We start from the raw sequence: 55,248 nt of genomic DNA, 5'->3' as shown, positions 1-55,248 counted from the left end.
GTTGCTGAACCAACAGAAAGAGAAAATGCCATTCTTGCCACCACAGCGGATCGATCATTTGTATTTGATTTCAGCATAGATAGTGAATATAAGGAAGCCTCTGTGTGGATTGAAAAATATGAAGCAGGTACATTGGCTGATGATCAAATAAACAAATTGACTGCACCGGTAGCGAAAAGTGGCTCCATAATCTTTGCAACTTCAAAAACAAATGATAATCAGAAGCAGCTTTTATTTAATATCGGAGTCACCAGCAACGGCAGCACAGGTTCAGCAATTGGTTTCGATGAGAACTCAACTGTATTGGATAGTATGTCAAGTGTTTGGGGGAGCTTTCAGGGAGAGATCACCCCGACTGAAGGAGAAGCAGTGTTGGCAAGCATATGTTACTCGGATAATGATGATGATGCTAATATGAGTTCACTCACTTCTGAATTTTATAATAATGCTGATGGTCATTTAAGTGAGCTAGAAGAATATGATGTTGTTTACCTGATAAAAACTGAATTTGTAAAGTGAAGTGCTATTTAACTAACAAAGGCTATGCTCAAGATCAGCTGGCATAATAGGGAGGATTTCTTTATTTTTAGTTTGCTTGGAGAGTATAGTAATTAAAGCAGGGGGATTATGAATTTAATGTTATCTGGTTTCTTAGCATGTGTCGCTGCTACTATATTATTGGTGATTCTATGTGCCAAAATCATAAATGTTTTTGTCAAAAAGAAACGTTTCCCTAATAAATTACTGATAGCAGTATTGGCTGGGGTTATTTTGGTTTCTTCAATATATATGTATGAAACGTACTTTTTTACCTTTAGTAAAATTGACAGAGACAATGTCCAAACGGGACCTGGATCTGTCACATCACCCAATAAAGAACTTACTGCTGCTGCTTTTTATGAACCATATGGCGGCGCGGCAGGCGGTGTTAACGTCTGGGTTGAAATCACAAACAAAAACAAGAAAAATAATGTTCAAACTGTTTATTATGCTGATGCAAAAAGTGACTTTTCAATGAAATGGATCGATGAAGACACCCTGCATATTCTCAATAACGATCCAGAATATCCAAATTCAAATAGAAGCATCAAGTTAAAAATCGGCAGAGAAATTTATCACGAAAATGGATTGGCTTGTAAAAGTCTGCTAATGAAAGACGAATTTGAGACTTGCTACCAAAACTAATATCTTCTATGTTCCGGTTCAGCTGCTGCCAAACCAGGCAGCTCTTCTTATGTAACTTATGAGGCAGAAATGACGTTCTGGATAGTTCTCACTTTACGCTTGTAATACGTAGTAGAGATAAGATGCTTATTCTGTTGAAAAGGCGATGCAATCATCGCCAATTTAAGCATCTTTTCTTGAACGTTCCTTATGATAAATATAATCAACCCGTTCTTTGGTTTTCATAAGCATTGAAGATAAAATTGCTGTGTATATAGTTGTTAAAAGAATTGCCATAATTCCTATGCCCAACAAATTATTATCACGATGCATCAATACCACCACCTTCTTTTAGTTGCAATAATATATTGCTCTTGATGCTTATTTTTATTCAAAAAATCGAGGAGTCGGAGCAGTTGACTGTTGATACTCAATTCAATTTTTCCGGATAACAGCTGCTTATGTTTTGGATGGCTGGTAAGCCAGATACCTTTCTTATCTCACAAAAGAGGGCAGCCTTCTGTAATGAAGTTAAGTATATGAGATAACATATGCCGGCCAAAGGCGGGTATTAGTGCATAGCATCTAATTGCGATGGGAAATCTATTGAAAAATATGGGAGTGACTTTCATGAGGAAAGTGATCGTTCTTTTCACTATTTTATTTATACTTACAAGTGGTGATTTTGTTAATGCTAAACCTTCCGAACCCAAGGTAATTAAACCTTATGCAGAAGATTGGTATGTCACTCCAGAAGACATTATTAAGGATATTGTATTTCCCTCAATTGATAAAAAAGTGACGCAGGAGTATTCAGGCAATGATGAAGCGATCTTTGGGTGGCAGTTCCAAAGAATCGTCGGTATTGTTTACAATAATAATCATTCTTATGATATTTCCATAAATATTCAAGTTCCAGAAGGAAGTAGCACACTCGGCAACTATGCACATGACCTTGTTAAAGTTAGGGTATTACCATCTTGTGATAGTCCTAAAATTGGTTGCAGTCATGGATTTAAAGTAGAAATATTAGAGTACAGCCATTTGTCAGGATAAGTTCTAAATAATACTTTGTTTGAACAGCGGCGTTTCAGATCAATTTTGGATTACAGTTGTAAAAGAAATACAATTAAACTGCAGATGCTTATGCTAAATCGGCTGCCAATCAGGCGGCTTTTCTTTTTTAAAAAAGAGCGGGAGTGTTAAAGAAGGAAATTACTAAGAAAGTGAGAATTATTATGTAATTGCTTTACATATTTCACCAATAAACTTTAGGAGAGAAAGAATGTCCAATAGTAAAATTCAAACCCCTTATTTCTCGCTGGAGAAACTGTCTGAAGGTGTATATGCAGCGATTGCCCAACAAGGTGAAGGTGCAATGGGAAATTCAGGATTTATTGATATCGGCAATGAAGTGGTTGTTTTTGATACCTTTACTACCCCCAATGCTGCTAGAGAACTACGAAAAGTAGCAGAAGACATTACACAAAAGGAAATTAAGTATGTTTTTAATAGCCATTATCACGGAGATCACACTTTTGGAAATCAGATATTCAAAGATGCAACAATTATCTCGACGTTAAAAACAAGGGATTTACATGAAAGCAAAAATATTATTCTTGATCCTTATAAAGAGATGGAAGAAATGATGCAATATCTAAATCATTTGGAGGAGAGACTGGAGCTTGAGGGTAATCCAGTTTTACAAATAAGCATTAAAATTCAATTGAAAGAAATGTCAAAAGTCTACGAGTCAATTCCGGAACTTTATATTGTGCTTCCTAATTTGACTTTTGAAAATAAGTTGGTTATTCACGGCAGCACTCGAAAAATTGAGTGTTACTGTTTTGGGGGAGGACATACTCCTAGTGACGCTTTTCTATATTTAACCGAAGAGAAAATTGCATTTATGGGTGATATCGTACTAGAGAATCTTCACCCTCCGATTCACAATTCCCAAGCATTTATTGATAACTTAACAAAAATCTCAAAGCTGGATATCCAAAGAATCGTTCCTGGTCACGGGAAGTTAGTAACAAAAAGCCATATAGATGTAATGTTAAAATATTTGCATCACCTTAATGATAGGGTAAGTCTAGCTTTGGAAAAAGGGCAACAATTGGAACAAATCTTAGCTTTAGAAACACCTGAAGAATATTCAGCTTGGACAGGTATAGATGGGTATAAGCGAAATTTAAAAACTATTTTCAACGAACTCAAATTAAATATTAAATAAGAAATTCAGGGTGCTTATGCTCCAGATCAGCTGCCAAACCATACAGCTTTTCTTATTACATAATAGAAGCAGGTTCATTTAACCAAGGAAAATTTTGACAATTGCTATGAAGAAAGATATAATTTCTAGAAAATTCAATATGGAATAGCGTTGACGAGAAGAGTAGTAGTTAACAAGTGGATAACTATTGAGAGTTCCTGTTTGTTGAAATTAATGAGATAGCATAGAGCTGCTATCACTCTAATGAAAATTAGGGATAGTAAGACGGACCCTTCAGATTGAATGATAGGTTATGAAAGTACCTGAATAGGTTGATATGGTGATATATTAACAAACTGAGGTGGTACCACGAAGTTATGACTCTCGTCCTCAAGAATCATTTCTTAGAGGTGTGAGAGTTTTTTTGTTGTACTATTTTGCACTTTGAATTTTAAGATCCAAAGGGGGAAAAATTCAATGAATCCTTTATTGTTAGAGGTTCCTTTACAATTAGAAACAGACAGGCTTATTCTTCGAGCACCACTTCATATAGGTGACGGTAAAATTGTAAACCAGGCAATTCGAGAATCCTTTAATGAATTAAAACCTTGGCTGCCGTTTGCTCAGGAACTTCCGGATGTTGAAGAAACAGAGATTAACTTAAGAAATGCTCATATAAATTTTTTGAAGAGGGATAGTTTTCGTTTTCTTATCTTCGATAAAGAGAGTAATGATTTCATAGGAATAACGAGCCTTGAAGCTATTGACTGGAATATTCCCAAATCTGAAATTGGGTATTGGATAAATACAAAATTCAGCGGCAATGGATATATGTTAGAAGCAGTAAAGAAATTAGCAGATTTTGGTCTGAATTATATCAAATTGAGAAGAATCGAAATAAGGTGTGAACCAACGAACTTTAAAAGTCGTGCTATTGCAGAAAAACTTGGGTTTGTATTAGAAGGTACTTTAAGAAATGATGATTTATCCGCAGATGGCAGCGAGCTGAGAGACACTTGTTTATATTCCATAATAAAGTAAGCCTGTGACCAAATTTAAAGTAACAGAGGCTTTTATTTGAGAAAAATTCCAAATGAAGCAGTATTTCTATAAAAGATTTAAAGGGGTTGAATTAGTTTTGCTATCCTTTCGCAGCATTGACCTATCAAGAGATGCAGAAACAATAATTAAATTCCGAAGAGATTCTTATGTTATCAGTTTTGGGGACGATTATTTATTCGGCGATAATAAAAGTTACCTGAAGAAGATTGAGACAAGGCTTGTTAAATTTCCAGGTGGGATTGTTCTTGTGGAAAATGGCGATAAACCAGTCGGACAGATTGAAATGCAAATTAAGCATATTGATAATAAACAGATTGGCTATGTAAACCTATTCTACTTAATACCAGCATATCGTGGTTTAGGATATGGATCTCAACTAATTGAGTATGCGGAACATTTTTTTCAAGAAAATAATATCAATGAATACCAATTAAGGGTATCAGCTGCCAACAAGAGAGCTATAAGATTTTATAAAAAGCAGGGCTTTAACTCTCTGGGGGTAGAAGAGGAAGGTACTGTTCCAAGAATTCGCATGCAAAAACTTTTGTAGGTAAGCAATCGCAGGATCTAAAGATACAGTGAGGATAAGAAGCGAATCGTTCTTTATAACAAGAAGTTTAGAGAGGTGTCTTATGAACAAAAATACATGCCCTTGCTGTGGTTATAAAATTGGACAGCGAAGGTGACTATGATATCTGCGAAATCTGTTATTGGGAGGACGACCCATTTCAAAAAGAAAATGAGCTTGAAACAGGTGCTAATAAAGTGACTCTAATTGAAGCACAAAAAAACTTTATTAGATATGGTGCTTGTGAACTGGGATTTGTTAAAAATGTTAGAGAACCAAATTCACAAGATAAGAGAGATCCTAACTGGAAGCACTTATTCACACAAGGAGGCATCATATGAAATTCACAAAAATCTTATTTCCTATAAGTATGTTGTGTATTTTCTTAGTGGGATGCAATAACGGTCTTATTGACAATCCGGCTCCAAAGGACTTTCTTAGCGATGATAGTGCTGATATATTTCTTCTGGATGGAATTGTGTATTCTAATGCCCAAGATGTTGATTGGGTTTCTGATCTGGAATATCAATTAGGTGAACAAATTGGAGAGATAACTAAAATAACAGATAAGGCCCGCAGTTTTAAAAACGGTACGGCAAATATATTACCTGTTGGAACTAAAATATATGAAACAGATACTCCAGCATATATTGCAAATGTTGATGGAGAGGAAATACCATATTTAAAACAGATTGAAGGTTAATCGTTGCTAGGCTATTGGGTGCTCAGGGTTCAGATCGCTCACTAACCGATACTGCTGCTGAAGCTTATTCCGATCAAGGAAAACGATAGCCAGAGGCATGATGCCTTCTTTCATATTACTTTTTGAAAATTCCATAATTTGATATGATATAAGTAAAGTAATAGACAGAGGGAGTGCTTAAAAATATGGAATACATAACACTTAATAATGGGCTTGAAATGCCTATAGTAGGGACAGGTACAAATACGTATGGAAAAGAAAACAACGATTATAACGGGGCTTTAACAAACGAAATACCTGAACTGGCATCCGCAATTGAGCTGGGTTACCGTTCCATAGACGCAGCCATCATGTATCGAAACGAAAAGCTTGTCGGAAGTGTGTTAGCAGAAAGCAAAGTGCCTCGGGAAGAGTTTTTCATTACGACCAAAATTCCAGCCAGTGAAGAATATATTTCTTCAAAGGAAGCTACCCGGGCAGCTATTGATAATAGTCTGAAAAATTTCCAGACAGACTATCTTGACCTGCTTCTTATTCACTTCCCTATCGAGGACAAAGTACAGCTTAAAAACACTTGGGAAGTCTTTGAAGAATATTACGAAGCGGGCAAATTAAAAGCAATCGGTGTTTCAAACTTTGAAAAAAATCATCTGGAAGAATTGAAAAAATTCGCCAAAGTAAAGCCGGCTGTTAATCAGATACAAATCAATTTAAAAGAACCCAACAAAAATCTCCTTGCCGTATTAAAAGACGAGGAAATTACGCCTGTTGCCTGGGGACCTATGAAAGCAGAAGCCCGCCAAAAGGAAGCTTTGGATGAAATCGGTAAGATCTATCATAAATCCGGTGCACAAGTTTTATTAAAATACCAAATCCAACGCGGTGTGATTGTTATCCCCAAATCTCACAAACGAGAAAATCAAGCGTCCAATCTGGAACTTTTCGATTTTGAATTGACTGCGGAGGATATAGAAAAGATAGAAAATCTATAATTGCTTAGTCCTTTATCCTGGTAATATGAATAATATTGCTGGGATTTTGATTTATTTTGAGCAATTCAGCTGCCATTTCAAAAAAAGGCAACTACCTTATTGTTAATATATGGTAAAATAAGTTAATGAGGAGGCGATTAAAATTAAACGAACGCCATTTGAGCCACCAGCCGATTTTTACGATGAACGGTTAAGCAAAGTAGATGAACAAATCTGTTCTTTGCTGAAACAGCGGAGGGATATTTCAAACGATAACCCAGGGACTCCGTCTGATCATTTTATCTCTAACTGGGCTATAAAATATGATCTCTATGAAGAGTATTTGAAGGCGTTATTCGGGGGAATGAGAATATACGATTTCTTCAAACCGCGTATTGAACCGGCTGGATTCAGAAAACACCTCTCGGTTCTAAAATCGGTAGAAAAAGATGATCGGATATATTCCATAACCGTTATTCGGCAGTACGAGAATGCCAGCGTTATCCAGCTGCATATCGATTGGGACGAGCCGGATGATTCGCCAATTGGCCGGCATCATCATAATAGTTTTGAGGTGTTTTTAGGAGAGCAATACGATTGCTGGCAGTCTCGTGGTGGCGGCTCAACAGGGCATTTTACATACAGCTTCATTGTTTCTCCGCCATTGCCTGACGATATTTCCAATACAAAGATAGTCTTTAAAGAGTATAGCGACACCTTTAAGGAAAAGCCAACAGGACTAGAAATTGTTATGAATATAGAATAATAAGCTAAATGCAGAAATGTTTAAGATGTGAATGTGAATTGGTCAGATCTTTTTTTCGTATGAAAAGAGGTTATCTAAAGGAGTGATACCAAAGTGGAGAAAATTGTAAGGCCAGAGATGAGACATTTAGAGCTTTATACAGGGGTTTTGCCATATGTTCTTTTATCAATCATGGTTATACTCACTGCGGCTATCGTGTTTTTCGTTAAGAAACGCTGAAACAAAAAAAGTAACCAAGGGGACAGGCCCCCTGGCTCTTTTCTAGACTAGCCCGTGGGACCTTTCCCAGTGGCCTTCTCAATCGGAAGCCGGCCGGCGTGAAGTATAAGGATAAATAGGATCCAGCAGTTCAAATTCATAACTCTCGCTATTTACTTTTCCAACCGTTTTCTCACTATCATAAAGGTCCAGCATGAATCCGGCCATTTCCCGGGCGGTATGGTATTTTTGCACGTTGTCACGGTAGCTGAATTCATCTATTTCGCGAGCGTTTATAACAAATTCAGTTTCTGTCATAGCCGGCGCAAGCACTTTTACTTTCATGGCAGCTCCCTGATCCTGAAGTTCCTGGGCGAGCCCTTCTGTAAATGCACTCACATAAAACTTAGTAGCAGCATACGTCACCCCGTTTGGTACCATTCTATAGCCTACATCAGAAGCCACGTTGATTAATTGGGTGCCTGCCTTTTGAGAATAATCATGTGTGTATAAAGTGGAAAGGGTTGTGAGTGCTTCAATATTGACTCTGAGCATCTTTTCAATCTTTTGTACATTCTGTTCGGCAACGGGGGCACTGTTTCCGAAACCGGCGTTATTGATCCAGGTTTCAATATCGTATTCTTTTAGACTCTCATATAATGAATGAACATTTTCGCTTTCAGATAGATCTGCCGGTAGAATTACCACATCCAGATCGGCGTTTATGTTGTGGATTTCTGCTTTTAGCTTATGCAGCTGATCTTCCCGCCTTGCAGTCACAATGACATTTTTATTGCGTGAAGCAAATGCAAGCGCCGCTTCGTATCCAATTCCTGAGCTGGCACCTGTAATCACCGTATACTTCATGAGAATTCCCCCTTCAAAATATTTCACAATTCATACTTATCTTACTGTTAACATTAACCAAAAAGCAAATGAACCAAGGGGACAGGTCCCTTGGCTCTTTTTGAGCCATGGGACCTGTCCCTGTGGCTTCAGGGAAAGGGAGGCTCTGTTAAGTTGAAAGTTATCTAAATTCCCGGCCCTTTTAATCTGTTTTTAATCGTTATAAGGTACACTGAAGATACTGGAGGTAGGAAAGAAATGAAGAAGAAGATTTTGATTGTTGAAGACGAAAAACAAATCGCGCATATTTTAACACTGGAACTTTCCTATGAAGGCTATGAAACGGTATCTGCCTATGACGGGCAAACGGGGCTGGAGCTTGCGCTGCAGGGTGGATGGGATGTAATCCTGCTGGACGTCATGCTGCCGAAACTGGATGGCATCGGAGTGCTGCAGCATTTTCGTAAAGTAAATAAGGATACCCCGGTCATTATGCTGACGGCGAGAACTGCGACAAGGGATAAAGTAAACGGACTGGACCAGGGTGCGAATGATTATATCACAAAGCCGTTTGATATTGATGAGCTCTTTGCGCGGATCAGAGCGGCACTTCGCTTAACACAGGTTAATAATGATCATACTCAGGAGGTAATCGAGCTTGCCGGCATCCGCCTTGAAAAAGGAACACGGGAAGCCTATCGGGATGGAAAGCCCGTTGAATTGACCTCCCGTGAATTCGACCTTCTTGCCTACTTAATGGAAAATAAAAACCTGGTTCTGACCCGGGAGCAGATTATCCTGAACGTATGGGGATACGACCATCATGGAGAAACGAATGTGGTTGATGTGTATGTCCGTCACCTGCGGAGGAAGCTGGATCTAAAGCAGACAGATCCCATTCTCCATACTTATCGAGGTGTTGGCTACAGCATGAAGGAGCCGGGGAAATGAGGATCCAGACAAAGATTCAATGGTATTCCAGCCTGTTTCTGATTGCCATGCTTGTATTGCTGAGTCTGCTGGTCGCCATCATGTTTTTCTGGATATCACTGGACCGTGAAAGGGATGTTCTTGAAGAGCAGGCCTCGCTTTTTGTCCAAAATAACCCCATCGGGCAATTGCCGAACGGGCAGTCTGGGTTATTGGAGCCCTATACGCCGGACGATGGAATGCTGCGCATTATTTCTCCACAGGGTCAAGTGATCAGCGTGTATTCTGATGAAGAAGATTATAGACAGCTGGAGATCGAAGGGGCGGGAAGTGAAGACTTCAGCATCAAAAACGTCAAGGGAGGGTTTATTCTTCGATATCAGGAGCCTATAACTGCAGATGGTGAACAGGAAGGAATAGTTGAAATTGTCCACAGCCTGGAAGATCTATGGGAAAACACACTGCGATTGCTCTATGTGCTCGGCGGTGCCTCATTAATCATCATTATGTTTTCCATATTGGCCGGGAAATGGCTCTCCCGCCTGATCCTTAAGCCCATTGCTCTCATGAGCAGAACAATGAGTGAAATTGAAGAGAGCGGAAGGTTCCAAACTATTGTATTTGAAAAAGAATCAAAGGATGAGCTTCAGCAAATGGGCCTTGTCTTTAATAGGATGATTGAACGGCTGAAAGAGAACCAGCACAAGCAGCAGCGATTTGTTTCTGATGCCTCACATGAATTGAAAACACCGATCACAGTGATTGAAAGCTATGCCAATTTATTGAAACGCAGGGATATCAGTGACCCTAAAATGCAAAAACAGGCGGCCGAAAGCATTCACCATGAAGCGCTTAGAATGAAGCGGTTGACGGGTCAGCTATTGGATATCGCGGCACTCGATGAGCAGAAAATTTCGCCGGATGAACAGGTTGAATTAGTAGCATTCTGTGAGAAAATTGCCCGCATCTTTACCGAGACAAAGAAACGTTTTGTCCATGTGGATTCAGCCAAAAGGGAAATTACGGCTTTTATCCACAAGGAAAAGTTTGAACAAGTCCTTATCATTTTATTGGATAATAGCATTAAATACAGCCAAGGTGATGTAGCGATTTATGTTGACCAGGATGATAAAGGCCAGGTCCGTATTACAGTGGATGATGAAGGAATCGGAATACCGGAAAAGGATCTGCCATACGTGTTTGACCGATTTTACCGGGTCGATTCTTCCCGTTCAAGAGAAACAGGAGGCAGCGGCCTGGGATTATCCATTGCCAGGGAACTGATCCACAGCCTCGGTGGGGAAATTTCCATTACGAGTGAAGAAAACAAAGGAACCCAGGTGACAATTACGCTCTAAACTTCATTTTTCATCTGTTTTTAATGTTCATTTCATCTTCCTTTCATTTTCGTCGGATATCTTAAAGGTACGATAACGAATGGAGGCTGAAGGGAAATGAAAGAAGTATTAATGAAATATAAAAAATGGATTTTGGGCTTTGCCGGCGTTTTTGCGGCTGCCGTGATTGGCGTCGGGATTTATTTTGCCGCCGAAAAGATGGGTGAAATTACGCAGAAGGAAGCGGAAGCCTTGGTGCGAGACAATGATGGGGAAGTGCTGAGTTTTGCAAGAGAATGGGATTGGGAGTTCGGCAGCCCTTCCACCATTGAAATGGCAGTTAAAACGGAAGGCAGCTATGAGGAAATAGAAATGGACGCTTCAAATGGAGAAATCCTACGCAGAGAAAAGAAATATCTGGAGGCTTCTGCGAACAGCCCTGTTTCTGTAGAATCAGCTGCGGCTGCTTCCACTGCTCCTGGCATCACGCCTGAAGAAGCAATTAAATTAGCATTGGAAGAAGTCAAAGGAAATGTTAAAGAAATTGAACTGGATGACGAGGAGCGGCGCTTGATTTATGAGCTCGAGATCGAAGAAGGTAAGAGAGAATATAATGTCCATATTGATGCCATGACTGGTTCGGTTCTGATGGTCAGTACTGAATCATAACTATAAAAGTGCTATTGAAAGGAGCCGTTCGCAAAAGGATTATACGGTTATCATTAGTGCTTGTCTTTACATTATGTTAGAGTGAAAAAAATAATAAGCTCAAATAGGAATGAAAAGAGGGCAATCATGTTTAAAAAAATCATGAAGCAAATAAAGCAGCTTTCCCATGGCAGCAGTGAACGAAGGCATAACCATTACCGCCGTAACAGCAGCAGTGATCGAAAAAGGTATTATCACAAAGGAAGCAGCAGTGACCGCCGCTATAAGCATAATCCGTTGAGCGGAAGCCGCCATTACAAACGGAAGGGCAGAAGCAGCAGCTGAGTCTTCCTCTAGGCTACTGTTGGTTTTCCGTCGCTTTTAGGGCTGTTTGAAGATCAATTCTGATATCCCGGGTATTAGAATAAGGTTCCTCAATCTCCAGCAGCCTTTTTAGCAGAAAAACTGTCTCCTTTTCTAAAGAAAGCTCTTCTGTCCATGGAAGGGCTTTTTTGTTTTTGGAGGAGTATGTCGTATAAAGCAAAAATAAGAGTATTTCGCCAAGATCATAATAATCCTGCTGCTTCATCCCTGGGATATCCTCTTGCCTGGCGGGTGACTTGGCCAAGCCAAGGTCGATCAAATATAGTTCTTTGTCTTTAAGCAGTACATTGGGTATGCGAAGGTCTTGATGGTAAATGTCTTTATTATGCAGATATTCTACAAATTCAAGCAGTTGAGAAAGTACCTGCAAGGACTCCCGTTCGTTAAAAGTAATCTTTTTTGAGAAGATAAGTTCTTCCACATTTTTTCCATCAATGTAACTCATGACGTAAAACAAGTATCTGTTATAGGAGAATTCCTCAAAGAACTTGGGGATGTTTTTGTGGTCAAGCCTTTGTAAAACAGAGATTTCCTTTTCAAACATCTCCACATCTTTATTATTGCGGCCCTTACTGGGGCGGAGCTGTTTAACCACGCGGTTTTCATCGGCAGCTATATCCCTGCACAAGTAGACAATTCCGTAGCTTCCCGTTCCTATAACACTCAAAATCTCATAGCGATCATTCAAAACTGTTCCTTTTTTAAAAGGTTTGTCTGCAAAAAACTGATAAAACTTACGGATTGCACGCAAAATTGGATTTTTCCTCCCCGGTTGGACCCTCAGTAATAATAGTCAATAAAAACAGTCATATGCTGTCTATCTTTTCAAACAGCCGAATGCTCTACTAACAAAATATCATTCTCATATTAAACTGAAAAGGTCATAACCAATTATTCTCCTTGTACAATACGTTTTTATCAGGTTAAAGGCAATGTGGTTATCGGGGCTATATAAGAGAAACTTATTAGAATCCATCAAATAATTTAGGACTTTGCAAGAACATGACTTTTTGTAAGAGTTCATAGCCGGCGAATGGGAAGATAGTTTAATGCAGGTGGAACCGCACAATGTTCTGGTGATACTTTGGAGAAGTATATGAGTGCAAACCATGTTTTTAGCGGCGAATTTGAAGAGGCACTCAATAGTTTCGAGCGCTTGCCTGCGTCATACCAGCACGGACCTGTTTTGTACAGCAGAAGGCAATAAATACAAAGCCAGCCTCATACCTAATGCGGAGGTTTAATCCCGGCACAGCACACCCTTACTACTACCGACGGAAACATTGTACAGGCAGGAGGCGGCTGTTTATTTAAGTTAAGGCTGGGGGAAAATCGCATAAAAAATGATAGAGGCTTTTAATCGGGAATCGGCCTCAGAACAGCTTTGTCTTCATTCATGATTGCCAGTTCTACTTCCTATATTTTTTAAACTTAATAGGATTAATTCCTATTTCGCCAAATGAATTTTTAACTTTCTGAGGAAGCTCCTTTATGGTTCCCGCCAATTTTGGCATGAAATGGCTATATACAATCGGGTTCGTTAATCCAGGCAGGACTTTAGGAACCTTTTGATGAATTCCTTATGAAGCGAAAAAGCAGCTATTTCAAGAAGGAATACTAAACGATGGCGGGGAAATAATAAAGAGATTGGTGTATTTTGGAAATGGAAATGCACTTTAGTTTATGGGAGGTTATTAATTTGACCATAGCAGCGATCGAGGATTTTCAAAAGCTGGATATTCGCATTGGTACTGTAATAGGTGCTGAACCCTTTCCGGAGGCTCGTAAGCCGGCAATTAAGTTAGAGATTGATTTTGGTGAAGAATTAGGAATTAAACAATCTAGTGCACAGATAACAAAAAGGTATACTCCAGAGACAATATTGGGCTGTCAAGTAGCCGCAGTTGTAAATTTTCCCCCTCGCCGAATTGCAGGATTTAAATCTGAAGTATTGGTTATCGGCGGCGTTCCAGAAGAGGGTGATGTAGTGCTTTTGAAGCCTGATGGGCCTGTGAAAAATGGTACATCGATTGCCTGATTAATCAGCAGCATATTAAAAAGGATTAACGCTTCTTCTGTTGAACTTAAATTATATTAAATAGATATATTTAATTGACCTGCATAGGAAGGTGTTTAAGGATGAATAAAGAGAAGGCAGTATTGTTTTTGCAATTGGTTGCTGCGGGGAATGTGCGAGAGGCATACGATAAATATATCGGTCCTGATTTCCGCCATCATAACCCCTATTTCCCTGGGGATGCTGAGTCGCTTTTGATTGCCATGGAAGAGAGTGCTGCCCAAAATCCTCATAAGACTCTTGAAGTGAAGCGGGCTGTTGAAGAGAATGACATTGTTGCTGTCCACTCCCATGTTAAGCAAAACGAGGAGGACTTGGGAGGAGCGGTTGTACATATCTTCCGTTTCCATAACAGCATGATCGCCGAGTTATGGGATGTGGGGCAGGCTGTACCGGAAGATTCTCCTAATGAAAATGGTGTGTTTTGATAAGAACCAAGGGAAGAGCCAAGGGGACAGGTCCCTTGGCTCTTTTTGAAAGATGTGGGCCACGGGACCTGTCCCCGTGGCCTCTCGAATAGGAAATGCCTCTCCCTCCAATATTCAAAATGGCATTGGCCAATCTGAGGAAGAGCTGAAGGCCGCGGGTCTGAATGCCTCACTTTTGTTAGTCAATGTGACCTTTGGTACCGAAGATATGAAAGTAGTGGGCATTAAAGGAGATGGAACTGAAGTTTTGTTAATGAAGGATGGGGATTTTCAATTTTAAGGTTTCTATAACTATATGAAAAAACAGAAAGTAAGAAGGAGAAATAAGATCCTGGAGAGAATAAATATTCATTCAGTTTAAGCAGCTGATTATGTGGAGAGATTATTTGACAAGTATTTCAAGAGAGTGTGAGTTTAAAGCACCTGCAACGGAAGCGGAGACCGCTTTAATTAAGAAGGAACTAAAAGTTGAATTGCCGGATAAGTTGGCTGAATTATACAAGGAAACAAACGGAGTTTATGGGAACTATGGAATTTCGTTTGTTTGGTCCATAGAACAGATGATTAAAGAAAATTTATTTTTTTGGATCCTTCATGAGCGAAGCGATTTTATGAAACCTCTGGATACCTTTTTATTTTTCTCTGATGCCGGGAATGGAGACTTATTTGGCTATTTAATAGCAGATGGAAGGGTTCAGACAGAGTATATTTATGTCTGGAACCATGAAGATGACAGTCGTTGGAGAGTAGCTTCATCTCTAGAGGAGTTTATCAGAGGATGGATGATTGGGGAGATATCTGTATGAATTTTCCTGTGGAAAGTCTTTAATTCATCCAGTCAGCTTCCTTTTGTGGATAAAGGAGCATTTAAGCTTAATAGAAATTGCCAAATAATTATTTTGAAGTTCTAACTAATAAAAGAGTTTTTTGGGAGAGAATGCCGCTGTGAAAAAGATATGGCAAGAAGATGATGAATACTATAAATTGGAACCTTTAAAAGATAAAGAAGTAGAAAGAGCAGAAAAAAAACTTAAAGTGAAGTTGCCTAAATCCTATATTTATCTTCTTAAGATCCAGAATGGTGGATATATCAACTATAATTCGTTCCCTTCTAATGTCCCAACATCTTGGGCTGATGATCATATTAATATTGATCACATTTTAGGTATAGGTGAAGAAAAAGGTATATTAGAAAGTGAATACTTAATAAAAGAATGGGGTTTGCCGAAAAATATTGTTTTAGTCTCAGGAAGTGGGCATTCGTGGGTAGCATTAGATTACAGAAATACAAAAGTAGAGCCTCCGGTTATATACATTGATATGGAATCTGAACAGATTATTGAATTAGCTCCTAATTTTGACATATTCTTAAATGGATTATACGTAGAAAAAGCAGAACTTGAAGATATTTATCTTGAACAAGAGGAAAGACATTGGACCCCTGATGAACTCAACACAGCCTTATCAACGACTAACGAGCAAGAGATTACCCTCGCTTTGAACTATCTTTATGAAAATACTAAGGGAAATGAACATTTGATTGAACAAAGCTTGATTGTTCTCCTTCAAAATCCTGTTATTGATATCAAACAGTTAGCAGTCAATTTTGCTCATCATTTCAATGAAGAAGGAATACTTTCTTCTGTAGTGGTTGAAGAAATGATATCAATTATACGGAAGGACAAGGAAATTGATTATTATGCCGATATGTATTTCAGTGAAACCTGAGATGACATCTTCAGCTACCGGGAGCTTAAATTCCAAATCGCTGCCAAAACTGGCGGCTTTTTTATTTTATAAAAAGAGCAGGTATCCTTTGTCTAAAAATAATTGTAACCTTTCTTGCAGCTCAAACGATTAATATTTGAAGACTAAACAAGGGGGGAACCATTTGGCTGGCAATGAAAGGTTAGAGGAGAGAATCGATCAGATCTACAAGAGCCATTATTTGGATGTATATCGTTTTCTTATTTGCTTTACTGGTAACCAGAATGATGCCGAGGACTTAACTCAAGAAGTTTTTTTACGCATACTGAATAACTTGACCAGAGGCAAAAATATTGACCATCAAAGAACTTGGATTTTCTCCATTGCAAAGCATGTTGCCATTGACAGTTATAGAAAAAGGAGATTTTCTTCCCTTTTTACCGACGGCTTCTTTAAACATATTATCTCGGCTGAAAAAGAACCCGGAGAATTAATGGAGGAAAATGAAATGAAAAGGATTGTTCATGGTGCTATATCTGAGCTGAAACCCAAGTATAGGACTGTAGTGATTCTAAGAGGCATAAATGAATTTTCAATCAGGGAAACATCCGAGATCCTTCAATGCAGCGAGTCAAAGGTCAAAGTAGATTATCACAGGGCTTTAAAAATACTTAGAATGAAGCTTGAGTGGGATATAGAGGAGGTCATCGGGAATGCAAACTGATAAAGACTTGTTCGACTTAATAAAGGAAACATACCCAATCAACCCAAGAGAGGAGTTTGTCTTAGATACAGCTGATAAACTCAGAAAATCGGCCAGGCAGATAAACAGAAGAAGCAGGCTCAAACAATTTACGTTTGCCTCAGCCAGTATTGCGCTGTGTACATTGGCTCTCTCATGGTTCTTCCTTTATGATGGAAAAGATACCTTAAATAACACATTTTCCACTCCTCAAAATGAACATTCAGCTTCAACAGCAGCTATAAAAAACCAGGATCCTTTAGTATACATCTACCATTCACACAATCAAGAATCTTTTATGTCAGAAACTTCAACTAATCACTCAGATGATTTGTTTCACGAGGAAAGAAATATTTCATTGGTTGGTGAGCGACTTAGTCAAGCACTAAAAAATTATGGAATTCATTCTATTCACGATAGCACGGATATTAAGGCGGAATTAGAAGAAAAAAGACTCTCGTATAGCGACGCATATAAAGTTTCCAGAGTACCACTCGAGAATGCCTTATCACATAATAAAAAGCTGAAAATGGTCCTTGATATACACAGGGATTCATTAAAGAGAAACCAGTCAACGATTAGCATAGATGGAAAGGACTATCCGAGAATTGCATTTATAGTGTCGAAATCCAGTGCTAAATCCGAAGTGAATTTTAAATTTGCCCAACTGCTGCATGAATATACTGAGGAAAGATACCCCAACTTATCCAGGGGAGTTTTTACTAAGGATACCCCTACTCAAAATTCTTATAATCAAGATCTGTTTGGTAACTCTGTGCTGTTAGAAGTTGGAGGGAAGGAAAATACTTTGGAAGAAGAGTATCGAACTGTTGATGTCCTTTCAGAAGTCATCAGTGAGATCCTTGCCGACTGGAACGAACAAGAAAAGGGGTAAACGATCGTGTTATTTAGTTGAGTTGTTTATATTGAAGAGCCAAGGGGACAGGTCCCTTGGCTCTTTTTCAAAACTGGGCCATGGGGTCTGTCCCCCTGGCACAAATCCTTTTTGGTTTTCCCTGGAAATAGTGTGGTAAATAATAAAGATTAACTAAAGCGGGGAGGCATTCTATGAGAGTCCTTGTGATTGGAACGGAAGACTTGACGGGGGAGCATGTAATCAAGCAGCTTTCGGACAAGCAGCATGAGGCGGTGGCATTGGTTGGGACAAAGAGTAAGGTGGAGGATATGGGAAGGCTGGGAGCAAAGGATGTTTTTGTGCTGGAAAATGATGATTATGCCCAGGCCTTTTCAGCTTGTGATGCGGTCATTTATGTGGGCGATGCCAGTGCGCGGACAGGAGAAAGCAAGCCGATCCTGATTGATCATCAGTCGGTCATTGATTCGGTGCAGGCTGCAAAGGATCAGGGAGTAAAGCGCTTTCTGCTGATGAGTGCGATGCGTGCGAATGAGACGGACAAAGGCGGTTCAGGAACGGACGGAGCGAAAAATCAGCCTGAGGAGCTTTTAAGAAATGCAGAATTAACTTATACCATATTACGGACAGGCAAGCCTGTAGACAAGCCTGGGAAAGGGAGGGTGGAAGCATCACTTTCTCTTGAAAGTAAGGAAAGTGAAATTCCGAAAGAGGATATCGCGACTGTACTGGTCGAGGCGCTGGAACTGGAGGAGGCTTATAACAGAACCATTGAAGTGTCTTCAGGAGAAATGCCGATCCGCGAGGCCTTGCAGCAAATAAGGAATTGATTGATACTTAACTATTTCATGAAAAGGGTGATAAGATGTCCAATATGAAAAAATACCTCCCAGGCCTTCTGAAGGGGACTGCGGCATTAGGGGCTGCGGCAGCTGCGACTTATTTTTACCGGAAGGATGACACGCAGCAGCAGCATTCCATCCTGAGGAATTTCCCGCTCCTAGGCAGGGTCAGGTATATGACAGAGAAGATCGGTCCCGAGCTCAGGCAATACTTATTCGAAAGCAATAATGAAGGAACGCCTTTTTCCCGGAAAGAGTTCGAGGATATCGTCAAGGCCGGGAAGTATAAGGAGCGTCTGATCGGCTTCGGTTCAGAGCGTGATTTTTCGAAAAGCGGTTATTATATCCGCAACAGCATGTTCCCGAAGCAGCGGGAAGAATTGAGGATCGATAATAGCCAGAAGATCAATACAAAGGTTTATAAAGTGGATGAAGAAGGCCTCATGACAAGGAAGGAACACCGGGAGGAAAGCCAGACAGATCCCTATTTTCTAACAGACGAAGATGCAGTCATCCTTGGCGAGCATACATGCCGGCAGCCGTTCAAGCTGAAAGGGCTTGTCGGGCAGTCTGCGATGAGCTATGGAGCGCTCGGCGACCGGGCGATCACGGCTTTGTCAAAAGGGCTGGGCCTTGCCGGCGGAACATGGATGAATACCGGGGAAGGCGGTTTATCAAAATATCATTTAATCGGAAACCCGGACATCATGATGCAGATCGGTCCCGGCCTGTTCGGCGTCCGGACTCCGGGCGGGGAATTTTCATGGGATGAATTTGAGAAAAAGAGCAAAATTGAGCAAGTGAAGGCATTCGAAATTAAGCTTGCACAGGGGGCAAAAATCCGCGGCGGCCATATTGAAGGGGAGAAGGTAAATGAGGAAATTGCCCAAATCCGCCTTGTTGAGCCTTGGCAGACCATCAACAGCCCCAACCGATTCTATGAATTTAACAATTATGATGAGCTGTTTCAGTTTGTAGAAAAGATGCGGGATAAAGGCGGCAAGCCGGTTGGCATCAAGATCGTGGTCGGTGATTTGGATTCTCTTGAGGAAATGGCCCAGGTGATGAAGGATACAGGAATGGGCCCTGACTTTATCACTGTCGATGGCGGCGAAGGCGGGACAGGCGCCACCTATCAGGAGCTTGCCGATGCAGTGGGGCTGCCTATTGGATCTGCGCTGCCGGCTGTTGATGAAATGCTGGTTAAATATAAAGTCCGCGACAGGGTGAAACTGATCGCATCAGGCAAACTGATTACCCCGGATAAAGTTGCGATTGCTCTTGCCATGGGGGCAGATCTCGTCAACATCGCCCGCGGATTCATGATCAGCGTCGGCTGCATCATGGCGGAGAAATGCCATACCAACCACTGCCCTGCCGGTGTCGCCACAACCGACCCGAAGCTCCAGGACGGACTTGTCATTGAGGAAAAACAATACCGGGTCGCCAATTATGTGGTTTCACTCCGTGAAGGGCTGTTCAATCTGGCTGCAGCTGCAGGCCTCGATACTCCGACAAAATTCGAACGGAAGCATCTCGTCTATAAAGACGAATGGGGAAGAGTTTCAGCTCTCCAGGATATGATCCTTACACCGAAAAAGGTAGATGAGATACAGGAGAAGGAACAAGAGTGAGCCAGGGGGACAGACCCCTTGGCTCAAACGAGCCAGAGGGTCTGTCCCCCTGGCTCATTTTTGATATAATATTTAGTTATATACGTTATTGGCGGTGATTTGGAGAGTGAAGAGCGTTAAGGTTAGTGATTTGGTTGAGAAGTTTTCGTTGAAGGTGCTGGCTGGGAAGGATAGTTTGGATAAGCCTATCACTCAGTCCAGGGTGCACAGGCCGGGCTTGGAATTTGTGGGGCATTTTGATTTTTTCCCAACAGACCGGATTCAGATTCTTGGAAGGAAAGAGATCAACTTTTTACATAAGCAGACAGAAGAGGAACGGAAAATACGGATTGGCAATATCGTCAACTATCATCCGCCATGCTTTATTGTAACAACAGGTGATAAGGGGCTGACATATTTAAAGCATTATTGCAATGAGTACGGCATTCCGCTCCTGACAACTGAAATTCCTGAAACGACTTCAGATTATATATCTCAATTAGATGCTTATCTGGTCAAAGAGCTGGCAGAGGAAACCTATGTTCACGGAGTTTGTGTGAATGTGTATGGAATGGGGATCCTGCTGCGGGGGAATTCGGGAGTGGGGAAGAGTGAAACAGCTCATACGCTGATTGGCCGGGGACACAGGCTTGTGGCAGATGATATTGTCGTGCTGAAAAAGCTCAGCCCGCAAACCCTTTTAGGGACGCACGATGAAAAAACAAAAGAGTTTCTGGCCCTCCGGAGTGTAGGTTTGATCAATGTTGTGCGCTCATACGGACTGAAGGCATTCCAGAATGAAACACGGATTTCGCTGGATATCCAATTAACGAAATGGGAAAAGAATTCGCTGAACAATGATTTAGAGCATCAGCCTGATTTCACGGAATATCTGGGCGTTAAAGTGCCATCAATGGAAATCCAGCTTCAGCCAGGCCGTGACGTGGCCGGGTTGATTGAGGCGGCTGCGAACAACTGGTATTTGCGGCAGCAGGGATACAGCGCCGCATCGGATTTTATGAGCAGGCTGGATAGTGAATTTTAACTGATTAATGAAGGGCCTTGCGGGGCTCTTTTTTTTGTACTCTTCTTTCCGCTGCAGAATTAGAGAGGGAGAAAATGAAACATTACAGCTTTTGTTTCGTCTATAATAAAGATGAATTATTTGGAAATTCCGGCTGTTTGCAGAGGGAAGGGATACTTTTGAAAAGAGCAGCGGCATTCATACTCATCCTGCTGTTATTAGCAGGCTGCAGTGGTGTTCAGCATAATACAGATTTAGAAAAGTCTATTTCTGATATTGTGAAAGATAAAGATAGCAATGAGATAACTCTCGACTCATTGACGGATTTCGATTGGGAAAAGGCCTTTTTATTTACGCCGTACAGCCCTCAAGAGCATATAGAGGAACAGTTAGGTGTCTCTTTTAACGATCCCAGCAGCATTAACTTTAGAGAAGATATTTATCTGCTGGTCTTCATGAACGAAGGTGAAGTGGTGCAGTATGCTGAAGCGGAAAGGCAGGGGGCTGATTTTTCGATCGGGGAAGAGGAATATCTGACGCCTGCTGAGGATGTTATCACGATTGAAAGACCATAGAAATAACATCATATTCAAAAGAACTTATCGAAAATACAAAGCTGGTAAATATTGAACCAGCCGATAACTGATTAAGCCTGCTGATGTTCAGTCTTAAGGCAAGTTTTTCAGCATGAGCTCGTCAGAAAGCATTGCTCCGGAGGGAATTTGATTTGAGATTCTTTTTAGCTGTTCCGTTATTAATGATCGGGAGTTTTTTAATAAGCATCACCGTAGATCGTTTAGGCAGCACCGGCAATTTTATCATGCACGCAATGGGTGTGGCCATTAATTTATTTGCTGTCTTTTATATATGGAAAAGAAAGGCGAAGCTGGAGGGACAGGATGATAAGAAATAATATTCGGGCCATTGCGATCTGTGTGTTCAGAAGAGATGACTCGATACTTGTGGCTGAGGGGTTCGACAAAGTTAAGCAGGACTATTTCTACCGTCCGATTGGCGGGGGGATTGAGTTTGGCGAAAAAAGCACTGAAGCGCTGGAAAGAGAAGTGTTCGAGGAAATTGGGGCAAACGTTAGGAATCTCATTCATTTAGGCACCCTTGAAAATATCTTTACCTACAATGGGATTCCCCGACATGAGTTCGTTTTTGTCTATGATGGGGAGTTTGTTGATCCTTCCTTCTATCAAAAACCATCTTTTATGGGTCTTGAGGATAATGGGGAAGAGTTCAAGTTAATGTGGAAGCCCATCAATGAGTTTCGGGATAAGGGATTAAGGCTGGTCCCTGAGGAACTATTAGCGCTGATGTAATAGACAGGGGGAGTAAGGTTGAAAAAGATGCTCTTTTTATTTTTTGCCTTGATGTTCTTAGCTGCCTGTTCGAAAGAAGTGAACACTTATGACTATCGATTTGTCGGGGAAAGCGGCCATTGGGAAGCGGAATACGTTTTTAAAGGTACAGAGGTGTGGGACGAGAAAAATGGAAGACGCACATACTCTAACGAAAATAACGATGAATTCTTTTTAGAGTATAAAGGGCCTTTAGAAGAGCTTTCATCCCTGAAAAACCTTGAGTACACTTATGAAACTTCAGCAGGGAGCGGAAGCGGCGCAACAAAATTTGATGCACCGCCGACGAAGAAGGTTTTTAAAAGCAGTGGATCTTCGGAGAATAGCGGCACAGTGAATGAGGATGAAATTATCAAAGTTTATGTAAAATGGGATGATGCCGAGGAGACTTTTGAATTGCACAGGGAAAAGCAGTAGACTTTTAAATTTGTAAAAGGAAGGTTCGGATTAATGTCTGTAAAAAAACGATTTTTCATCGGAATGGCCATTGCGGCGGTTTTCTCGTTCATTTGGCTTCTGCCTGCACAGGGGAGCGAGGCACAAATTGCTAATGAGATTGCGAAAAAAACAAACGGAGTCAGTATAGACCATATCGAAATGATTGATAACCATCTATCCGTTGCTTTCCTGCACACTGCAGCAGGTGAGGAAAGGGAATTGTATTTAGAGAGGTCGTTATTTTCTTGGGAGGCCAAAAAAGAGTTTGCCTTTACACCGGAAGGAATACATGACCCGATTCACCTTGCCTTCTTCAATTCGCCTTTCACAGGTGAAGAAGAATTCAACGCTGTGATTCTTCGGGTATTTGATAAAGAGATAGACCGTGTTGAAATAGTAAAGGGAAAGAAAACCCTTCACAGCTTCAAGCTTCTTACTAAAGCTGCGGATGAAAAGTTTGGACTATTCAGAACAGATAGCGATGAAATCTATGATGCTGAATATATTGCTTACAATGCAGAAGGTGAAGTGGTTTTTAAGAACAAGTTATCTTAAAGACCGGTCCCTTTATTCAAATAGGAGGCTGGCATCATTCAAGATGATTACTTTTGGAGAAAAAATCGAGAAAATAGAATATACCAGCAGGCCGGCTGTCTACGGACTGTTTTTTCATCCGGAGAATGGGAAAGTGGCTGTCATACAGACGGGTGATGGAAAGTTTTTTCTTCCCGGCGGAGGAATTGAGGCCGGGGAGACGCATGAACAATGCATGAAAAGAGAGGCTCTCGAAGAAATGGGGACCGAGATACAACTCGGTCCTTTTCTGGGGCATGCACGAAGGTATTTTTTCTCTGCCAATGAATACAAATACTATTTGAGCGAAGGGTACTTCTACTTATGTGAAATCGTCAGGCAAATAAGCCTGCCGCTGGAAGAGGACCATACGCTGATATGGCTGGATCCTTTGGAAGCTGAAGCAGGTCTTTTTCATGAACACCAGGGATGGGCAGTGAAGGAAGCATTGAAAATACATAGTTTAAGTAAGGGGGAAAGCAGATGATTTACCGCAGAAAAAGCTATAAAGTGGATGAAAGCATTGTAGAAGATTTCAATCTTCATTTTAATCAGACGCTGCTGCCGGCCCAGCTGAAATACGGGTCAAGGCTGGTCGGGAGATGGATGGGACAGCCTGCAGAAGGGGCAGTCGAAATCTTTGCGATATGGCAGTATGACAGCCGTGAAGCATATGAAAATATTGAAAACAAAGTGAGACATGATAAAGAGCACGTCCAGCGTGTGCAGGATTGGTTTGAGAAAATGGGCGGTAGGGAGAATCTGGGCAGGATATTTTTTAAGGTGGATGAGGACTTTTTGGAGACTACGGTACCTGAAGGAAATACGATTCTTTCATGCTAGTAATAAAGATCATTTCCAAGTTGCGAGGAGAAAAAGGCAGTGAAATCAAAAATAGAAAATGTTATTAGGGATTTACAGGACAAGAGGATCATTGATTTAAACGAACCAGATATCAACATGCTGAAAGGGACAACTGAAGGACTTGTGTATACTTTGTCTGAAAATACTATGCCGAAGTATGTGATAAAGTATGACCGGCCGCAGGAAATTGAATACGTGGAACGGTTTCTTCAGAGCCGCCGGAATGTCAGCCTCCTGCCAGAATGGCTCTATACAGATCCTCAAAAGGAGTTTATAGTCTATTCTTTTATAACGGGAACGACGCATTATAATCGCGGCTTGAAGGAAGACTGGATGAGGACCCTGGTGAAGGAAGTATTAAATCATTACGAAGAATGCCATCCTGAAGAAGCATGGGGCAGGCTGGATCAGCCAAGAAAATCATGGCATGAGTTTAATAAGATTAGTGTAGGACTCGCATATAGAGATTTAGGGGATTTGCTGCCGGAGGAAGATTATTTTAAAGTAAAATCAATTGTCGAGCGGATAAGCAGGTCCGGGGAAGAAAAAAAGTACCTGCTTCACGGAGACACAGGAGTCCACAATTTTGTTTTTAATCACAGAGTTCTGACCGGAGTCATCGACCCTTCCCCGATTATAGGGCCGGTCATTTATGACTTTACCTATGCCTTCTGTTCATCTCCTGATGATTTAAATGTAGAAACATTGCTTACTTCATTCTCGCTGCTGGAGCATGTCTCAATGGGAAAATTGCAGCTCATAGACGAAGTGGTGGTGCAATTATACACGCGCCTTGGCATTTGTGTCAGGGTTCATCCTCAGGATTTAGCTGAATATCTTAGAGCCTGGGATTATTGGAAGTCCTTGGTTTCTTCCTGATTTGTTTTGTGGCAGATCCGGGGGAAAATAGAATTTATAATCCAGCGGGCGTTAACCAAGATGATAAGGAGGCAGGCCCATTGAAAAAATTCTTTTTGTCTTTGACCGGCGGAATCCTGCTTGGCGGCATCCTATCATACTTTTTCCTGGACTATGAGGACTCAAATTATGTTTTGCTGAATTATTATGGAGCAGATAAAAAGATAGTAAAAGAATGGGATTTTCAATTTATCTCCAATGCGGGCTTTATCATCATTGGATTGTCGGTTCTGATTTATTTGATATGGACGTATTTCGAGAGAAGATCGAATGGTTTTTGAGATGTAAGTAATATTTTTTTCTAACCTGGAGGGTAAGCGGTGGAGCAGAGACTACTCACATTTGGGTATATATTGTTTTTCTCAGGAATCGTTTTATTCGGCTTCATGCATCTGGCAATTGCTGCATATATGCCCCATCTGACCGGCTGGAGCAATCCGCCGGGAAAACTGGCATCAGTGCTTACTGACATAGCAGGCTGGGTTCCCTATGTTCTAAGTATTGCGTTAATAGCAGCAGGCATCTTGATTGTCATTTACCATTTGTTTTTTTTCAAGAAAGGTGACTGACAAGGAGGGAGGGAAATGGCAGGATGGATACCCCGCAAAAAAGCATAATAAGATACCGTATTGTTCTCTTCATAATGGCATTCATGATTGAGGGGGGAATGATCTATTATTTTCATACGCCGAAAAATTCAATTGAATTATACCAGGATCTTTCTTTTGCAGCCGATTTTGAAGAGGCACAAAAGCTGAGCTTAAAAGGATACGAGGAGCATTTTAAGAAAAAGGACTTTGATTATATAAACAGCCCAGATCATAGCGCCAATAGCATAGGCCAATTCACATTGTTTGAGTATGATGATAGATCTTATATTATCAAAACTTCACCAGGAACAACGAAGTTTAAAGTCCTTGCTGTCGAAGAGCTTCCGGCAGATATAAGGGATTATTTTGTTGGAATGTCGGAGTAGGAGGGAAGCGGGTTGTGCCGATATCTATTGTATTTCTTAATTGGTATAATGATTTTCACATCTGCGGGTTGCTCTAATGAAGGCGAAAGCACGGCAGTTTCCATTGACGCCATTAATGCAGAAGAAGTTTTAAGGCTGGATCCGGATGCTGATATTTTTCAGTATGATGGTGTCATCTACCAAACGAATATAGATTGGGTCGAAGAATTGTCATTAAAAAAGGACGCTCAAATTGGTGAAATACAATCCAGGAATGAGAACGATACAGATTTTGAAGATGCTATGTCGAATAAGCTTCCTGTCGGTGCCAAGATTTTCAAGACTAATAAAAGCGGGATTTTAATTGTAGAGACCGGGGGAGAGAGTTTGAAGTATCTTGCAATCGTCGAGGGATGAGTCTTTCCCAGTTATCAGCTGGTAAAAATGGATAAATATAGATAATAGACTGGGAAAAATGTGAAATATGTTATAATGCTAAGAGGTATTTAATATGTTGTCAGGAGAAAAAACTTGAGCGAAATCGAGTGCTACACATTTGAAAATGAAATAGAAGCTGATATTAATTTAGTATTTGAATGTTTGAATCAGGATAAGCATGTTTTAAGATGGAATACGCAGCTGATAGAGAATATTTATGAAGGCAGTGAAAGTGACCTGAAAGAAGGTTCTGCTTTTATTACGAGGCAAAAAATAGACAAGAAAGTTTATGAGCTAAATGGCATATATTCAAAATATAATCCGCCATATCATGCCGTTGTTGAAACTGAAACTAAAGAAGGCATAAGTAAGACAGAGTATACTTTGAAAGAATATTCTGAGGGGACCTTATTTACTGTAAGAGTAACCTTAGTGCCTTCTAATTGGTTCTATAAAACAGCAGCAAAATGGATGAAATGGTCCTTTAAATTTATATATGATGACCAATTTAAGAGATTCATTGAGTATGTATACCAGGTTGAATATGACAGGAGGTAAAAGAGTATCTAATCATGAATGTTAGATGCTTTTCTTTTGTCCAAAACAATGATTAAATCTGGCAGCTTTCCGAAATTTCATAAGGGAAAGCCGGAAGCATTCCCTGAAGTGGATATACCGGCTGAAGGGTGTGCGAATGGGAGGACAGAAAGCAGGTGAAGTATGGCTGAATTAACCAGGATGTCACTTATATGCGTCGCTATCAATCTAATCTCAAATATACTATTTTTCCTCATAGGAGACTGGGGCGGATTATTTACCATGCTGTTAACTTTAAGCAATCTGGTGTTGCCGATGTTTCTGTCATTTACAGGGGTTCTTTTAGGAATCGGGGCTTTAGTGTTAAAAGAACCGATCATAAAATCTTTGCTGGCCATAGCAGCAAATATAGGTTACGTGTTGATTTTCTTTTCTGTTATAAAAAACTTTTAATAGAATAAAGGATGAAGAAATGAAATATTTTATTGATGACGACCATTGGGATATACTGGTATATAGAAAAGAATTACAGAAGCTATTGCCCAGGTTTAATAAAGAAACAGCCAATTTCCTGAAAAACCACTCTTTCCATGATGGAAAGGTTGTTTCGCTGACGGTTTTGAATAAAGAGAATGGAATAACAAAGGATCCGACCGCAATCCTGATGGTTATTAAGCAGTATGATGAGACAGCAGGTACCTATGAAATTCAGTGGCAGAATGTCCGCAAGTTTTTCATGGACTATGATATCACGCGAAATGTTTATGGCAACAATTCAAAAGAGATTGCATTTGGCGGCAGAAATGGCCTCGATGATTGGGGATATGTTGAAATCACTCCGCTGAGCAAAAAGAAGCTGAAGCATGAGATTTTTCTGTTTTCACAGACAAAGATAATCATCCATTGTGCCAATATAATAATTAGAAAAGTGAAAGCATAGGGAACACCAAATATACATTTGGTCAGGAGGAAATGATGATATCACTTGCCAGAATCTTAAAATTGCGTGATCTGGAGATTTTCCAAGTAATACGGGACGGAAGAGTTTTAGCGTATAGCATCATTGAGGATACTCGGAATCCTTTTACAGAAGAAGACAAAAAATTGGATCCTTTATGCTTTATGGACGAAGAGGATATTAATGAGATTTTAAATGTTTTCAGGATTGCATTGATTAGCGATAAAAAATTAAGCCAAGCCGATTCGATCACATTAAGAACATTCTTTTCGGAGTTTGTGAACAACACCCATTTGACGAATTTCATCATTCAGGAATATGTTCAAAAGGACTTGTATGAAGAGGAAGATACTATAGAATCTTTCAATAAGATGCTGCAAAAAATAGGGTCGAATTTTGTGATTCAGGATTTTGATGAGAGAAATTGGATATATTTATCGCAAGATTGATATGCAGACGGCCTGCAGTCTTTGTTAACCCAATATTTGCATGGTATGGAAACCTTCATCTTAAGGAGAATAATGCATAACTGCATATTGGGAAGTGATGATTTTGAAAAAAGTAATGCTGCTAGTCATTGGTTTTGTCTTATTAACTGGACATGTATCTGCTTCTGAAATCTTAGAAACGGGAGAAGAAGCGGAGGTAAAAGATCAGGCTGCGAAAACCTTTATTTATGAGTCTTTGCGAGTATGGCTGGATCAGGATATTTCCAGATTGTATCACAAGAAATACAAGGCAGATTCTGTAGAATGGATAGGGCCTGAACGCGAAAAAGTCCGCATATGGATCAGGGAGGTTAAATCTAATCCGGGTCCAGCAGGGTATACCCATGTGATAAGAATATTTTTGCCATATGAGAACGTCATAGTGAATAATAGTAAGGATGTAAAATCAGCAGATACAGTTATTTACGCTGTTAATGCACGCTTCCTTTCACTCTGTCCTGAGTCAGGCAAATCTGAAAAGGAAATCAAATTACTCCGTACTTTCCATAAGGTTCTTTCTAACACTGAATAATTTTCATTATACAGAAAAAAACAGGCCCTATTTATATAGGGCCTGTCTGTATGATCAGAAGATTAAGCTTTTTGAACGTTAGCTGCCTGAGGTCCGCGAGCACCTTGCTCAACGTCAAAAGTTACTTTTTGACCTTCGTCTAAAGATTTGAATCCTTCGCTTTGAATAGCTGAGAAGTGTACGAATACATCGTCTCCACCTTCGCGTTCGATGAAGCCAAAACCTTTTTCTGCATTAAACCATTTAACTGTACCTTGTTCCATTTTTGTTGCCTCCTAGTGCTGCCGCACAATGTATTACTATCCCTGCTCAAAGTATTTATATAGACGAAAAGTCATTAATTAACTTATACCGAACAAAAATAATTCTTTTTCATCATAACAGCAATCGGAAAAAATTGCAAATTATATTCTTGTTTTATTATGGCAATATTTGTTAATGTCCATGGTAATCGATAAACCGATCTCTTGCCATAGTTTCAATACTTGCGAAAATAAACTGGTTCAAGCCTTGATTGACGATTTTTATAAAAGAGCGGAAAGAGAGTTTTGTTCAAAAAAGAGCGGGGTATACTTTTTTACGTGGTTATTAGGGCGGCTGCCAGTGATTTTTTTAAGGAAAATGAGAAAAACCATGACACTTATCATGTATGGTATATGACAGCTGGGACTACCGCAAAGATAAAACGTTTTCTATACTTAAATTAACTAATTGAGTGAAGGAGAAACTTTTAAAAATGAACGAACAAAACCCAAGGGCTTTGAGAAAAATGGTTACTCCTTATGAAAAGTCCGATTTACAAAAAAGTATCTGGCAGATTATTAACACATTGGTGCCATTCTTCCTGTTGTGGTACCTGGCTTATAAGAGCATACCGGTCTCTTATTTCCTTACATTAGCGATTTCTGTGGCTGCTGCAGGCTTTTTAGTGAGAATCTTCATTATCTTTCATGACTGCTGCCACTATTCCTTTTTCAAGAACAGGAAGGCGAATCGGATCCTTGGCACGATAACGGGGATTCTGACGCTGCACCCTTTCGATCAGTGGGCGCACGAACACTCTGTCCATCATGCCACCAGCAGCAATCTGGACAAGCGCGGTACAGGCGATATTTGGGTACTGACCGTTGAGGAATATATGGAAGCTTCAACTAAAACCAAAATCTTATACCGTTTGTACAGAAATCCATTTGTTATGTTCATCCTCGGCCCGATTTACGTTTTTGGCATTACCAATCGTTTCAACCGCAAAGGGGCAAAGCGCAAAGAACGGATGAATACGTATATTACGAACCTGGGAATCGCGGCTGTGGCGGGACTTGTATGCTGGGCTATCGGCTGGCAGAACTTCCTGCTCGTTCAGGTGCCGACTTTCATGATTTCGGGTACTCTCGGAGTATGGCTGTTTTATATCCAGCACACGTTTGAGGATTCTTATTTTGAAGAAAATGAGCATTGGGAATATGTAAAAGCAGCCGTTGAAGGAAGCTCGTTTTACAAGCTTCCAAAAGTCATGCAGTGGCTGACAGGCAATATCGGTTTCCATCATGTCCACCACCTGAGCCCAAGAGTCCCAAACTATAAGCTTGAAGAAGTGCATAAAAACACGGAACCATTGCAAAACGTTCCGACCATTACACTGGCAACCAGTCTTCAGTCCCTAAAGTTCCGTCTTTGGGATGAAGATGGGAAGAAATTTGTAGGGTTCAGCCACTTGGGGAAAGCTGCTAAAAACCAAAGATCGGCACAGCTGGAATCTGATTAAATCAGCGCCTTAAATGATGATAAGAAAGTTATATACCTCAGAAAGGTGCTGATTGTGCAATGGATTTGCGCAGTCAGCACTTTTTTGCCGTGAAAAAATATCTTTCTGCATCTTAATACTTTCTCTTTGAAAAAAGAAAGCAGTTCTTTTCTTATCATGATAGTTCACTGTAAGCAGGGTGATATGTGTATTAATTTTTATTGGAAAACAACTAAGTTTAAGAATAGTGACTTTTGTAAAGACAAAGGGAGTGTTATGGAGGTCTTTTGACCTGGCCCATTACGTTTTGTATACTTGTGAGGATGAATCTGTGCCAATCCACTCCTTAAGTGAAGTCAACTAATATCAGGACTATATATGGATGATGAATGTATTGGTCAAAAAGCAGTCCATCTATTAATATAAACAGGCGCAAAAATAGCGGGGAGTGACCTTTATGGCGTTGGAGAAGGAGAAAGTAACGGTTAAGGTAAACAGTAATGAGTTTGTGTGGGATCCCCAAAGCGGGCTCTTTACCTTTGATGGAGCACCGGCACTTTTGTTTTGGGATTCAGCAATAGAATTATTTTTGAAAACAATTGAAGAAGTTTCCGGAGAAGATGTATCTAAAACGGTTTATGAAGCGACGGGATATCGAATGGGCCATCTGGTAACGTCTTATTATACCGGCCGAAGGGACCTCGAACAGCTTCTTGAAGAATATGGCGATATTTACAGAAATGCCGGCTGGGGCAATGTCAAAATTGCCGACTTTAACTTTGAGGAAAAGAGAGCAACCGTTCAGCTGACCAACAGCTGGGAGCACAGGATTTTTAATAATACAGACAAGGAAAAGGCTGGCGTATTATTGCCGAGCCACTGGGCAGGAGTCTTTACAGGCCTATTTGAACAAAAAGTCTGGTACAAAATCAACAAAAGCCAGCTGGATGGAAGCGAATATGACGAAATTGAAATCTTTCCTTCAGATGTGTCACCTACAGAAAATATTTTCGAACTGGCAAGACAAAAAGAGACAGAACATATCATGGAGCTGGAGCAAAAAGTAAAAGAGAGAACCGAAGAACTCTCCACCCTTGTAAATGAATTATCCACCCCTATTATTCCGGTATTGAAAGGGATTGTTGTTGTTCCGCTTATTGGCAATTTCAACGATGAACGCTTATCCAATTTTATCGAACGTTCACTGCTTGAATTTTCCAGGCTGAAAGCCAATTACCTGTTAATTGATCTGACAGGTGTGAAAGGGCTGGACAACTACACGATAGAAGGTATCCAAAAACTGATTCTTTCTATCCGCTTGATAGGCGGAGAATGTTTTATTGTCGGTATTTCATCGGACCAGGCCATTCAAATATCACAATCAAACATTCAATTCAGCAAAGTACAAACCTTCTCTACCTTACAGCACGGAGTAGAATATGCCATTGAGCAGAACGGTTATGAGATTAAAGAAAAGAAGGCGTGAAGTGCCTTCTTTTTTTCGGTTTTGAAGCTGAAGTTTTATAAAACAAGCCCCTCAGGAACCCTATACTAAAACACGTCCGAATGGCAAGAAGCAGATCATGAATCCCTAAAGTTATTCTCAATAAATTTCTCCTCATCAGACGGCTTCAGCACCCTGTAAGCCTTGCCAACCTGGCCGCCTTCCAGCTCCCAAAAATAATTATGATCCTCTATGATGCCAGTAAACTCTTCGCCTCTCCACTTCGCTGCTATTTCCAGCAGCCTTTCTTTTCTTTCAAAATCACTCGATTGCAGGATGCTAAAGAGTTTTTCAACATTTTCTTTGCTCATCTCGACAGCACCGGCCTTTTTCTCAGCTATGACTTTTTGATGCGTCATAAAGTGCATGGTATCCATGACTTCTTTTTCAGCAGAGCTTTGGTCAGCCGGGAATGCTGCTGTTGCCCCTTCCACTTTGGCAACCTGTTCAGGCGCTGCGTCAGGATCCCAGGCTTCTTCAGCGGGACCGGACTCTGGCTGAGTTTGTTCTATGCTATCATTCTGATCTGTGTCATTGGCTGTTTTCATGAAATTGACTGTGATAAAAAGAACCAGGAGCAAGGCGATGGCTGCCAATATGAAGATTATTTTTTTCATGAGATGCTCCTCTCCTTTTCTCCATTATACCACTCGGGTTTCACTGGAATGCTAATATTTGGTATTATTAAAATTGAGAGATGCATAGAAAGGGGAATCTATACTGCACATGTGGAATATCTTGAATTGATTTATAGCATTGGATAGAGGCAGTTGGCGGTCCTTTTAAGGATACGTTTATTTGCCGATCTAAAAATCATTCAAGGGATACATGATGCGGCCATATAAATTTCCATTGCCAGGCAGATACTGCGGGTGAAGTTGCATCTCTATTGGCATAATCATAGCGTCCCTGACCAGGAGGAATCTTCATGAAGAGTCAGGACAAAAACGAAGAGCTGCTTACAGGAGGAAATGTCTCGAACGTTTATCGTTCTGGAGATACAGTTCGGCGCGAAACTAAGCCTGATAGTAAAAACATTCATAAGTTATTGCAGCATTTAGAAAATAAAGGATTCAACTGCGCACCGAGGTTTTTAGGCATTGATGAAAAAAATAGAGAGATCCTAACCTTTATTGAAGGAGAAGCCGGCAATTATCCTTTAAGAAAGTATATGTGGTCTAATGATGCTTTAAAAGGGATTGCCGGAATGCTCCGGCTCTATCATGATGCTGTGAGCGACTTTCCAATCGATGAGAGCTGGCAGCCGATTGATAACACCCCTCAGCCGTTTGAGGTGGTATGCCATAATGATTTTGCCGTCTATAACATTATTTTTAGCGGCGAAAAGCCGGCAGGGATTATTGATTTTGACGTTGCTGCTCCCGGCCCGAGGCTTTGGGATATCGCCTATGCTCTTTACACTTGTGTTCCTTTAAGCAGACTGTACCATACGGAAACAGGTGAGGCAGTCTATTATGACCGGTCAAAGGATGCCGAACGCATAAAACAGAGGGTTGCATTATTTTTTCAATCTTATGATATGGCTGGATTGGAACATGGTTTTCTAGAGATGGTGCTGCTCCGGGTAGAAGGGTTATGCAAAACCATAAGAAGGAAAGCTGAAGAGGGAGACAAGGCGTTCCAAAAAATGATTGATGAAGGGCATCTTGAGCATTATCAGAAGGAACTTCAATTCATCCGTGAATATGGTGAAGAGTGGATATTGTGAATGAAAAGCGCTAAGCCTGGTGGTTTAGCGCTTTTTTAACGATTATTTAAAAAGCGCTGTCACTGCTTTCATTGAAATGAAACTTACCACTTCTTTCGCGCGTATATTCACTGTAAAGGCGGATATAAAAATGCTGGGGAGATGCCAAATGACCATCTATAAACATAAACATGGCAAACGCACGCTGGAGAAGGATTATGAAGCGTATATAGGCACTTTGAGTTTTAATGTGGAAAGGGTATATGTGGAAACCAGCTATGGAAGGACACATGTCCTCGCTGCAGGGCCAAAGGAGGCGAAGCCTGTATTTATTTTTCAGGGAGGCAATTGCATCAATCCGATGACACTGTCGTGGTTCTCCTCATTAGCGGACAGCTATCGGATTTATGCCCCTGATACCATCGGACACCCGGGTTTCAGCGCAGAAACAAGGATTTCCGCTCAGGATGATAGTTTTCCGAAATGGGTAAAAGAGCTGATGGATCACCTCCAGATCAGCAGCTGCGCTTTTGTCGGCCCTTCTTATGGCGGAGGAATCATCATGAGGATTGCAGCCTATATGCCCGACCTGATTGACTGTGCAGTGCTGGTGTCTCCGGCAGGAATCGGCCTTGGGTCCAAGGCCAGGATGATTAAGGATATTCTACTGCCGATGGTCGCTTATAAGGCCTTTTCTTCGGAAAATCAGCTGGATAAACTTACAGGAGTGATGTCCGGCGGTTCTATGAAAGTGCAGGATAAAGAGATAATTGGACATGTATTCAAATATGTGAAGCTTGAACAGGATATGCCGAAGATAACAGACCGTCATGAGCTGGCGGGATACCAGGCGCCGACACTGGTTATAGCGGGAAAAAAAGACGTCTTCTTTCCTGAGCAGAGTCTTAACCCGGCAGCAAAAAAAATCATCCCAAATCTAACCGACTTTAAGGCATATGAAATGGGACATTTTCCTTCTGATGAATATTTGATAAAGATCAATGAGGATATTGCAGCGTTTATGGGCGCTTATTATTAGGAGGAGTCAAATGAAAAGAGGGGTTACCTTTGAAATTACCAATGAGTATGGCTGGTTTCTTTTTGAGATTCTGCTGTCACTGGAAGCTTCCAGCTTTGACTGGAGTATCGCTGATGAGGAAGCTTATTTTATAGAAAACGGAGAGCTGGGAAGAAAGCTTTTCCCGGAAAATAAAATGATCATGGCAGGCGGGGATTTGATGGCATATCTTCATCCGAACTCATGCTATCTCATTTTTGCCGACTTAAAGGCTTTTCCGCCTGGAAAGGCTGCGGGCGATATTAAGACATACAAAGACTTTTTGAAAAGCGATTGCCAGATGGCGATCTTGATAGTGGACTGCTCAGATGTGGCGGTTTATTGCAAGGATAGAGAGAGGACAGAAACGCTGTACCGCTTTTGCAGGGAGCGTTTCTCGAATGCGGAATATATTACGGATGAGAATGATAGAAGTGAGCTTTACTGTTTGGTGATAAGAAGCTGGATGCCTGCCTTGAAAGAGGATGGTATCCAGCTTTTTTTGAGCCAAGGGACCTGTCCCCTTGGCTCATTTAAGATTTATTTAAGAATTCCATAAGCCCCGGTTTAGAAATTCTCTGTAAGATGTTCACAGAGTCAATTGAAGGAGGATTTGTTATGAAAGAGAGTTCTTTAAGGTTTCGTGCCGGGGGAATGGCTTTTGTGGTGTTTTCGATATTGTTTCCGGTGTGTGTTCTGACGCAGCTTTATATTGCTGGGGTGGCGGTGTTTGTGAATCCAGTCAGCTGGGTGAGGCATGTTGGATTTGTCCATCTGTTCGGGTTCTCGCTTCCGCTCTTGATGCTTATTGCCGCCTTTATTGGCGGGCTGCCCCGGTCTATTCTGGGACAGGTGCTGGGTGTAATGCTGTCGATTTTTTTGATGTATTTTACAGCGAATATAACGGGTACGCTGCCATGGGCAGGGGCGCTGCATCCGGTTATTGCGGTGATTATTTTAATTCAGTCGCTGCTTATAGTAAAGAGTGCCTGGGGATTGTTATTTCCGAATCGTAAAAGGGAGGGGTTTGAAGAATGAGAGGTTTTGCAGCTATACTGCTTGGCATTGTGGGCGGATTTATTCTTGGGATTGCCTTGTCAAGTGTAATCGGGATCATCAGCATGGGCTTGTTCAGCCAGCCGTATGGGATTAAATATCTCCCATACTTTACGGCAGCCATCTGTGCAGTGCTTGTACCTGTGATGGACCGCAGAAGCTTGAAGAATAAACAATAATAGAAGGGCTGTCAGGGGAATCTTGACAGCCGGCCGCTATATATGTGGAAATTAGGATAAACTGGAGCAGGAGAGCGGGTGAACCTATGTCGATAAGGAAAAGGCTGATCTTGTCTAATATCGGGATGATTCTGATTCCGGTGCTCAGCTTGCTGGCGGTGGAGGTTATTGCCGGGTACTTATTTTTCTATCTCTTCAACGGGAAGCCTGAGGGGCGGGATCTTCAGCTGTTCCTGACTGCCAGGTTTGCGGCAGTGATCGTGATCCTCGTGCTGACTAATGCAATACTGACTTACTTTGTATCAAAGAGCATTCTTGTGCCGATCCGGGAGCTGTCTGAGGCGGCCGGAAAAATCAGTGAAGGAAATCTTGAATACAGCGTGAAATCCGGCAGCCGGGATGAACTGGGGCAGCTGTCCAATACATTTGAAGACATGAGGCTGAAGCTGAAGGAAGCTGAGCGCATGCAGAAGCAGTATGAAAGAAACCGGCAGGAACTCATCGCCAGCATTTCTCATGATCTGAAAACGCCTTTAACCTCAATCAAAGGCTATGTGAGCGGGATTCAGGACGGAATAGCAGGAACTCCCGAAAAGCTGGAGCGGTATATGAGCAAAATCAGCAAGAATGCCAATGAAATGGACGCCTTGATTGATGAGCTGTTTTTATATTCCAAGCTGGACCTTGAGCAGATGCCCTTCCATTTTGAAAAAGTGATGCTTGATTCCTTTTTTGCCGATTATATTGAGGAGCTGTCATATAAGTTGGAAAAGGAAAATGGGCGTGCAGAGCTGATTTTAGAAGGAGAGCGGGGCTTTATTGCTGAAGCAGACCGGGAAAAGCTGAACAGGGCTGTTATGAACATTACGCAAAACAGCCTGAAATACATGGACAAAACCTCTAAAAGGATTCAGATCAGGCTGACTTCAAGGGTGGAAGATCTAGAGGTTGAAATTAAGGATAACGGGGCAGGTATCGGTAAAGAGGATCTTCCCCGCATATTTGACAGCTTCTACCGTACTGATGCATCCCGCAATTCGGCGACAGGCGGCACCGGACTCGGCCTTTCAATTGCCAGGAAAATCATTGAGGGGCATGGCGGGAGGATTTGGGCAGCCAGTGAGCCGGGGAAAGGAACAAGCATTCATTTTACATTGAAAAAGGTGAAGTAAATGAAAAGGATACTGATTATAGAAGATGAGACGGATATTGCCGAGCTGGAGCGGGATTATTTGGAAGTGAGCGGCTTTGACAGCGATATTGCTTCCAATGGCGAGGAAGGGCTGAGGCTGGCTAAGACAAATGAATACAGCCTGATCCTGCTGGATTTAATGCTTCCGGGGATTGATGGCTTCCAGCTATGCAGGGAAATGAGAGAATTCCTGGACATTCCGATCCTGATGGTGACAGCGCGCAAGGAAGATATTGATAAAATCAGGGGCTTTGACCGGGGCGCGGATGATTATATTGTGAAGCCATTCAATCCGAATGAGCTTGTTGCCAGGATTAAGGCGCATACAGCCAGATATGACCGGCTGATTGGCAGCCAGCCGGAGAAGCGGGAAGTACGGAAGAGAGGGCTGGTGATGGATGCCGATTCACGGCGGGTGTATGCAGATGGAGAAGAGAAGGTGTTCACGGCAAAGGAATTCGATCTGCTGTGGTTCCTTGCTTCAAACCCGGACAGAGTTTTCTCGAAGGAGCATCTGTTTGAGCGGATTTGGGGTTATGATTCCCTGGGAGATATCACGACCGTCACCGTTCATATTAGGAAAATACGCGAGAAGATTGAAAAAGATCCATCGAATCCGGAGTATATTGAAACGATATGGGGAGTGGGGTATAGGTTTAAATGAGGGTTTGGGGAGAAAATGACAGGGCACCTTTTTTTGCGCTTAAGGGTGTAAAGATTGACATTGTCTAGTTTCAGGTGGCTATTCTATAATAGTGTAAAGGGAGGTGAGAAAATGAAGGAAGAAAGATTTGACCGGATTGAAGGAATGCTTACGCAGCTGCTTACAAAGGTAGCCAATATGCAAACCGTTCAACAGGAGCACAGCAGGAAATTTGAGTCAATTGAAAAGAAGTTTGATTCAATTGACGAGAAATTTGACTCAGTTGATAGGAAGTTTGACTCAATTGAAAAGAAGTTTGATTCCATTGATAAACGCTTTGATGTTATTGAAGCAAGAATGGATAGCACTGATGCAAAAATTGATGGCCACCATAAAGAAGTAATGGACCGATTCAATAAATTGGAGCTGGATCAGGACTTTATTTGGGAAAAAGCTGCACGTAATGAAAGAGAACTGGAGCTTATGAAAAGAAGGCTTTCTTTATAATCTCTATTCGACACTTTCTTTAACCTCAATCAATAACTTTCTCTGAAAAGCAATACTCCTCTGTTTTGTTTCACTGAAATATATTCCTCTACACTAAAATATCAGCACAGCCAATTAAGAACTACGGGGCTTTAATTGAATATAAAGTTTAATACTAGTCTAAAAAAACTCCGCCTGGCTGATGGCAGCAAGCGGAGTTTTTGTGATTGGGATACTCAATTTTGGGCCAAGGGGTCTGACCCCATGGCTTATGTCTGATATAATTATCATAATAGTTAAAAAACAGAGAAAAAAGGGTGGTAACATGCAAGATCTTCGCTATTTATGGGAGCCTTTTTTGTCCTATGGACAGTCGTTTGAGGTTGAGAAGAATAAAGTAGTTTATCACCAGGGAGAGGCTGGCAAAGGAATTTATTATTTAAAGAAGGGTGAAATCAAGATTATGCTCCTCTCGGACTATGGCGATGAGCGCATCATCAATATAGTGCCGCCTGGAATGCTTTTTGGTGAGCATGGTATCCATGGAGAACCTTACCTGACAAGCAGTACAACGACGAGTGCATCAACCGTGTACTTTTTTTCAAATGATGTACTTGCGGCGATTTTCAAAGACCATTCTGATGCAGCAGGCATTTATACTGATTCACTCATCTATAAGTTTCGGACACTGGCGGAAATCATCGCCCATCTTGATAGCCAGGTAGAACAGCAAATGGCCTTTTATTTATTGAAACTTGTTCGGGAAAACGGGAGTGCTTCAATGAATCAGACTGCTTTTGCAAAATATATCGGCACGTCCCGTATTACTGTGAACAAGATTATTCAGAAGTGGAAGCAGAATGATTACGTAGAACTTAACAAAAGAGAGATTGTAATTATAGATTTTGATAAAATCAGGGAAATTGCGAACAATCCGCATATGTAATAGCTATAAATTAGCCAACCAGGTTTCTAAGGAAGTCTGGTTTTTTTATATAGTATTTTCGGTTTTGAATTTCGACTATTCCTGCTTCCTGCCATTGCCTTAAAACCTTATAGACAGTAATTCGTGTAAGACCGGTACAGCAGGCGAGATCCTGCTGGTTGATCGGTATTTGATAATTTTTGAATTCGTCGCAGATATTGTGGATCAGGAGAGCCAGTTTTTGTTCAGATGTAAGCGCATTCAAATTTATGCGATCCAAAAGGATTTTCATTTTATGGATGACGCTTTTTGAAAAAAGTTTAAAGAGTTCCGGATGAGCGATCATCAATTTTTTGAACTCGCTGGCTGAGAAGTGGTAGACGACGGAATCTTTGACTGCTATAGCGGTAGTGAAATGGATCTTTTGATCTAATGATTGAACGCCCAGCAACTGATTCGGTATGACGATGTTCAGCATATTTTCTTTTCCTGATGCTGTTTCAGTGATTATTCGAACTAATCCTTTATGCAGATAGTAAAAGCCTTCACCGTTACACCCTTGTTGGTATATGTATTCCTTTTTCTTGAAGAATTGACGGGTTCCATACTTTAGATAAGCATCCCAGTGAAATACTTCCTCATAAACCGTAACCATACCATTACCTCCCCAATATTTTTGGATACGAAGCTTTGCCATGATTCTTTGATTATTTTAATCATAGGCGATATATAGTTTTATTGCTACGGATAGTTAGATAATTTCGACTCTTCAAATAACTATTCTTAAAAATATGTTAATTAGACTACAGTTACGTTCAATATTTAGTATTACAATTCAAATTGAATTTTCAATCAACTTATTCCGGGAGGGTGTATATGGGAATTAGGACAGGAGCTCAATATATCGAAGCAGTTAAAGCACGTAAACCTGAGGTTTGGCTTGCTGGAAAAAAAGTGGAGAATTTGTTTGAGGAACCGGTGTTCAAACAGCCGATCCTTGAGATCGCAAGGCTATATGATATGCAGCATGATCCGGAATTCCAGGAAAAAATCACACATGTGTGCGAGGAAACAGGCGAGCGAGTAAATAACTCATTCCTTGTGCCAAAGAGCTATGATGACTTAATAAAACGGCGCAATGTATTTGAAGCCTATGCAAAAGCGACATTCGGATTGATGGGACGTACCCCGGATTTCTTGAACGTAGTGGTAACTTCTATGTACTATAATGCCGACTTTTTCGAAAGGTACAACAAGGATTGGGCTGAGAATGTCCGCAACTATTATAAATATTTGCGTGATAACGATATCTTTCTTACTCATGCAATCATTAACCCGCAAAACGACCGCAGCAAAACCTCTCATGAACAAAAGGATGAATTTACTCATTTAGGGGCTGTGGAGGAAACCCCGGATGGTTTAGTGGTAAGAGGAGCAAAAATGCTTGCTACGCTTGCACCGGTTACAGATGAGGTTATCATCTATTCATTCCCGGGATTCGCACCTGGTGACGAGAAGTATGCTTTAGCGTTTGCAATTCCGATTGAAACTCCAGGTCTTCGCATTATTTGCCGTGAGCCGATGCAGGATGGCACCCGTTCCTTCTTTGATCACCCGCTTGCATCAAGATTTGAAGAAATGGATGCGTTACTTGTATTTGAAGATGTTGTGGTACCGTGGGACCGTGTTTTCTTATACAACAACGTCGAAGCAGCTAATAGGCTTTATCCAATGACAGGTGCAGGTCAGCAGCCGGCACACCAATCAGGGGTCAGGGGACTTGTGAAATTGGAATTCGCTACACAAGTTGCCATGAAAGTGGCTGACACAATCGGTGTTGATGGATATCTGAATGTCCAGGACCAGCTTGGGGAACTTGCACAGTCACTTGAGTCCATTAGAGCGCTGCTAAAGGTTGCGGAGTATGAACATACATTTACGGATAAGGGAGAAGCAATGCCTGATTACGTAGCACTTGAAACGATCCGGGGCCTGCTGCCGAAAATGTATCCGCGTGCAATCGAAATCATGCAGATTGTGGGAGCTGGAGGGTTGTTGATGTCTCCAACGGGAGCTGATTTTGACGCAGAAGAATTAAGAGGGTCAATAGATAATTACTATGTTGGACGCGAAGGTGTATCTTCATTGGAGCGTGTAGGCATTTTCAAACTTGCTTGGGATCTTTGCGGGGAGGCATTTGGACAAAGGCTGCTTCAGTATGAACGTTATTATACAGGAGATCCAATCCGCAAGAGGGGGATCTTCTATAACAACTATAAGCGTCAGGCCAATTTGGAAATGGTCAAAGAAGCATTAAAGGGAGTTCAGAAGGACAATAAGAAAGCGCTCACAAAGTAGATTAAGTACACAGGAGGAGAATCCAGATGGATGCACATGTTTACACAAATTTAGAACTGGAGAAATCCATTGTAGCTATCGGTGCCTTTGATGGTGTTCATAGAGGACATCAAACCGTCATAAAAAATGCTGTTCAAAGAGGCCGTAAGCTGATGGTTCCAAGTGTGGTGTACACATTCGATCCTCCGCCGCGTGTATTTTTCCAAGGAGTAAGGATGCTGACAAGTGTCGAGGAAAAATTGAGCAGAATTGAAAACCTAGGTGTCAAAAATGCTGTGGTAGCCAGTTTCGATGAAGCGTATGCGAAAAGAAGCGCCTATGAATTCATTCGTACACTATCAAAGCTTAATCCAGTAGAAATCATGGTTGGAGGTGATTTTCGCTTTGGGAAAGACCGGATAGGAGATGTTGCGCTGCTTGAAAAATATTTCCGTGTGCAGGTGACAAAGCCGGTATGCTGCCCAAAAGGAAGTCCCATTTCGTCCACCAGAATACGCGGGCTCATTTCAGAAGGAGAGATTTCTCTCTCGAATGCATTATTGGGATGGCCTTCAGAAAAGTTTTGAAGTGGTGGATTTTTGCCCAAAAGCACTAGGGCTATAATTTGGCGGACAGGAGGAAACAAGATGAAATTACTGGGTATCTCGGGAACAATCATTGGTGCTAAAACAGGGATTGTCGTCCGCAAAGTGCTGGATGAAGTAAAAAAGAAGTATCCGGATATAGATGTTGAATTGCTCGATATGATGGACTATGATGTCCAGTTTTGTGATGGACGCGATCCATTGACATACTCGGACGACACGAGAAAGGTGATTGAAAAGGTCTCGAACGCAGACTTCTACATTATTGGTACTCCTATTTTTCAGGGCTCTATCCCGGGTGTGCTTAAAAATTTATTTGACCTGGTCCATCCGGATGCTTTCCGGAATAAGGTGATGGGGTTTGTTGCAAATGGAGGGACCTACCAGCATTTTCTGGTGATTGAGAACCAGCTGAAACCGATTGCCGGTTATTTCAGGGCATTTGTGGCTCCAAGCTATGTGTATGCAAACTCTGATCACTTCAATCGTGAAAATGAAATTGTGGATGCTGACTTGCTGCAGCGGATTTCACTATTGGGTGATGAAGTAGTCCATATGCAGAAATCTCTTAAAATCAGCATTGCAGAGGCAGCAGAGTAATATTGCATTGATGGCTTTATAACCATTTTCATTCGTGCTTTAGAAGACACAACAATAAAATCTATTAAAACTGAAGGGAGACAGCAGTTATGAAAAGCCAATTTGCTCCGATTAACCTTATGAAATTTATTGAGGAAAATAGAGATCAGCTTAAGCCGCCTGTTAACAATAAGGTGATCTGGAAGGATGCCGAGCTGATGGTAATGCTTTTGGGAGGGCCAAACAAGAGACGGGATTTTCATGTTGATCCTTCTGAAGAGATTTTCTATCAAATTCAGGGCAGCTGTTATGTCGAGGTTATCAATGCTGAAGGCAAGCGTGAGGTTGTTGAGGTTAAAGAAGGGGAAATGTTCCATCTTCCTGCTAATGTCCCGCATTCGCCACATCGGGTGCCAGATACAATTGGCCTTGTGATAGAGCGCAATCGTGATGAAGGAGAGCTTGAGGACTTCGTCTGGTTCTGTGATAAATGTGATCACGAGATGCACCGCGCTACCATTCAGCTAACGAATATCGAAGTTCAAGTAAAAGAAGCAATTGCCAGCTTTAATGGCAATGAGGAGCTGCGAAAATGCAAGAACTGCGGTTATCAGATGCCTCCAGAAGCGAGTGAGTGGAAATGCGAGTAGATTTCCATACGCATATTATCCCGGAAAATTTCACTGAGCTGACAAAGCGCTTCAGCGGTGAGAAGTGGCCGCAGCTTGAGCGGACTTGTGCCTGCGGCGCTAATATCATGGTTGCCGGAAAAGTATTCCGTGAGGTGACAGACCAAGTATGGGATGCAGAAAAACGCATCAAGGATATGGAGCGTGAAGGAGTCGACATGCAGGTGCTATCACCAATTCCTGTCACATTCTCGTATTGGGCTCCTCCGGAGGAAGCGGAAATTTTAGCCGTCGTCCAGAACGATTTCATCGCTGATATTTGCAACCAATATCCAACAAAGTTCATTGGCCTTGGTGCTGTTCCTCTGCAAAATGTTGAAATTGCGATTCGTGAAATGGATCGCTGCAAGCATGAACTGGGTCTGAGCGGGATTGAGATTGGTACGAATGTAAATGGCATTAATCTTGACGATCCCCGTTTTATAGAGTTTTTTGAAATGGCAGAACAGTGGGAAGTACCTCTATTTATACATCCTTGGGAAATCCTTGGCAAGGAGCGTATGCCGCGCCATAACCTGATGTATACAGTTGGGATGCCGAGTGAGACCGCACTTGCTGGGGCAAGTTTAATCCTCGGCGGAATAATGGATAAATTCCCTAAGCTCAAGATATGTCTGGCTCATGGCGGGGGAGCACTCCCTTACCTGCTTCCTCGATTGGATCAGGGCTGGAATGTTTGGCCGCATTTGCGTCTGCTGGAAAAGCCGCCGAGCTATTACGCAAAACAGTTTTACTATGATTCTTTAGTAAATGAACCGGTAAATTTGAATTATTTGCTTCAGATCTTTGGGCATGAACGGATCATCATGGGTTCGGATTATCCTTTCCTTTTGAGAGAGGTTCCTCCTGGAAAGGTGATTGATGATACGCTCGATCTATCTAAAGAACAGACAGAGGCGATGCTAGGGAAAAATGCTTTGAAATTCCTGAACATCCCTGTAAAAGTAGGGAGCTGACTTTATGGAAAAGGCATTGATTACACCTGAACAACGGATAAAAGAATTAGGACTAACCTTGCCTTCCCCCCGCCCTGCAGCAGGAAATTATGTAAGCTGTGTAAGGTCGGGAAACCTGGTTTTCACCTCCGGGCAAGGGACCAATGAATACCGGGGGCGGCTCGGGGAAGATGTTTCTCTAGAAACTGGTTATGATGCTGCCAGGCAGTGCATGCTTAATTTGCTGACGGTAGTCAAACAGGAAATCGGTGAGTTGAGCAAGGTAAAGCGGATTGTTAAGGTGCTTGGCTTTGTAAACAGCACACCTGACTTTACTGATCAGCCTAAAGTGATGAACGGAGCTTCAGATCTGCTAGTTCAGGTGTTTGGAGAAAAAGGCAAGCATGGGAGATCTGCTGTTGGTATGGCCCAATTGCCGCTCAATAACGCAGTTGAAGTAGAGATGGTGGTTGAAGTAGAAGGCGGAGAGGGTGTTTTAGGATGAATCTGACTCAAACACAGGTAATAAAAGACGCCAAGCTTTTTATCGATGGTGAATACAAGGATGCCATTAACGGTGAAAGCTTTGATACGATAGACCCTTCAACGAATAAAAAGCTTGCTTCGGTTGCAATGGCTGGTGTAGAGGATGCCAAGCATGCGATCGATGTGGCCCAGTGCACCTTTGAAAGCGGAATATGGAGCGAAATGCCAGTTGCTGAAAGATCTAAGATTCTATGCAGGATGTCCGATTTGGTAATGGAAAAGGTTGATGAACTTGCACTTGTTGAGACACTTGATGTTGGCAAGCCAATCAAGGAAAGCCGCGGCTTTGACATTCCACGGGCTGCGGCCAACCTGCGCTTTTTTGCTGAAATGGCAAACTATATCCATCATGAGCACTATGACCAGGCTAAATATATGTCGTATTCAAAATATGCTCCTGCTGGTGTGACCAGCTTGATTATCCCCTGGAATCTGCCGTTCATGCAGATGACTTGGAAGGCATCTGCTGCGCTGGCAGCAGGCAATACCGTGGTAGTCAAACCTGCTTCTTACACACCGCTGAGTGCCGTGATGCTCGGTGAGATTGCGAATGAAGCTGGACTTCCGCCTGGCGTCTTAAACATAATCACTGGTCCCGGCGGTTCAGTCGGAACTGAAATGACGCGCAATCCATCTGTCCGCCGAATTTCTTTTGTCGGTGATAGTACGACTGGCCGGACCGTCATGCAAACAGCGGCGTCTCAGCTTATTCCCGTATCCCTTGAGCTCGGGGGAAAGTCAGCGAATATTGTTTTTGAAGATGCAGATTTAGATGAAGCAGCTGCCGGTTCAATAGAAGCAATTTTCCGTAATCAGGGTGAGATTTGTTTGGCAGGTTCCCGTTTGCTTGTGCAGGAAAGTATTTATGATGTGTTTCTGGAGAAGATTACAGCTGCTGCCAGGAAAATTAGAGTTGGCAATCCACTGGATGAGGCTACTGACATGGGGGCGCTTGTATCAAAGGGGCATTTGGAGTCGGTGGACGAATATGTGCAGCTTGGTTTAACTGAAGGGGCAAAACTTGCAGCAGGAGGAAAGCGTGTTGATGGTCTGCACGAAGGTAATTTCTATGAGCCTACTGTGTTATATGATGTTGACAATAAAATGAGAGTTGCCCAGGAAGAAATCTTCGGACCGGTATTGACAGTAATCCCATTCAAGACCGAAGAGGATGCAGTTCGCATTGCGAATGACTCTATATATGGGTTAGCTGGAGTCGTTTGGACGAATGACCTGCGCCGTGCACACAGAGTCGCTTCCCGTGTCAATTCTGGACTGATGTGGATCAACTGCTGGTACTACCGTGATCTGCGCACACCTTTCGGCGGTTCTAAAGCAAGCGGAATCGGACGCGAAGGCGGCAGGCACAGCTTTGAATTTTATTCTGAAGCGAAAACCATAACCATGAAGCTTTGAAATACTGAGCCAAGGAAATGTTTAGGGCTGGAGATTGAGCACAAGTGTATGTAAGAATGTGCAGGACTAATTCCAGATTTTTGATTTGTTTTCATTATTAACGAGGAAAAGGAGGGGGATTTATGAGTAGCGTTATTAGTGAAATTGCAGATTCGCTGTTAGAGGCGGAGCACAGCAAGAGGGCTATTCCCCCGCTGACTAAGCAATATACAGACCTAAAAGTAACTGATGGATATAACGTCCAGCTGGAAGTTTTAAAGAGAAAACTAAAGGATGGGCGCAAGGTGATTGGTAAAAAGGTAGGTCTTACAAGCGTCGCCATGCAGAAAATGCTTGGTGTGGATGAACCGGATTATGGTCATTTACTTGATGATATGAAGGTGGAAGATGGCGCGAAGATCAATGCAGGCGATTTGCTCAGTCCCAAAATAGAAGCAGAAATCGGTTTTATTTTAGGAGAAGACCTAATCGGCCCCAATGTAACTTTCCTGGATGTCTTGATGGCCACTAAGTACGTCGTGCCAACTTTGGAAATTATTGATAGCCGGATTGCTGATTGGGATATTGGCCTGATAGATACAGTAGCGGATAATGGTTCATCTGCAATGGTCATTGTTGGGGATGGCTCCACAGAAGTAAGCGGAATTGACTTAAGAACTGCAGGAATGATTTTATCCAAAAATAATGAAATGGCTGCAACCGGTTCAGGTGCCGCTGCACTAGGGCACCCTGCACACGCTGTCGCTTGGCTGGCAAACAAGCTGCACGAATTCGGGATTTCCTTAAAAGCTGGTGAGCTGATTCTGCCAGGAGCACTTTCTGCTGCTATTCCGGTTGAAAAAGGCGACACAGTTACTGCTCAATTTGGATCAATCGGTTCTGTTTCAGTCACTTTTGAATAGGGGGGATATGATTGGCAAAAATCAAAGCGGCGATCATTGGTTCAGGCAATATTGGGACGGACCTAATGTATAAGCTGGAACGGAGCAAGGTTATTGAACTCACAGCTATGATTGGGATTGATCCAGAATCTGAGGGACTTAAACGTGCGAGGCAAAAAGGATATCTAGTGTTCGATAACGGGATTGAAGCCATAAAGCAAAACCCTGAAATAGCTGATATTGTCTTCGATGCCACTTCAGCTAAAAGCCATGTAAGACATGCGAAGGTGCTTGAGGAATTAGGCAAGCTTGCGATAGATCTGACACCTGCTGCCCGTGGGCCGTTTGTCAGCCCTGCTGTCAAAACCGATGCCTATATGGAAGAAAAAAATGTCAATATGATTACATGCGGGGGACAGGCGACAATTCCGATTGTGCAGGCCATCAATTCTGCAGCTGATGTACGTTATGCTGAAATTGTGGCAACGATTTCGAGCAAGAGTGCAGGCCCTGGCACACGCGCCAATATAGATGAATTCACTATTACAACGCGCCGCGGCATTGAAGAAGTAGGAGGAGCTGACAAGGGCAAGGCCCTGATTATTCTAAATCCTGCCGAACCTCCAATTCTGATGCGGGATACGATTTATTGTGAAGTGAAAAATATGGACAAAGATAAGATTATAAATTCGATTGAAAAAATGATTGAAAAGGTAAAGCAATATGTTCCAGGGTACCGTTTGAAACAGGAACCGTTGTTCGATGGAGACCGGGTAACCGTGTTCATTGAGGTAGAAGGGGCAGGGGATTATTTTCCTGTATATGCCGGTAATCTGGATATCATGACCGCTGCTGCAACAAGGATAGCAGAAGACTTTGCTATCAGCATGCTTGAAAAGCAGAATGTTAATAGTGTGTAGGTACTTATACTACTGAACGAAATAGTAGTAACGTTTATTGAAACGTTAATCTATTTAAATAGCAAAGTATCTAGCGAAAGGCTGGGTGGTTTTTTTGAGGAGAAACAGTGACAAGCCGATTCAAATTACTGAGGTTTGCCTACGTGACGGCAGTCATGTGATGCAGCATCAATATACTGAGGAACAGGTCCGCAAAGTTGTCCGTGAGCTCGATCATGCAGGGATGCATTATATCGAGGTCAGCCATGGAGATGGTTTGGGCGGATCTACGCTGCAATATGGAAGGTCGCTCGTTGACGAAATGACCCTAATAGAAGCTGCTGTTGACGAGTGCAGGCACTCTAAGGTGGCTGTACTTCTTATTCCAGGGATTGGGACAGTCCATGAGCTCAAGCAGGCGCGGTCTCTCGGTGCAGAACTTGTTCGTGTCGCGACACATGTGATCGAAGCAGATGTATCAGCCCAGCATATCAGTATGGCAAGTGAGCTGGGGATGGAGCCTTTAGGATTCCTGATGATGGCGCACATGGCTCCGATCGATAAACTCGTTGAGCAGGCTAAACTGATGGAAGGCTATGGAGCGAAAGCTGTATATGTGACTGATTCTGCCGGTGCCCTTTTGCCCAATGAAGTCCGTGAGCGTATTTCTGCCTTGAAAGATTCTTTATCAATTGAAGTGGGATTCCATGCGCATAATAACCTGTCGCTTGCTGTTGCCAATACGCTGGTGGCAATTGAGGAAGGTGCTACTCGGATTGATGGCAGTATCCGCTGTCTGGGTGCGGGTGCAGGCAATGCTCAGACAGAGGTGCTTCTATCCGTTCTGGACCGCATGGGCATAAGACTCGGAATTGATATTTATAAGCTTATGGATGTGGCTGAAAACGTTGTGGGGCCATTGATTCCGAGGCCGCAGGAAATTAATAGGGGCAGCTTGGTATTAGGGTATGCAGGGGTATATTCCAGCTTCCTGCTGCACGCTGAGCGGGCAGGCCGGCGTTTTGATGTTGATTCAAGAGATATTCTGATTGAGCTGGGCAAGCGAAAGGCGGTTGGCGGCCAGGAGGATATGATTCTTGATGTGGCTGCTGAACTGGCAAAAGCCCGGAAATTGGAGGTATAGGATATGACGATTACTAAGGGGGCCGATCTTGAAATTGTAGAATACTTATATTCTGCTGAAAAAGAGCGGCGTGAAGTTGTGAAGGTTACGGAACGTTATCCAGAATTGAGTTTTAGCGAGGCATACTCCATCCAAGAAAAATTGATTGAAAGACGCGAAAAGGATGGAGCACGCAAAATCGGCTTAAAGCTTGGTTTGACAAGCAAGGCAAAGCAGGAAATGATGGGTGTACATGAAGCAATCTACGGGTATCTGACGGATGATATGCTAGGTTTAGAGTGGGAGCCGCTAGAGTACACGGATTTTATTCACCCAAAAGCAGAGCCCGAAATTGCTTTTTTCATCAATGAGGATTTGAAGGGAACAGATATCAGCGCAGAGGATGTCCTGCGTGTCACGAAATTTGTTGCGCCGGCGATTGAGATAATCGACAGCAGGTACTTGAATTTTAAGTTTACATTGGCCGATGTGATTGCGGATAATTGCTCTTCCTCCAAGTTTTTTATTGGCAGCAAATGGATGTCGCCAAATGAGCTGGATTTAGGGCAGCTTGGTATGGTGATGTCAAAAAACGGGCAAGTTGTCCAAACAGGGGCGAGCGCCGCAGTGCTGGGCCATCCGGCTACATCTGTAGCATGGGCTGTCAATAAGCTGGGAGAAGTGGGCAAAGGAATTAAAAAGGGAGATGTCATCTTGAGCGGAGCAGTTTCAGAGGCGGTCTCATTTGAAAAGGATGATACTATTCTAGTACAATTTTCCGAGCTTGGCAGTGTTTCTTTCTCTTGTAAATCAAGCACTTAGTTTCTAATAACTAAGTGCTTAACTTCGCTATAAGTATTCAGAATATATAGATAAAAAAGGTGATTCTATGTTAACTAGTTTACACTTCTGCAAAAATAATGTGACTATAATCACAGTAGATACAGTTAGACAAACCACATTACAGAATAATGAGAGCGTTTACAAATCATGAGTATAAAAGGGGTGCGCAAATGAAGAAGTTTAAACATTTTGGGCTTATAGTCTTAGTCCTTGTTCTGGTAACAATGACTGCTGCTTGCAGCAGTGACACCGAAGCAGAGCCTGCGTCAGGGTCAGGTGATAAATATACTTTCAAGCTAGCCCATATTACCCCAACTGACCATATGTGGCACAAAGCTGCAGAAAAATTCAAGGAAGAGCTTGATAAGCGGTCTGATGGAAGAATGCAGGTGGAGATCTACCCGGCTAGTCAGTTAGGCACAGAAGCGGATATGGTTCAGCAGATTTCTTCCGGTTCAGTTGACTTCGGCTTTATTACAGCTGCTTACATGAGTTCACGTGCACCTGCGTTCACTGCATGGTTTGCTCCTTATGCATTTGAAGACTTAGAAGCTGCAAACGATGCCCGTGATACTGAGGTGGCCAAGAATATTCTTGGTACCCTTGACAGCCAGGGAATCAAAGGATTGGATTATGTGTTTGCCGGCAACCGGGTTATGCTTTTCAAGGACAAGGAAGTTAAGAAGCCCGAAGATATGAATGGTTTGGCATTCCGGGTTACCCCTAGTCCGCCGCTTCAGGATTTCTACAAGTCATTGGGAGCTTCTCCAGAATCATTACCGCTTCCTGAAGTATACGCAGCCATTCAGACGGGCGTTATTGATGGGATGGATATGGATTTGGATGCAACCATCACAAATAAATATTATGAGGTTGCAAAATACGGCGCTGTTACAAACCACATGGTGTGGCCGGCAGTAGCAATGATGAATAAAGATAAATACGACAAGATGTCTGATGCCGACAAGAAGATTATCGATGAGTCTATTAAAGCGGCAGCAGATTATTCTGTAACAACCCGCGCATCACAAGAAGAAGAATTCAAGAAAAACCTTAGCGACAATGGCATGAAAATCTATGAAATTGATAAGGGTTTATTTGATCCATATATTAAGCAATTTGATGAAAAATATGGGCCTACAGATCCTCTGATCAAGGAATTCCTGGACACATTCCGCAAGTAAATGGAGGGAAATATGTGACCTACCTTAGTAATCTGGTAGCCAGTTTCGAAAAGAAACTGGCTTCTGTCCTAATGTTCATAATGGCGATTATAGTAACGGCAGCAGTCGTCTTCCGATATGTATTTAAAGAGCCATTGTTCTGGGCTGGAGAAGTATCGATTTTTCTGCTGATTTATATAACATTTATCGGCGGCAGCCTTGGTTTAAAATATAAAACCCAAGCTTCAGTAACCATTATTACTGACATGCTTCCTGAGAATATCCAAAGGCTGGTCGGAATCATAGCTCATATTTTTATGCTCCTGTTTATGGGACTCCTGCTATTTTATTGTTTCAATTGGATTACTTCCCCGACAGTAGCGATCCAAAAGTCAAGTGCAATCCTTCTCCCCATGTGGATTCCATATTCTATATTGCCGATCGGCTTGTTATTTGGCTCGATTCATTTGATTAGCAATCTTATGGAGATTGCAAATAATCGCGGCTTAGCCAATCAGGTGGATGTTTCGAAAGACGGTGAAGCTTTATGATGATTCTTGTAATAGCTGCCTTTATATTATTTTTATTAATGGGCATCCCGATATCTTTAGTTCTGGGTATGACAACCATTGTGTATTTTTTGGTAACTGGCAATACAATGCTTTTAGAGTCAACACCGCAGCGTCTTTATTCTGGAATGGAAAATTTCGGGCTTCTGGCAATACCGTTATTCATGCTTACGGGTGAATTAATGAATAGCGGAGGCATAACAAACCGGCTTGTTGTTTTTGCACGTAAGCTGGTCGGGCATGTGCGTGGTGGCCTGGCGTATGTAACTGTAATTGCTAATATGTTCCTTGCTTCCATTCTTGGGTCAGCGAATGCTCAGGCCGCAATGATGAGTAAGGTAATGGTTCCGGAAATGGAAAAAGAGGGATATAATCGAGAATTTGCATCTGCTTTGACGCTTGCGTCATCGATTGTTGCGCCGATTATTCCTCCCAGTATGATTTTTATCATCTATGGAACTTTATCAGGAACTTCAATTGGCGGACTTTTCATGGCAGGAATCTTTCCCGGATTAATTTTTGGAGTTGGATTTGTTTCACTAATTGCTTACCTGGGTTACAAACATAATTTTCCGCGCAGTGAGAGGGCAAGCTTTAAAGAGATCTGGAGTTCTTTTGTAAAAGTTCTCCCCGCCCTTTTAGTTCCTCTGATAATCATTGTTGGAATACTGAGCGGTGCGTTTACAGCAACGGAATCTGCAGCTATAGCTAGCTTTATTGCTTTTATTGTCGGGATGTTTTTTTACAGAGAGTTAAAGTGGAAAGTATTAGGTAAAATACTGGTAAATACTGTAATAGGGACTGCAACGGTGACATTCCTTATTGCAATGGCCAATCTGTTTGGCTGGCTGATTGCATTCGAGCAGATTCCGCAGTTAATCGCAAACTCAATGCTCTCAATTTCGGACAATCCATTTGTATTCCTGCTGCTGGTGAATTTGTTCCTTTTACTAATTGGTACATTGCTGGACGGCATTGCAGCACTAATTATTCTCGTCCCAGTGTTTATGCCTTTGGTTACTGGGTTTCAGATTGATCCTATTCATTTCGGTGTCATCATTTGCATTAACCTGACAATCGGATTGCTGACTCCTCCGGTCGGCACGGGACTATTCATCGTGTCATCCATTGCAGAAGTCAAATTCGAAAAATTAGTGAAAGCAGTCATGCCAATGCTTTTGCTAGGAATCACCATGCTTTTTATCGTCACTTATTGGGAGCAGGCAACACTTTTCATTCCAAGACTATTAGGCTTCTAAACTAAAATAACAAAATTAAGATGGAAGGGAAGTGGAGTTAAATGCCAATTATTCAGGTCCAGGTGCTAGAGGGCCGAAGTGATGAGAAAATCAGGGAATTGATTGCTGGAATAACCGATAGTGCAGTTAATATTCTTGAAGTAAAACCTGAACAGGTTAGAGTCATTGTTCAGCCAGTGCCTATGAAATATTGGGATGTTGGCGGAAGGACAAGAGAAACGGCACATGGCACAAATGAACACAAACATAAAAATCCCAACTTTCTTTAGAGAGTTGGGATTTTTTGTATTTTGGTAACCCTGGTGACGCACTATTATTATGAAGATTTATCTCACAATATGGCTCTTTTATGCCAGTGGCCCTGCCCCCTGGCCCACTTCTGCTTGATTCGAGCCAGGGGGTCTGTCCCCATGGCTCACCCCTTGGCTCGATAAACAAAATAATCAAAATCAGCGTGAAGCCTCTGCCCGGATGTGTCCTGGCATTGCATGCCTACGAATGCGCCGGTGAAGAAGCCGCCTCCGTTGATGTAGTCGTCTGAGAGTTTGTAGGACTCCAGGGTGACCGGGACTTCGGTCCAGCTGTTTCCGTCGAATGAATAGGAATAGCGGTAAGTGTTAGTGCTTACATTTACGCGCAGGTAAACATAGTCTGCTTCGTCCGGAACGGTGATCGGGCTGTCCTGGAGCGGCTGGCTGAATGTGAAGTTGTCGCAGACCGTCAAGTCTAGGATGCGGCCTTTTTCTTCGTTCCAGGTGATCTGCAGGGCTGTCCAGTTCTGTGTATTATAATAGTTTACGAGTCCGGCAGCCTGCTGGAAGGTGTCAGGATTGAAGGCCACTTTTGTTTCGGCCGTAAAATCGAAATGCTGCCAGCGCCTTGCGATATGCGCTTGTGTAAATTTAGATGTTAGTGATTCCCTTCCATAAAGGCGCAGATGCCCAGGGTTGTCTTTTAATGAAACGATATCTTCTCCGAGAGGGATCCTTAGTGACTGGAAGTGCAGATTCAAAGTTTCAGAGCTGAAATCATCTTTCTCATCAAAATCCTTCTCCCATTTGACTTCCTCGATGGCCGGTCCTTCGATTTCGACGGATGGCTGGTTTCCTCCGACCACATATGGCCAGTCATTTTTCCATTCAAGGCGCTGGATGGCGGTTTCCCTGCCAAGCGGGCAATAGCCGCGCGGGTCGAGAAGCGCTTTGTTTTCCTGCGGCAATGGTCGGCCGGTCAGGTGCACAAGGAACCATTCGTCCGTATGTGTTTTTACGATCGAAGCATGTCCGGCTTTCTGCAGCGGATTCCTTGGGTAAGGGAATGACGTGATCAGCGGATTGTCAGGATGCACTTCATATGGTCCCCACAGGTCTTTTGAGCGGGCGATGGTTGCCTGGTGATCGTATTTTGTTCCTCCTTCAGCTGTGAGGAGGTAATAATAGCCGTTCATCTTATAAAGATGAGGCGCTTCAGTCAGTTTAATATCGGTGCCTTTAAAGATGACCTCTTTTTTGCCGACAAGCTTCTGCTCTTCAACACTGAATTCCTGCAGGACGATACCATAGAAGTTATGGTTGCCGACCCTGTGATCCCACATCATATTGACGAAGTATTTCTTTCCGTCCTCATCATGGAATAAAGAAGGATCAAAGCCGGAGCTGTTCATGTAGACAGGCTCGGACCATTCTCCATCAATCTTGTCGCAGGTGACGAGGTAGTTGTGGCTGTCTTTCCATTGTCCGTCGA

General features: G+C 42.0%; 73 protein-coding genes and 1 pseudogene (2 of these 74 only partly in view). 67 read left to right on the top strand and 7 right to left on the bottom strand.

What is annotated here, in order from left to right:
- Window positions 1-519, top strand: partial view of a hypothetical protein gene (locus tag FZD51_RS10810; protein ID WP_148974774.1) — the 3' portion only. 93 nt of this gene lie to the left of the window's left edge; 519 of the gene's 612 nt are visible here — the last part of the coding sequence; the start codon falls outside the window, past its left edge; the stop codon is at window positions 517-519.
- Between the two features lie 108 nt (window positions 520-627).
- Window positions 628-1,185: a DUF5412 family protein gene (locus FZD51_RS10805; RefSeq protein WP_148974773.1), complete on the top strand. Its 558-nt coding sequence runs from the start codon at window positions 628-630 to the stop codon at window positions 1,183-1,185.
- Window positions 1,186-1,347: 162 nt separating this feature from the next.
- On the opposite strand, the gene FZD51_RS26135 is transcribed toward FZD51_RS10805, so the two are convergent.
- Window positions 1,348-1,497, bottom strand: a complete 150-nt coding sequence (locus FZD51_RS26135) for a hypothetical protein (protein WP_170939526.1) — start codon at window positions 1,495-1,497, stop codon at window positions 1,348-1,350.
- A gap of 297 nt (window positions 1,498-1,794) precedes the next feature.
- On the opposite strand from FZD51_RS26135, the gene FZD51_RS10800 reads away from it, so the two are divergent.
- The 8 genes and pseudogenes from FZD51_RS10800 (at window position 1,795) to FZD51_RS10765 (ending at window position 7,449) form a co-directional block, all read left to right on the top strand.
- Complete coding sequence (locus FZD51_RS10800) at window positions 1,795-2,220, top strand: hypothetical protein (RefSeq protein WP_148974772.1); 426 nt, start codon at window positions 1,795-1,797, stop codon at window positions 2,218-2,220.
- A gap of 229 nt (window positions 2,221-2,449) precedes the next feature.
- Window positions 2,450-3,400 (top strand): MBL fold metallo-hydrolase, encoded by a 951-nt coding sequence (locus FZD51_RS10795; protein ID WP_148974771.1) that lies wholly within the window; start codon window positions 2,450-2,452, stop codon window positions 3,398-3,400.
- A gap of 456 nt (window positions 3,401-3,856) precedes the next feature.
- The gene (locus FZD51_RS10790; protein WP_148974770.1) at window positions 3,857-4,420 is read left to right on the top strand and encodes a GNAT family N-acetyltransferase; all 564 of its coding nucleotides are present in this window, start codon (window positions 3,857-3,859) and stop codon (window positions 4,418-4,420) included.
- A gap of 52 nt (window positions 4,421-4,472) precedes the next feature.
- Window positions 4,473-4,991 carry a GNAT family N-acetyltransferase gene (locus tag FZD51_RS10785; RefSeq protein ID WP_148974769.1) on the top strand — a complete coding sequence of 173 codons (519 nt, stop codon included), beginning with the start codon at window positions 4,473-4,475 and terminating at the stop codon, window positions 4,989-4,991.
- An 82-nt stretch (window positions 4,992-5,073) separates the two neighbouring features.
- Window positions 5,074-5,350: pseudogene (locus FZD51_RS10780) on the top strand (CPCC family cysteine-rich protein).
- Complete coding sequence (locus tag FZD51_RS10775) at window positions 5,347-5,712, top strand: hypothetical protein (RefSeq protein ID WP_148974767.1); 366 nt, start codon at window positions 5,347-5,349, stop codon at window positions 5,710-5,712. Before FZD51_RS10780 ends, FZD51_RS10775 begins: the two are co-directional and overlap by 4 nt.
- Before the next feature lie 185 nt (window positions 5,713-5,897).
- A complete protein-coding gene (locus FZD51_RS10770) occupies window positions 5,898-6,704 on the top strand; it encodes an aldo/keto reductase (RefSeq protein WP_148974766.1) in 807 nt (268 codons plus the stop codon).
- A 220-nt stretch (window positions 6,705-6,924) separates the two neighbouring features.
- Window positions 6,925-7,449: a hypothetical protein gene (locus tag FZD51_RS10765; protein WP_262380867.1), complete on the top strand. Its 525-nt coding sequence runs from the start codon at window positions 6,925-6,927 to the stop codon at window positions 7,447-7,449.
- Window positions 7,450-7,746: 297 nt separating this feature from the next.
- Here the strand turns inward: FZD51_RS10765 and FZD51_RS10760 are convergent, their stop codons facing one another.
- Window positions 7,747-8,514, bottom strand: coding sequence for an SDR family NAD(P)-dependent oxidoreductase (locus FZD51_RS10760; protein WP_101551472.1), 768 nt, complete (start codon window positions 8,512-8,514; stop codon window positions 7,747-7,749).
- Window positions 8,515-8,751: 237 nt separating this feature from the next.
- On the opposite strand from FZD51_RS10760, the gene FZD51_RS10755 reads away from it, so the two are divergent.
- The 4 genes from FZD51_RS10755 to FZD51_RS10740 all read left to right on the top strand — a co-directional run bounded on the left by FZD51_RS10755 (window position 8,752) and on the right by FZD51_RS10740 (window position 11,753).
- Window positions 8,752-9,444, top strand: coding sequence for a response regulator transcription factor (locus tag FZD51_RS10755; RefSeq protein ID WP_094768757.1), 693 nt, complete (start codon window positions 8,752-8,754; stop codon window positions 9,442-9,444).
- Window positions 9,441-10,781 (top strand): sensor histidine kinase, encoded by a 1,341-nt coding sequence (locus tag FZD51_RS10750; protein WP_148974764.1) that lies wholly within the window; start codon window positions 9,441-9,443, stop codon window positions 10,779-10,781. Before FZD51_RS10755 ends, FZD51_RS10750 begins: the two co-directional genes overlap by 4 nt.
- A gap of 96 nt (window positions 10,782-10,877) precedes the next feature.
- Window positions 10,878-11,429 (top strand): PepSY domain-containing protein, encoded by a 552-nt coding sequence (locus FZD51_RS10745; RefSeq protein WP_094768759.1) that lies wholly within the window; start codon window positions 10,878-10,880, stop codon window positions 11,427-11,429.
- Between the two features lie 126 nt (window positions 11,430-11,555).
- Complete coding sequence (locus FZD51_RS10740) at window positions 11,556-11,753, top strand: hypothetical protein (RefSeq protein WP_148974763.1); 198 nt, start codon at window positions 11,556-11,558, stop codon at window positions 11,751-11,753.
- 13 nt (window positions 11,754-11,766) lie between these two features.
- Here FZD51_RS10740 and FZD51_RS10735 read toward each other — a convergent pair whose 3' ends face one another.
- Window positions 11,767-12,480 (bottom strand): serine/threonine protein kinase, encoded by a 714-nt coding sequence (locus FZD51_RS10735; RefSeq protein WP_248139024.1) that lies wholly within the window; start codon window positions 12,478-12,480, stop codon window positions 11,767-11,769.
- Window positions 12,481-13,497: 1,017 nt separating this feature from the next.
- Between FZD51_RS10735 and csaA the strand changes: the two genes are divergently transcribed.
- From csaA to FZD51_RS10600, 27 genes are all read left to right on the top strand, one after another.
- The gene (gene csaA / locus FZD51_RS10730; RefSeq protein WP_094768824.1) at window positions 13,498-13,830 is read left to right on the top strand and encodes a chaperone CsaA; all 333 of its coding nucleotides are present in this window, start codon (window positions 13,498-13,500) and stop codon (window positions 13,828-13,830) included.
- A 101-nt stretch (window positions 13,831-13,931) separates the two neighbouring features.
- Window positions 13,932-14,297, top strand: coding sequence for a nuclear transport factor 2 family protein (locus FZD51_RS10725; protein WP_094768762.1), 366 nt, complete (start codon window positions 13,932-13,934; stop codon window positions 14,295-14,297).
- A 52-nt stretch (window positions 14,298-14,349) separates the two neighbouring features.
- A complete protein-coding gene (locus FZD51_RS10720; protein WP_262380866.1) occupies window positions 14,350-14,577 on the top strand; it encodes an aminopeptidase in 228 nt (75 codons plus the stop codon).
- Between the two features lie 106 nt (window positions 14,578-14,683).
- The gene (locus FZD51_RS10715; protein WP_262380865.1) at window positions 14,684-15,103 is read left to right on the top strand and encodes an SMI1/KNR4 family protein; all 420 of its coding nucleotides are present in this window, start codon (window positions 14,684-14,686) and stop codon (window positions 15,101-15,103) included.
- 139 nt (window positions 15,104-15,242) lie between these two features.
- Complete coding sequence (locus tag FZD51_RS10710; protein ID WP_148974760.1) at window positions 15,243-16,025, top strand: SMI1/KNR4 family protein; 783 nt, start codon at window positions 15,243-15,245, stop codon at window positions 16,023-16,025.
- 163 nt (window positions 16,026-16,188) lie between these two features.
- Complete coding sequence (locus FZD51_RS10705; protein WP_148974759.1) at window positions 16,189-16,728, top strand: RNA polymerase sigma factor; 540 nt, start codon at window positions 16,189-16,191, stop codon at window positions 16,726-16,728.
- Complete coding sequence (locus FZD51_RS10700) at window positions 16,718-17,641, top strand: stage II sporulation protein P (RefSeq protein WP_148974758.1); 924 nt, start codon at window positions 16,718-16,720, stop codon at window positions 17,639-17,641. Before FZD51_RS10705 ends, FZD51_RS10700 begins: the two co-directional genes overlap by 11 nt.
- A gap of 173 nt (window positions 17,642-17,814) precedes the next feature.
- The gene (locus FZD51_RS10695; protein WP_148974757.1) at window positions 17,815-18,450 is read left to right on the top strand and encodes an NAD(P)H-binding protein; all 636 of its coding nucleotides are present in this window, start codon (window positions 17,815-17,817) and stop codon (window positions 18,448-18,450) included.
- 35 nt (window positions 18,451-18,485) lie between these two features.
- Entirely contained in the window at window positions 18,486-20,096 is a 1,611-nt protein-coding gene (locus FZD51_RS10690) for an FMN-binding glutamate synthase family protein (RefSeq protein ID WP_148974756.1), read from the top strand.
- 106 nt (window positions 20,097-20,202) lie between these two features.
- Complete coding sequence (gene hprK, locus FZD51_RS10685; RefSeq protein ID WP_148974755.1) at window positions 20,203-21,120, top strand: HPr(Ser) kinase/phosphatase; 918 nt, start codon at window positions 20,203-20,205, stop codon at window positions 21,118-21,120.
- Between the two features lie 158 nt (window positions 21,121-21,278).
- Window positions 21,279-21,674 carry a hypothetical protein gene (locus FZD51_RS10680; protein WP_262380863.1) on the top strand — a complete coding sequence of 132 codons (396 nt, stop codon included), beginning with the start codon at window positions 21,279-21,281 and terminating at the stop codon, window positions 21,672-21,674.
- Window positions 21,675-21,826: 152 nt separating this feature from the next.
- Window positions 21,827-22,012, top strand: coding sequence for a serine kinase (locus FZD51_RS10675; RefSeq protein ID WP_101551493.1), 186 nt, complete (start codon window positions 21,827-21,829; stop codon window positions 22,010-22,012).
- Window positions 21,999-22,427: an NUDIX hydrolase gene (locus tag FZD51_RS10670; protein ID WP_148974753.1), complete on the top strand. Its 429-nt coding sequence runs from the start codon at window positions 21,999-22,001 to the stop codon at window positions 22,425-22,427. Before FZD51_RS10675 ends, FZD51_RS10670 begins: the two co-directional genes overlap by 14 nt.
- A gap of 27 nt (window positions 22,428-22,454) precedes the next feature.
- A complete protein-coding gene (locus FZD51_RS10665; RefSeq protein WP_262380880.1) occupies window positions 22,455-22,883 on the top strand; it encodes a hypothetical protein in 429 nt (142 codons plus the stop codon).
- A 33-nt stretch (window positions 22,884-22,916) separates the two neighbouring features.
- Window positions 22,917-23,459, top strand: coding sequence for a hypothetical protein (locus tag FZD51_RS10660; protein ID WP_148974752.1), 543 nt, complete (start codon window positions 22,917-22,919; stop codon window positions 23,457-23,459).
- 43 nt (window positions 23,460-23,502) lie between these two features.
- Window positions 23,503-23,964, top strand: coding sequence for an NUDIX hydrolase (locus FZD51_RS10655; protein WP_148974751.1), 462 nt, complete (start codon window positions 23,503-23,505; stop codon window positions 23,962-23,964).
- The gene (locus FZD51_RS10650) at window positions 23,961-24,320 is read left to right on the top strand and encodes an NIPSNAP family protein (protein WP_148974750.1); all 360 of its coding nucleotides are present in this window, start codon (window positions 23,961-23,963) and stop codon (window positions 24,318-24,320) included. The genes FZD51_RS10655 and FZD51_RS10650 overlap by 4 nt, the downstream gene beginning before the upstream one ends.
- Before the next feature lie 39 nt (window positions 24,321-24,359).
- Complete coding sequence (locus FZD51_RS10645; protein ID WP_148974749.1) at window positions 24,360-25,220, top strand: phosphotransferase; 861 nt, start codon at window positions 24,360-24,362, stop codon at window positions 25,218-25,220.
- Between the two features lie 80 nt (window positions 25,221-25,300).
- A complete protein-coding gene (locus FZD51_RS10640; protein ID WP_148974748.1) occupies window positions 25,301-25,540 on the top strand; it encodes a hypothetical protein in 240 nt (79 codons plus the stop codon).
- 39 nt (window positions 25,541-25,579) lie between these two features.
- The gene (locus FZD51_RS10635) at window positions 25,580-25,828 is read left to right on the top strand and encodes a hypothetical protein (protein ID WP_101551505.1); all 249 of its coding nucleotides are present in this window, start codon (window positions 25,580-25,582) and stop codon (window positions 25,826-25,828) included.
- Between the two features lie 98 nt (window positions 25,829-25,926).
- Window positions 25,927-26,235, top strand: a complete 309-nt coding sequence (locus FZD51_RS10630) for a hypothetical protein (protein ID WP_148974747.1) — start codon at window positions 25,927-25,929, stop codon at window positions 26,233-26,235.
- Between the two features lie 12 nt (window positions 26,236-26,247).
- Entirely contained in the window at window positions 26,248-26,631 is a 384-nt protein-coding gene (locus FZD51_RS10625) for a hypothetical protein (protein ID WP_262380861.1), read from the top strand.
- Window positions 26,632-26,745: 114 nt separating this feature from the next.
- Entirely contained in the window at window positions 26,746-27,210 is a 465-nt protein-coding gene (locus tag FZD51_RS10620; protein ID WP_148974746.1) for an SRPBCC family protein, read from the top strand.
- 162 nt (window positions 27,211-27,372) lie between these two features.
- Window positions 27,373-27,642, top strand: coding sequence for a hypothetical protein (locus FZD51_RS10615; RefSeq protein ID WP_148974745.1), 270 nt, complete (start codon window positions 27,373-27,375; stop codon window positions 27,640-27,642).
- Between the two features lie 19 nt (window positions 27,643-27,661).
- On the top strand, window positions 27,662-28,129 hold the full coding sequence (locus tag FZD51_RS10610; RefSeq protein WP_148974744.1) for a hypothetical protein: 468 nt from the start codon (window positions 27,662-27,664) through the stop codon (window positions 28,127-28,129).
- A 35-nt stretch (window positions 28,130-28,164) separates the two neighbouring features.
- The gene (locus FZD51_RS10605) at window positions 28,165-28,596 is read left to right on the top strand and encodes a terpene synthase (RefSeq protein ID WP_148974869.1); all 432 of its coding nucleotides are present in this window, start codon (window positions 28,165-28,167) and stop codon (window positions 28,594-28,596) included.
- Between the two features lie 103 nt (window positions 28,597-28,699).
- The gene (locus FZD51_RS10600; protein ID WP_148974743.1) at window positions 28,700-29,167 is read left to right on the top strand and encodes a hypothetical protein; all 468 of its coding nucleotides are present in this window, start codon (window positions 28,700-28,702) and stop codon (window positions 29,165-29,167) included.
- A gap of 62 nt (window positions 29,168-29,229) precedes the next feature.
- On the opposite strand, the gene FZD51_RS10595 is transcribed toward FZD51_RS10600, so the two are convergent.
- Window positions 29,230-29,430, bottom strand: a complete 201-nt coding sequence (locus tag FZD51_RS10595; RefSeq protein WP_009791915.1) for a cold-shock protein — start codon at window positions 29,428-29,430, stop codon at window positions 29,230-29,232.
- A gap of 473 nt (window positions 29,431-29,903) precedes the next feature.
- Here FZD51_RS10595 and desA point away from each other — a divergent pair, with 473 nt between their 5' ends.
- Together desA and FZD51_RS10585 are read left to right on the top strand one after the other, a co-directional pair.
- Complete coding sequence (gene desA, locus FZD51_RS10590; RefSeq protein ID WP_148974742.1) at window positions 29,904-30,932, top strand: Delta(5) desaturase DesA; 1,029 nt, start codon at window positions 29,904-29,906, stop codon at window positions 30,930-30,932.
- A gap of 436 nt (window positions 30,933-31,368) precedes the next feature.
- Window positions 31,369-32,397, top strand: a complete 1,029-nt coding sequence (locus FZD51_RS10585; protein ID WP_148974741.1) for an STAS domain-containing protein — start codon at window positions 31,369-31,371, stop codon at window positions 32,395-32,397.
- A 95-nt stretch (window positions 32,398-32,492) separates the two neighbouring features.
- Here FZD51_RS10585 and FZD51_RS10580 read toward each other — a convergent pair whose 3' ends face one another.
- Window positions 32,493-33,032 (bottom strand): DUF6241 domain-containing protein, encoded by a 540-nt coding sequence (locus tag FZD51_RS10580; RefSeq protein WP_148974740.1) that lies wholly within the window; start codon window positions 33,030-33,032, stop codon window positions 32,493-32,495.
- Window positions 33,033-33,343: 311 nt separating this feature from the next.
- Between FZD51_RS10580 and FZD51_RS10575 the strand changes: the two genes are divergently transcribed.
- The 9 genes from FZD51_RS10575 to FZD51_RS10540 all read left to right on the top strand — a co-directional run bounded on the left by FZD51_RS10575 (window position 33,344) and on the right by FZD51_RS10540 (window position 39,682).
- A complete protein-coding gene (locus FZD51_RS10575; protein WP_148974739.1) occupies window positions 33,344-34,144 on the top strand; it encodes a phosphotransferase in 801 nt (266 codons plus the stop codon).
- Window positions 34,145-34,292: 148 nt separating this feature from the next.
- Window positions 34,293-35,162 carry an alpha/beta fold hydrolase gene (locus FZD51_RS10570; protein ID WP_262380860.1) on the top strand — a complete coding sequence of 290 codons (870 nt, stop codon included), beginning with the start codon at window positions 34,293-34,295 and terminating at the stop codon, window positions 35,160-35,162.
- A 10-nt stretch (window positions 35,163-35,172) separates the two neighbouring features.
- A complete protein-coding gene (locus FZD51_RS10565; protein ID WP_187445706.1) occupies window positions 35,173-35,739 on the top strand; it encodes a DUF2691 family protein in 567 nt (188 codons plus the stop codon).
- A gap of 59 nt (window positions 35,740-35,798) precedes the next feature.
- Complete coding sequence (locus FZD51_RS10560) at window positions 35,799-36,218, top strand: DUF6220 domain-containing protein (RefSeq protein WP_262380859.1); 420 nt, start codon at window positions 35,799-35,801, stop codon at window positions 36,216-36,218.
- On the top strand, window positions 36,215-36,415 hold the full coding sequence (locus tag FZD51_RS10555; RefSeq protein WP_148974735.1) for a DUF5957 family protein: 201 nt from the start codon (window positions 36,215-36,217) through the stop codon (window positions 36,413-36,415). Before FZD51_RS10560 ends, FZD51_RS10555 begins: the two co-directional genes overlap by 4 nt.
- Before the next feature lie 86 nt (window positions 36,416-36,501).
- Window positions 36,502-37,587 carry a sensor histidine kinase gene (locus FZD51_RS10550; protein ID WP_148974734.1) on the top strand — a complete coding sequence of 362 codons (1,086 nt, stop codon included), beginning with the start codon at window positions 36,502-36,504 and terminating at the stop codon, window positions 37,585-37,587.
- Entirely contained in the window at window positions 37,588-38,271 is a 684-nt protein-coding gene (locus FZD51_RS10545; RefSeq protein WP_148974733.1) for a response regulator transcription factor, read from the top strand.
- Window positions 38,272-38,382: 111 nt separating this feature from the next.
- The gene (locus FZD51_RS26130; RefSeq protein WP_187445705.1) at window positions 38,383-38,757 is read left to right on the top strand and encodes a hypothetical protein; all 375 of its coding nucleotides are present in this window, start codon (window positions 38,383-38,385) and stop codon (window positions 38,755-38,757) included.
- Window positions 38,758-39,061: 304 nt separating this feature from the next.
- On the top strand, window positions 39,062-39,682 hold the full coding sequence (locus tag FZD51_RS10540) for a Crp/Fnr family transcriptional regulator (RefSeq protein WP_148974732.1): 621 nt from the start codon (window positions 39,062-39,064) through the stop codon (window positions 39,680-39,682).
- A 10-nt stretch (window positions 39,683-39,692) separates the two neighbouring features.
- Here FZD51_RS10540 and FZD51_RS10535 read toward each other — a convergent pair whose 3' ends face one another.
- Window positions 39,693-40,316, bottom strand: a complete 624-nt coding sequence (locus tag FZD51_RS10535; RefSeq protein ID WP_148974731.1) for a Crp/Fnr family transcriptional regulator — start codon at window positions 40,314-40,316, stop codon at window positions 39,693-39,695.
- A gap of 221 nt (window positions 40,317-40,537) precedes the next feature.
- Here FZD51_RS10535 and FZD51_RS10530 point away from each other — a divergent pair, with 221 nt between their 5' ends.
- The 15 genes from FZD51_RS10530 to FZD51_RS10460 all read left to right on the top strand — a co-directional run bounded on the left by FZD51_RS10530 (window position 40,538) and on the right by FZD51_RS10460 (window position 53,774).
- Window positions 40,538-42,019, top strand: a complete 1,482-nt coding sequence (locus FZD51_RS10530; RefSeq protein ID WP_148974730.1) for a 4-hydroxyphenylacetate 3-hydroxylase family protein — start codon at window positions 40,538-40,540, stop codon at window positions 42,017-42,019.
- Between the two features lie 26 nt (window positions 42,020-42,045).
- A complete protein-coding gene (locus FZD51_RS10525; protein ID WP_148974729.1) occupies window positions 42,046-42,585 on the top strand; it encodes an FAD synthetase family protein in 540 nt (179 codons plus the stop codon).
- 60 nt (window positions 42,586-42,645) lie between these two features.
- A complete protein-coding gene (locus FZD51_RS10520) occupies window positions 42,646-43,203 on the top strand; it encodes an NADPH-dependent FMN reductase (RefSeq protein WP_148974728.1) in 558 nt (185 codons plus the stop codon).
- Between the two features lie 89 nt (window positions 43,204-43,292).
- Window positions 43,293-43,832 carry a 3-hydroxyanthranilate 3,4-dioxygenase gene (locus FZD51_RS10515; protein ID WP_148974727.1) on the top strand — a complete coding sequence of 180 codons (540 nt, stop codon included), beginning with the start codon at window positions 43,293-43,295 and terminating at the stop codon, window positions 43,830-43,832.
- On the top strand, window positions 43,823-44,827 hold the full coding sequence (locus FZD51_RS10510) for an amidohydrolase family protein (RefSeq protein ID WP_148974868.1): 1,005 nt from the start codon (window positions 43,823-43,825) through the stop codon (window positions 44,825-44,827). Before FZD51_RS10515 ends, FZD51_RS10510 begins: the two co-directional genes overlap by 10 nt.
- A 4-nt stretch (window positions 44,828-44,831) precedes the next feature.
- Window positions 44,832-45,311, top strand: coding sequence for a RidA family protein (locus FZD51_RS10505; protein ID WP_148974726.1), 480 nt, complete (start codon window positions 44,832-44,834; stop codon window positions 45,309-45,311).
- Window positions 45,308-46,768, top strand: coding sequence for an aldehyde dehydrogenase (locus FZD51_RS10500; RefSeq protein WP_148974725.1), 1,461 nt, complete (start codon window positions 45,308-45,310; stop codon window positions 46,766-46,768). Before FZD51_RS10505 ends, FZD51_RS10500 begins: the two co-directional genes overlap by 4 nt.
- Before the next feature lie 122 nt (window positions 46,769-46,890).
- Window positions 46,891-47,670 (top strand): 2-keto-4-pentenoate hydratase, encoded by a 780-nt coding sequence (locus tag FZD51_RS10495; protein WP_148974724.1) that lies wholly within the window; start codon window positions 46,891-46,893, stop codon window positions 47,668-47,670.
- A gap of 11 nt (window positions 47,671-47,681) precedes the next feature.
- Window positions 47,682-48,569: an acetaldehyde dehydrogenase (acetylating) gene (locus FZD51_RS10490; RefSeq protein ID WP_148974723.1), complete on the top strand. Its 888-nt coding sequence runs from the start codon at window positions 47,682-47,684 to the stop codon at window positions 48,567-48,569.
- A 94-nt stretch (window positions 48,570-48,663) separates the two neighbouring features.
- The gene (dmpG, locus tag FZD51_RS10485) at window positions 48,664-49,692 is read left to right on the top strand and encodes a 4-hydroxy-2-oxovalerate aldolase (protein ID WP_148974722.1); all 1,029 of its coding nucleotides are present in this window, start codon (window positions 48,664-48,666) and stop codon (window positions 49,690-49,692) included.
- Window positions 49,693-49,695: 3 nt separating this feature from the next.
- Window positions 49,696-50,493, top strand: coding sequence for a 2-keto-4-pentenoate hydratase (locus FZD51_RS10480; protein ID WP_148974721.1), 798 nt, complete (start codon window positions 49,696-49,698; stop codon window positions 50,491-50,493).
- 191 nt (window positions 50,494-50,684) lie between these two features.
- Window positions 50,685-51,698: a TRAP transporter substrate-binding protein gene (locus tag FZD51_RS10475; RefSeq protein WP_148974720.1), complete on the top strand. Its 1,014-nt coding sequence runs from the start codon at window positions 50,685-50,687 to the stop codon at window positions 51,696-51,698.
- A gap of 14 nt (window positions 51,699-51,712) precedes the next feature.
- Window positions 51,713-52,228 (top strand): TRAP transporter small permease, encoded by a 516-nt coding sequence (locus FZD51_RS10470; RefSeq protein ID WP_148974719.1) that lies wholly within the window; start codon window positions 51,713-51,715, stop codon window positions 52,226-52,228.
- A complete protein-coding gene (locus tag FZD51_RS10465) occupies window positions 52,225-53,505 on the top strand; it encodes a TRAP transporter large permease (RefSeq protein ID WP_148974718.1) in 1,281 nt (426 codons plus the stop codon). The genes FZD51_RS10470 and FZD51_RS10465 overlap by 4 nt, the downstream gene beginning before the upstream one ends.
- Window positions 53,506-53,546: 41 nt before the next feature.
- Window positions 53,547-53,774: a tautomerase family protein gene (locus tag FZD51_RS10460; protein WP_148974717.1), complete on the top strand. Its 228-nt coding sequence runs from the start codon at window positions 53,547-53,549 to the stop codon at window positions 53,772-53,774.
- Window positions 53,775-53,920: 146 nt separating this feature from the next.
- Here the strand turns inward: FZD51_RS10460 and FZD51_RS10455 are convergent, their stop codons facing one another.
- On the bottom strand, window positions 53,921-55,248 hold the 3' portion of the coding sequence (locus tag FZD51_RS10455; RefSeq protein ID WP_148974716.1) for a glycoside hydrolase family 43 protein. Its footprint extends 283 nt past the window's final position; the window shows 1,328 of its 1,611 coding nt (coding positions 284-1,611); its start codon lies off the right edge, out of view; the stop codon is at window positions 53,921-53,923.

It is taken from the genome of Bacillus infantis (genome assembly GCF_008180445.1).
Classification (GTDB): Bacteria; Bacillota; Bacilli; order Bacillales; family Cytobacillaceae; genus Bacillus_AB; species Bacillus_AB infantis_B.
The sequence above is the reverse complement of the archived record's forward strand: the minus strand, read 5'-3'. Positions and strand labels throughout refer to the sequence as shown.

Coding starts and splice junctions, on each gene's coding strand:
- FZD51_RS10805 (WP_148974773.1), top strand. CDS start 628: ATGAATTTAATGTTATCTGGTTTCTTAGCATGTGTCGCTGCTACTATA.
- FZD51_RS26135 (WP_170939526.1), bottom strand. CDS start 1,497: ATGCATCGTGATAATAATTTGTTGGGCATAGGAATTATGGCAATTCTT.
- FZD51_RS10800 (WP_148974772.1), top strand. CDS start 1,795: ATGAGGAAAGTGATCGTTCTTTTCACTATTTTATTTATACTTACAAGT.
- FZD51_RS10795 (WP_148974771.1), top strand. CDS start 2,450: ATGTCCAATAGTAAAATTCAAACCCCTTATTTCTCGCTGGAGAAACTG.
- FZD51_RS10790 (WP_148974770.1), top strand. CDS start 3,857: ATGAATCCTTTATTGTTAGAGGTTCCTTTACAATTAGAAACAGACAGG.
- FZD51_RS10785 (WP_148974769.1), top strand. CDS start 4,473: ATGAAGCAGTATTTCTATAAAAGATTTAAAGGGGTTGAATTAGTTTTG.
- FZD51_RS10775 (WP_148974767.1), top strand. CDS start 5,347: ATGAAATTCACAAAAATCTTATTTCCTATAAGTATGTTGTGTATTTTC.
- FZD51_RS10770 (WP_148974766.1), top strand. CDS start 5,898: ATGGAATACATAACACTTAATAATGGGCTTGAAATGCCTATAGTAGGG.
- FZD51_RS10760 (WP_101551472.1), bottom strand. CDS start 8,514: ATGAAGTATACGGTGATTACAGGTGCCAGCTCAGGAATTGGATACGAA.
- FZD51_RS10755 (WP_094768757.1), top strand. CDS start 8,752: ATGAAGAAGAAGATTTTGATTGTTGAAGACGAAAAACAAATCGCGCAT.
- FZD51_RS10750 (WP_148974764.1), top strand. CDS start 9,441: ATGAGGATCCAGACAAAGATTCAATGGTATTCCAGCCTGTTTCTGATT.
- FZD51_RS10745 (WP_094768759.1), top strand. CDS start 10,878: ATGAAAGAAGTATTAATGAAATATAAAAAATGGATTTTGGGCTTTGCC.
- FZD51_RS10740 (WP_148974763.1), top strand. CDS start 11,556: ATGTTTAAAAAAATCATGAAGCAAATAAAGCAGCTTTCCCATGGCAGC.
- FZD51_RS10725 (WP_094768762.1), top strand. CDS start 13,932: ATGAATAAAGAGAAGGCAGTATTGTTTTTGCAATTGGTTGCTGCGGGG.
- FZD51_RS10720 (WP_262380866.1), top strand. CDS start 14,350: ATGTGGGCCACGGGACCTGTCCCCGTGGCCTCTCGAATAGGAAATGCC.
- FZD51_RS10700 (WP_148974758.1), top strand. CDS start 16,718: ATGCAAACTGATAAAGACTTGTTCGACTTAATAAAGGAAACATACCCA.
- FZD51_RS10695 (WP_148974757.1), top strand. CDS start 17,815: ATGAGAGTCCTTGTGATTGGAACGGAAGACTTGACGGGGGAGCATGTA.
- FZD51_RS10690 (WP_148974756.1), top strand. CDS start 18,486: ATGTCCAATATGAAAAAATACCTCCCAGGCCTTCTGAAGGGGACTGCG.
- FZD51_RS10670 (WP_148974753.1), top strand. CDS start 21,999: ATGATAAGAAATAATATTCGGGCCATTGCGATCTGTGTGTTCAGAAGA.
- FZD51_RS10665 (WP_262380880.1), top strand. CDS start 22,455: ATGCTCTTTTTATTTTTTGCCTTGATGTTCTTAGCTGCCTGTTCGAAA.
- FZD51_RS10660 (WP_148974752.1), top strand. CDS start 22,917: ATGTCTGTAAAAAAACGATTTTTCATCGGAATGGCCATTGCGGCGGTT.
- FZD51_RS10655 (WP_148974751.1), top strand. CDS start 23,503: ATGATTACTTTTGGAGAAAAAATCGAGAAAATAGAATATACCAGCAGG.
- FZD51_RS10650 (WP_148974750.1), top strand. CDS start 23,961: ATGATTTACCGCAGAAAAAGCTATAAAGTGGATGAAAGCATTGTAGAA.
- FZD51_RS10630 (WP_148974747.1), top strand. CDS start 25,927: ATGATCTATTATTTTCATACGCCGAAAAATTCAATTGAATTATACCAG.
- FZD51_RS10615 (WP_148974745.1), top strand. CDS start 27,373: ATGGCTGAATTAACCAGGATGTCACTTATATGCGTCGCTATCAATCTA.
- FZD51_RS10610 (WP_148974744.1), top strand. CDS start 27,662: ATGAAATATTTTATTGATGACGACCATTGGGATATACTGGTATATAGA.
- FZD51_RS10605 (WP_148974869.1), top strand. CDS start 28,165: ATGATATCACTTGCCAGAATCTTAAAATTGCGTGATCTGGAGATTTTC.
- FZD51_RS10595 (WP_009791915.1), bottom strand. CDS start 29,430: ATGGAACAAGGTACAGTTAAATGGTTTAATGCAGAAAAAGGTTTTGGC.
- desA (WP_148974742.1), top strand. CDS start 29,904: ATGAACGAACAAAACCCAAGGGCTTTGAGAAAAATGGTTACTCCTTAT.
- FZD51_RS10585 (WP_148974741.1), top strand. CDS start 31,369: ATGGCGTTGGAGAAGGAGAAAGTAACGGTTAAGGTAAACAGTAATGAG.
- FZD51_RS10580 (WP_148974740.1), bottom strand. CDS start 33,032: ATGAAAAAAATAATCTTCATATTGGCAGCCATCGCCTTGCTCCTGGTT.
- FZD51_RS10575 (WP_148974739.1), top strand. CDS start 33,344: ATGAAGAGTCAGGACAAAAACGAAGAGCTGCTTACAGGAGGAAATGTC.
- FZD51_RS10570 (WP_262380860.1), top strand. CDS start 34,293: ATGACCATCTATAAACATAAACATGGCAAACGCACGCTGGAGAAGGAT.
- FZD51_RS10565 (WP_187445706.1), top strand. CDS start 35,173: ATGAAAAGAGGGGTTACCTTTGAAATTACCAATGAGTATGGCTGGTTT.
- FZD51_RS10560 (WP_262380859.1), top strand. CDS start 35,799: ATGAAAGAGAGTTCTTTAAGGTTTCGTGCCGGGGGAATGGCTTTTGTG.
- FZD51_RS10555 (WP_148974735.1), top strand. CDS start 36,215: ATGAGAGGTTTTGCAGCTATACTGCTTGGCATTGTGGGCGGATTTATT.
- FZD51_RS10550 (WP_148974734.1), top strand. CDS start 36,502: ATGTCGATAAGGAAAAGGCTGATCTTGTCTAATATCGGGATGATTCTG.
- FZD51_RS10545 (WP_148974733.1), top strand. CDS start 37,588: ATGAAAAGGATACTGATTATAGAAGATGAGACGGATATTGCCGAGCTG.
- FZD51_RS26130 (WP_187445705.1), top strand. CDS start 38,383: ATGAAGGAAGAAAGATTTGACCGGATTGAAGGAATGCTTACGCAGCTG.
- FZD51_RS10540 (WP_148974732.1), top strand. CDS start 39,062: ATGCAAGATCTTCGCTATTTATGGGAGCCTTTTTTGTCCTATGGACAG.
- FZD51_RS10535 (WP_148974731.1), bottom strand. CDS start 40,316: ATGGTTACGGTTTATGAGGAAGTATTTCACTGGGATGCTTATCTAAAG.
- FZD51_RS10530 (WP_148974730.1), top strand. CDS start 40,538: ATGGGAATTAGGACAGGAGCTCAATATATCGAAGCAGTTAAAGCACGT.
- FZD51_RS10525 (WP_148974729.1), top strand. CDS start 42,046: ATGGATGCACATGTTTACACAAATTTAGAACTGGAGAAATCCATTGTA.
- FZD51_RS10520 (WP_148974728.1), top strand. CDS start 42,646: ATGAAATTACTGGGTATCTCGGGAACAATCATTGGTGCTAAAACAGGG.
- FZD51_RS10515 (WP_148974727.1), top strand. CDS start 43,293: ATGAAAAGCCAATTTGCTCCGATTAACCTTATGAAATTTATTGAGGAA.
- FZD51_RS10510 (WP_148974868.1), top strand. CDS start 43,823: ATGCGAGTAGATTTCCATACGCATATTATCCCGGAAAATTTCACTGAG.
- FZD51_RS10505 (WP_148974726.1), top strand. CDS start 44,832: ATGGAAAAGGCATTGATTACACCTGAACAACGGATAAAAGAATTAGGA.
- FZD51_RS10500 (WP_148974725.1), top strand. CDS start 45,308: ATGAATCTGACTCAAACACAGGTAATAAAAGACGCCAAGCTTTTTATC.
- FZD51_RS10495 (WP_148974724.1), top strand. CDS start 46,891: ATGAGTAGCGTTATTAGTGAAATTGCAGATTCGCTGTTAGAGGCGGAG.
- FZD51_RS10480 (WP_148974721.1), top strand. CDS start 49,696: ATGACGATTACTAAGGGGGCCGATCTTGAAATTGTAGAATACTTATAT.
- FZD51_RS10475 (WP_148974720.1), top strand. CDS start 50,685: ATGAAGAAGTTTAAACATTTTGGGCTTATAGTCTTAGTCCTTGTTCTG.
- FZD51_RS10465 (WP_148974718.1), top strand. CDS start 52,225: ATGATGATTCTTGTAATAGCTGCCTTTATATTATTTTTATTAATGGGC.
- FZD51_RS10460 (WP_148974717.1), top strand. CDS start 53,547: ATGCCAATTATTCAGGTCCAGGTGCTAGAGGGCCGAAGTGATGAGAAA.